Raw genomic sequence first — 57,671 nt, 5'->3', positions numbered from 1 at the left:
TTTCAGCGTTCAGGCTGCGTAAGCGCCCGACCTCGCGCGCCAGCGCTTCCGCGCGTTTTTCCGTATCGCCGTAGCGGCTGACCAGACCGAGGCGGTCCTCCATCTCCTGCAGCGCATGCTCCGCGCGCTTGACAGCGTCGCGCACACCCTGACGGGTGATGCCCGCGTGCTCCGCGATCTCGGAAAGCGAAAGATCTTCATTATAATACAAGTCGAACAGCTCGCGCTGTTTTTCCGTGAGCGTCTCGCCGTAAAAGTCGAACAGCAGGCTCATTTCGAGCGGTTTGCCTTTCATCGGCGGGCCTCCCTTGAAGCTGTAAAGCGTTATCCCTTTACATCGAACACGCTTATTTTACCGTATAATTGCCGGCCTGTCAAGGGTAAAATAGCAACCGGCACGGATTTGTTCACATAATCTACGTTTGATTCACACTATGAATGATGCTATAATAAAACACGATAGAAAATTTTTTCCGGAAATGAGGCAAAATATGCAACAAGTGACCCGAAAAAAGCTGGGCGCGGGGGTAAACCTTACCTGCGTGACCACGCCGAAATTCAAACGGGCGGTGCTGCGCGCGGCCTTGCTGCTGCCCCTCGGCGGGCCGGATGCCGCGCTGCGCGCCTGTCTGCCGCAGGTTCTGCGGCGCGGTACGGCGCAGCTTCCCGACCTGCGCGCGCTCGGCACGACGCTCGACGAGCTGTACGGCGCGCGCATAGAAGCCATCGTGCGCAAGGAGGGCGAAACCCTGGTCATCGGCTTTCTGTCCGACTGCATCGACGAGGCCTACGCCCCCGGCGCGGCCGGACTGACCGGACGTGTCGTCCGCCTGCTGGCCGACCTGATGTTCGACCCGTATCTGCAGGACGGCGTGTTCTGTCCGGATTACACCACGGGCGAACGGGACAACCTGATCGACCGGATCGCCGCGCAGAAAAACGATCCCCGCACCTGGGCGCCCAAGCGACTGACCGAGCTGATGTGCGCGCAGGAGGCCTACGGACAGCCCGCGCTCGGCACCGCGGAGCAGGCCGGCCGCATCACGGAGAACAAGCTGTATACCGCGTATCTCCGCGCGCTGGAGGAGGCTCAGGTCGAGCTGTTTTACTGCGGCACGCTCGCTCCGGAGGCAGTGGCGCATCTTTTCCTGGATACGCCCCTCGCCCGCCGGACCGAACGGCCGTTTTATCTGCCGCACACCACGGTCGCCGCGCAGCCCGCAGGGGACGCGCGCGAGGTCGTGGAGGAGGAGCCGGTGACGCAGGGCAAGCTGTCGCTCGGCTTCCGCACGGGCGGGAGCTGCCTGACCGGCGGCGACCCCGCGGCCTACTGGATGTTCCAGACCATTTACGGCGGCTCGACCAGCTCCAAGCTGTTTGTCAACGTGCGCGAGAAGCACTCGCTTTGCTACTACGCGAGTGCGCAGTTCATCGCCTCCAAGGGTATCATGCAGGTCAATTCCGGCATTGAAAACAGGGATTTCGCGACCGCGCGGGATGAGATCCTGCGCCAGCTCGACGCCTGCCGGCAGGGCGATATCACCGAGCCGGAGCTGGAATCCGCCCGAAAAACCCTGGTGACCAACTGGCGCGCCATGCTGGACGACCCGCTCGCGCTCGAGCGCTACTGGCTCGGCCAGGCGGCGGCCGGTACGCTGACCGCGCCCGAGGACCGCATCCAGCAAACCGAAGCTGTTACGCTCGGGCAGGTGGTCGCCGCGGCGCAAGCGACCACGCTCGACATGGTATACTTTATGAAGGGGGCGGCGCAATGAGCAAGCAATATTCCGCCCTGCGCGAGCGCATGGAAACGCGCACGCTGGACAACGGCCTGCGCATCTGCTATCTGCCTAAGGAGGGCTTCAGCAAAACCTTCGCCATCCTGGCTACCAATTTCGGCTCTGTGGACGCCTCGTTCACCTGCGAGGGCCGGCGCTACGATACGCCCGCGGGCGTGGCGCACTTTCTGGAGCACAAGATGTTTGAAGACCAGGACGGCAACGCCCTGCAGAAATTCGCGCGCACGGGCGCGAGCCCGAACGCCTTCACCAGCCAGACCATGACCGCCTATCATTTTTCCTGCACCGACCGGTTTGAAGAAAACCTCGAGATCCTGCTGAAATTTGTGTTCACGCCGTATTTCACCGAGGAAAACGTGCAAAAGGAGCGGGGCATCATCGGGCAGGAGATCGGCATGATGGACGACACCCCTGGCTGGCAGGCATTCGTCGGCCTGTTCCAGGGGCTGTACCGCACGCATCCGGTCCGTGTGTCCATCGCGGGCAGCACGGAGAGCATCGCACAGATCACGCCGGAAACGCTGTACGCCTGCCACCGGGCGTTTTACAGCCCGAAAAACATGGCGCTCGTCATTTGCGGCACCGCGGATTTTGACGAAGCCTGCCGGATTGCCGCACAGTTCTCCCCGCAGGACGCGCCCGAGATCGGCCGGCGGCACTACGGCACGCGCCGCGAGACGGTAAACGAGCTGACCGTGACCCGCTGCATGCAGGTATCGCAGCCGCAGTTCCTGCTCGGCTTCAAGGATATCCCTCTGGAGCCGGACGAAAGCCGCCTACGCCGCAGCCTGCTCGGCGAACTGGCCGTGCGCATCCTGTGCGGCGACAATTCCCCGCTGTATGCCTCGCTTTACGAGAAACGCCTGATCGGACGGGATTTTGATACCGACTATACGGTCATTCCGGAGGGCGCGGCCGCCATTCTCGGCGGCGAGAGCCGCGATCCGGAGGCGGTCCGTGCCGCGGTCGAGCAGGAGGTCGCGCGCCTGGCGCACGAGGGGGCGGACCACGCGCTTTTCTCCCGCATGAAAAAAGCCGTGTACGGCCTGCACCTGCGCGTGCTGGACGCGCCCGAAAGCTATGCGCGGCAGGAGGTAGGCGCGCTCTTCGCGGGCGAGCACTACCTCGATTTCGCGGCCCTATTCGACACCATCAGTCCGGACGACGTCCAGGCCATGTTCGCCCGCTGGGCGCGGCGCGACCGTTCCTCCCTTTCGGTCGTCGAGCCGCAGCAGTAAATCAACAAAACAGCAAAGGAAGCAATCATCATGGAACACGTCATCGCATTCCCAGGGCTTGGCCTGGAATTCACCATCAACCGCGTCGCATTCACGGTATTCGGCAAGGAAATCTACTGGTACGGCATCATCATCTGCGTCGGCTTTATCCTGGCCGCGCTCTACCTGAATTTCCGCGTCAAAAAATTCGGCTTCACCTCGGATAACCTGATCGACTGCATGATCATCTGTGTGCCGGTGGGCGTGGTCTGCGCCCGCCTGTACTACGTTGTCTTTGAGTGGGAGTATTACAGCCAGCATCCGGCCGAGATCGTCGCCGTTTGGAACGGCGGCATCGCGATCTACGGCGCAGTGATCGGCGTATTGATCGCCCTGTTCGCTTACAGCCGCTTCAAAAAGCTGTCGTTTGCCGGCCTGTGCGACATGGCCGCGCTCGGCCTGCTGATCGGCCAGTGCATCGGCCGCTGGGGCAACTTCATCAACGGCGAGGCGCACGGCGGCACAACGCTGCTCCCCTGGCGCATGACGATCGACGCGGGCAGTCCGGTGCACCCGACGTTCCTGTATGAGTCCCTATGGAACCTGGTTGGCTTTATCGCCCTGCATTTCATCTCCAAAAAGCGCAAATTCGAGGGCGAGATCGCACTTCTGTACGTCGCCTGGTACGGCCTGGGGCGCGCCTGGATCGAGGGCCTGCGCACGGACAGCCTGTACCTCGGGCCGATGCGCGTGTCCCAGATCTTGGCCGTGATCAGCTGCGCCGCAGCCATCGTCATTCTGGTTCGCAAATACAACCGCATTGCGGTCAGCAAAAAATTCTACCAGCCGCCGGCGCCCGTACCGGCGGAAGCCCCTGTGCCGGTGGAGCAACCCGCAGGCAGTGAAAAGCCGAAAACGGCGCAGGAGAGCGCCGCGCCCGCGCAGGAGCCTGCGGCGAACGGCAGCCCGGCCGCGGAAAGCGCGCCGGAACAAAAGTGACCCGTTTCCATCATAAGAGGAGGATATGACATGAGTGCAGTAAGAATGGACGGAAAAGCGCTTTCCGCAAAGGTGCGCGGCAGCATCCTAGCGGAGACCAAGGCGCTGAAAGAAAAAGGCGTTACGCCCGGCCTTGCGGTTATCATCGTGGGCAACGACCCTGCCAGCGAGATTTACGTCCGCAATAAAGAGAAAGCCTGCGCCGAATGCGGCTTTTATAGCGAGAAGTATGCGCTTCCCGCGGAAACCTCCCAGGAGGAGCTGCTCGGCCTGATCGCGCAGCTCAACCAAAGCCCCCAGATTTCGGGCATCCTGTGCCAGATGCCGGTGCCGGAGCATATCTCCGAGCAGGCGGTGATCGACGCGATCGACCCGAAAAAGGACGTGGATGCGTTCCATCCGGTCAACGTGGGCAAAATTATGGTGGGCAACTTCGACTTTGTCCCCTGCACCCCCGCGGGCGTGATGGAGCTGCTCGATGAATATGGAATCGACCCCAAGGGCAAGGAGTGCGTTGTGGTCGGTCGGTCGAACATCGTCGGCAAGCCTATGAGCATGCTGCTGCTGCACCGGCACGGCACGGTCACGATCTGTCACAGCCGCACCAGCGGCCTTGCGGCGGTGTGCCGCCGCGCGGACATCCTGGTCGCCGCCGTGGGCAAGGCCGGCTTTATCACGCCGGACATGGTAAAGGACGGCGCGGTTGTGATCGATGTCGGCATCAACCGCAACGCCGAGGGCAAGGTCTGCGGCGATGTTGCGCCGGAGGTCATGGAAAAGGCGTCCTATATGACGCCGGTGCCGGGCGGCGCGGGACCAATGACCATCACCATGCTGATGAAGAACACGCTCAAGGCCGCAAAGCTTCAGCACAGTCTTTGAGCTGGAAACAGAAGGCGTGCCAGCGTACGACGTTTTATCCGTGGATACAACACGATGCCGCCCCTCCGTGCGGGGACAGTGCGCCGCCCGGCGCGGGGGCAAAAGGGGAGGACAACTCGCATGGGTTGTCCTCCCCTTTTGAATTCCCTGCTTTCCTTTTTTCACGGCTACAAGGTTTTGGCGCTTCCACAGGGCCAGTTTACGGCATTTGCTCCCGCAAATAAGAGCGCGCTCCGCGCGCAAGGTAGGTCGCGCGTTCCATCTGCCGCCCATTTGCTGTATCACGGTAAGCGCAACGGCTTCCACCCCAAGGGGATGGTGGGTGGGGTGGGCGGCGGCTCCCCCCTCCCGCGCGCTGTTACGCGCGCATGAACCGTTTCGGACAGGCGGTATCCGTTTTCCCGCTGTCCCGATCTAACCTCCGCGCGAACAGAGCTCCCGCAACAGCCTCCGTATTTTTTTCGGAGCGGTCCCGATCAGAAATAGGAACGGCGCAGCCGTTCCCGCCTCCGGCCTGCGCATCAGGGAAAAGGGGGGATTGGCAAGAGGGGAGAAACCGTCGGTTTCTCCCCTCTTGTCCGCCCGCGCCGCGCAGGCGCAGCTTCCCCGCTTTCGCCAAAGCGGAAACGCAAACGGAGAGGAAAACCACTTCCTCCCCGTTTTTTATATATTTACAGTATGTAGACCTGCGTCGTCTCGTAGACCTCGTAGACCTTTTTGAGCGTCGCCATCTCGGTTCCGGCCAGCCGGCTGCTCGCCCGCGCGGTAGCGACCGCAAAACGCGCCATTTCGTCAAACCGCAGGCCCTTGTTCATCGAATTGGCGATCGCGCCAACCATTGCGTCGCCCGTACCGACCGCGCCTTCGTCGTAGATGCGCGGGTTGGTGTTGACGTACAGCGCTTCGTCCTCGCTTTTGGAAACGAACACCGCGCCCTCCTGACTCATGGAAACACAGACCGTACCCGCGCCCATATCCAGCATCTTGCGCGCGGAAACCAAGACAACCTCTGGATCGGTCGAGGGCTTATCACCGACCGCCTCCGCCAACTCGAAGATATTCGGCTTGACCACATCAGGTTCGCACTGAAGCGCTTCGAGCAGCAGCTCGCCCTGCGCGTCGATAATCAGCCTGCAGCCGCGTTTTTTGATCGTCTGGCACAGCTTACGGTAATTCTGCATAGAAAAGCCCGGCGGCGTGGAGCCGGCCAGGACAAAAATATTGCCCTTATCTAGGTAATTATCCATACGGTCCAGCAGACGGAGGAAATCCGCGTCTTCCAGCTTGTTGCCCGGTTCGTTGACCTCCGTATGCCCGCCCTGCGCGTCGATGATCTGTGTGTTGACACGCATCTGTCCCGAAACATCGACAAAATCATGGTGAATATCCGCAGAAGTCAGCATATCTTTCATCATACGGCCGTTTGTACCCGCAGAGAAACCCAACGCCACGCTGTCCCCGCCCAGCGCTTTGACGGCGCGGGAAACATTGATACCCTTGCCGCCCGGTTCCAGATAACTGGACACCGCCCGGTTGAGCTTGCCCACGACCAACGGCTGTTCGATGCGCAGCGTGCGGTCGAGCGCGGCATTGAGCGTTATCGTGATAATCATAGGAGCCCCTCCTGAAACAATTTCTCTCTTCTTTCTATTTTACCGAATCGGACGGACAATGTAAATGCTTTTTCGAAATATTCGAGGCAAAACAAAAAGCGGCAGCGTATCCAAAAACGATAGCCGCCGCCCCTATAATCCTTTTTCCGCCAACCCGCGCGCCAGGCTGATATAAAACCGCTTCACGGAAAAGCCCGGCGCGTCCTTTCGGAACACGTCCACCACCTGCTGGTGGGAAACCCCGTCCAGCGTGCCGCGGTACAGGCCCCACCGCGCCGAGGCCGGCGTGACCAGCCCGTCGCTCGCCCCGTGCGCGGGGTAAAACAAACCGCGCGTCAGCATCATAGCGCCATCCGGATGCACCGTGCCGATCCGTGTCCCCCAGCTTTGGTAAAACACGCAGTTCGCATCCGGGTTGTCCCGATTGAAACGCACGAGATATGCCGGCGTAAGCTGCTCGCCCGCGCGCAGGGAATCCGGCTTTTCATCGCCGTGCCGCGACCAGTAGGCGTCGTTCCCACACGCCCACAGCGCAACGCCCGGACGGGCGTACAGCAGCAGCTCGGCCACACGCGAGCCGCGGTTAGGCGTGGACAGCATGGAAAGCGAAGCAATATACCGCCCGTATCCCATGTTGGAGATCAGATACCGCGCCTCCAGCCCGCCCTTGGAATGAGCGATGATATTCACCCGTCGGCAGCCCTGCTCCCTGAGGACGCGGCGCACCGTGCGCGCGAGCTGCGCCGCGCCGGTCTCGATGCTGCCCCAAGCGTCCTGCCCGCCGAGGTAAACGACGGCGCCTCGGGCGCGCAGCAGATCCGGCACACGCCCCCACGGCGTGTAAAGGCCGCCCTGATCGGTCACCCCCAGCCCGTGCGCCAGGATAATCGGATATCTCGTCATAGCGTCTTTTCCTGTCATTTGTGGTATTTGCCGCCTGCGGCAATATTCAGCGCGCGGTATACCTGCTCCAGCACCATCACGCGCGCCAAATGATGCGGGAACGTCATGGGAGACATGGACAGGCGCAGCGCCGCGCGCTGCTTGATGCGCTCCGACAGCCCGCAGGAGCCGCCGATCACCAGGCACACCCTGCTGGTTCCGGAAACCGTCAGCCGCCCCAGATAGTCGGCAAGCTGTTCGGACGACATCGTCCGTCCCTCCACACACAATGCAACCACCGCCGCCCCCTGCGGGAGCTTTTCCTCGATCAGACCGGCCTCTTTCTCAAGCGCCTGCCGCACCTCTCCCGCCGAAGGCGCCTGCGGCAGCCGTGCCTCCGGCAGCTCGACGATTTCCAGCCTACAGTACGCGCCAAGGCGTTTCTCATATTCCTTTACCGCGTCCGCCCAGAACTTTTCGCCCAGCTTGCCGACGCAAATCAGCCGGACAGAGAGCATGCTTCTTCCTCCCCGAACAGGACCGGCTCCTCCATGCGCTCGCGCGGCGCGATATGGACCGCACAGGCGGGCAGACCGCGCAGCGCAGCCCTGGTCTGTTGGAACGCCAGCTCCGGTATATTGTTTTTCTCGCTCAGATGGGCAAGGATCAGCGTCCTTGTCCCGTTTTTGACCAGATCGGCGGCAAATGCCGCGCAGTCCGGATTGGACAGGTGACCAGCCGGCCCTGCCACGCGCATCTTGAGCGGGTACGGGTACGGCCCCGCCTGCAGCATATGCGGGTCGTGGTTGCTTTCCAGTACGACCGTCCCGCAGCCGCGCAGCCTGTCCGCCACATCGCGCGGCACAAAGCCGAGATCGGTCGCAAACCCGAACCGGCTTTCACCGTGGGACAATATGTAGCCGACACTGTCCGCCGCGTCGTGCGGCGTTTCAAAGGTCTCAACATCCACGTCCCGCACCCAGAACGCCTCGCCGCTTTCAAATACGTTCAGCCGGTCGCGGCAGAGCGGCTCCTTTTGCGCAAGCGCCTCCGCCGTGCCGCGCGAGGCAAACACCGGCGCGCCCGCTTTCTTCAGGAACATCGGCAGGCCCTTCACATGGTCGATATGCTCGTGCGTAAGCAGCACGGCCGACAGGTCGTCCAGCCCCAGTCCGACCGCCGTGAGCGCGGCCGTGATCTTGCGCAGGGACACCCCCAGATCAATCAGAATTGCGGCGCCTCCGGCCACATACAGGCCGCAGTTGCCGGTCGAGCCGCTTGCAATGCTGTAATAATACCGTTCCGCCACTGACTAAACCCCTTTGCTTTCCAAAACAGCGGAGAGGTTGCCCCCTCCGCTGTCTGCATCCTGCTTGTGTTACGCGCGCTCCGCCATGCCCATGGAATCCGGTATCTCCGAACGGTACATATCCGCGCCAAGCGCCACAAATTTCTCCACCAGCGTTTCGTAGCCGCGCTCGATGTTCTGCACCTGCTCAACCTCGGTCACACCCTTGGCCGCCAGCCCCGCGATAACCATGGCCGCGCCCGCGCGTAGGTCGTGCGCGCGCACCGGCGCGCCCTTGAACTCCTCGACGCCCTCAATAACCGCGATCTTGCCGTCCACATGGATGCTCGCACCCATGCGCGCCAACTCCTCAGTATAGCGGTAGCGGCTGTCCCACACGCCCTCGGTGACGATGCTCGTGCCTTCCGCAAGGCAAAGCGCGGTTGTCATCTGCGGCTGCATGTCGGTCGGGAAGCCTGGGTACGGCATGGTCTTGATGTTGGTGCGCGTCAGGCGGTTCTCCCTCCGCACCAGCACCGAATCGTCGAATTCCGTGACCTCCACGCCCATCTCCTTGAGCTTGGCGGTGATGCACTCCAGATGCTTGGGGATAACGTTTTTTACCAACACCGAGCCGCCGCACGCCGCGACCGCGGCCATAAATGTGCCGGCCTCGATCTGGTCCGGTATGATGGAATAGCTGCCGCCCTGTAGCCGCTCCACGCCGCGGATCTTAATCACGTCCGTACCCGCGCCCTTGACGTCTGCCCCCATCGCGTTGAGGAAGTTCGCCAGATCGACGATATGCGGCTCCTTGGCGCAGTTCTCCATAATGGTCTGGCCTTTGGCGAGAACCGCGGCGAGCATGATATTCATGGTCGCGCCCACCGAAACCACGTCAAAATAGATGTGCGCGCCGTGCAGACCCTCTTCGGGAGCCTCCGCGCGGATATAGCCGCCCTTGGGCAGCGTAACCTTGGCGCCGAGCGCCTCGAAGCCCTTGATATGCTGGTCGATCGGGCGCACACCGCCGAAGTTGCAGCCGCCTGGCATCGCGACTTCCGCAAAGCCGTATTTGCCGAGCAGCACGCCGAGCAGATAGTACGAGGCGCGCAGCTTGCGCTCCAGCTCATGCGGCTTGAGGCTCGGGTGCTGGGAATTGCGGATCTCGACCGTCGTCGCGTTCACAAGGCGGATCTGCGCGCCAAGCTCCCGCATGATCTCGAGCTGCAGCGTTACGTCAATGATCTTCGGCACATTTTCAATCCGCACCGGCCCATCCGCCAGCAGCGCCGCCGGCACGATCGCGACCGCCGCGTTTTTTGCGCCCGAAATCGTAACCTCGCCGTTGAGCGTTTTACCGCCGTTGATTACATACTTGGTCAAAATCCACCTACTCCTCACTCTTTGGTCCGCGCGGCCGGTCGGCCGCAGCTGTCAAATACCATACTCTATTTTATGAAAACGGACGCCCCCGTGGTGCATCCGCGCAAAATTTCACCTATATATTTTACCACAATTTCCGATAAAGGAAAGCCCTTTTTCAATTTTCCTGCTCGAGTATCGTTTTTTTAGCACAATCCACCAAATAATCCCCCGAATCCGTTCCGATCTTCCAAGTGGGCATCAACTGCAGGCGCCTGCCGCTGTCCGACTGCAGGCGGTAGCCGATGGTCATGCTGGTGATGCGGGTGCAGTCCTGCCCGTTTGCCGCGAATGCAAGCAGCGCGTCCGAGGCGACGCAGACCGTGCCGCTCGCCTGCACGGTCGTATAGGGCGTGCCAAAGCTCCACAGGCCGGAAACGGCGGCGCCGCCCTGCCCGTCGAACCGCAGGGATATCTGCCGGTTGAAAACCGGCAATCCGGCCGCGGTGCCTGTCATGGTCACGGACAGGCCATCCGCTGTATACGCCGCGTCGTCCGACGCAAGGCCCCATTTTTCCAGCAGCCGCTGTGCCAGACGCTGCGCCTGCTTTTCCTCCTCCGGCGCAGGCTCTCCGGTCGCGCACTCGCCCTGCAGCCTCCCGTCCGCCTGCCATTCCAGCGAACCGGACACGCCCTCCAGCAGCACCGCGCCGTCCTCGCGCTCCGTACGCTCCAGCTCGCCGCCGAGCGCGGCCGCGGCGACCGCCTCCTCGCTGGTGCGGCTGCGGTCGACCGACAGCGTGGGCAGCACCGTGTCCCCGGGCAGGCGAAACGACGCATCCAGCTCTATCCCGTAGCCGGAAAGCAGTTCGCCCAGATTGGCCTGCAACTCGCGGACACGCTCCCAGTCCTGCCACTGCTTCACGCCCAGATTACATAAAAGGAACGCATTGACCGCCACCAGAATGACGATCAGTATATTTTTTACCTTACCCCATTGCAAAGCGTCCGTTCCTCCTTTCCCGCCGTGCGCACCGCATCACAGATAAAACCGGCCGGGCGCAAAATAGTCTCCGTCGCTGCGGTAGGCGACCATCAGACTGCGCGTTTCCCCCTGCGCGCCCGCCGCCGCCTGCCGCGCGGGAAGCACAGTGCGGCGCACCTCGTCCGCGTGGAAGCGCTGCAGCCGGATGGTCGCGGAGGTGAGCGAGCCGTTTTCAAACACAAAGGTTGCGAAATCGTTGTCCCCCAGCACAGGGACGCCGCCGTACATCTGCAGGAACACCAGCGTCGTGCGGTTGCCGTTGTGCTGCACCGCGTAGAGCGAGGCGTGGGTGTCGGTTTCCCCCGCGCGCACCGCCGTGTCCAGGATCGTCCGCGCGCAGTCAAGCTGGGCGTCCAGCGCGGCACGGCCGGCGGCCTCCCCCGCGTCGTAGGCGCGCACCGTGCTGTCCGCGCCCGCCGCGTACTGGATCAGGCCGGCCGCGTTCACGCGCAGCGTACTCACATCGTCTACAAACACCCGAACGCGGTCGTTCTGCTCGGAATAATAGTTCGCATACGGCGTAAAGCCGAACGCATCGAGCAGGTCCTCCAATCCGGTGCCGCTCTGCGGGTCGAACAGGTCGATGCTCCCCGCTTTGAGCAGGGGGAGCGACAGCGTTTCCCGATCAAACAGCAGCGTTTCCGGATAAACCGCATACGCCTCGCCGGAAAACTGGCAGGACAGGCCACGGAAGCCCTGCTGCGCGGCGCGCAGCACGCTTTCGTCCGCGTCCGCCGCGGCGGCGTACAGCGCGCCCGTATCCGTGCGCACAAACAGCTGGCCGCTGCCCGCCGTATAAACCAGCGTCTCAACCGCCAGGTCGCTCTGCCAGGAGCCGCCCATCCAGCCGGCTGCAACGCTCAGCGGGATCGCGCCGTGATAGCGCAGCAGCGCGCAGTCCCCGGCCCGCAGGGCTGCGACCAGCTCCGCCTCTTCCGCCTGCTCCAGCTCCCCGTCCGACAGTACCGCCGCCCACAGCGGACGGACCGCTTCCAGGCCTGCGTCGATGTCGGTCAGGCTGTACTGCACGCCGTAAAGCTGTCCGTCCGTGGTCAGCGCGAGCTGCGCGGGCTCGGCCGCCGCCACGCCGGACGAGCGTAGCTCGTACCCGACCGCGCCGCCGAACACATGGTCGTACGCGCGCCGCAGCAGGTTGTCCGCCGGCATCTGGTCGATGTTCATGCCCGCCAGCCAGTTGGCCGCGCAAAGCACGCCCAGCAGTAGAACCAGCACGATCAGGGAAACGTTTTTCGCGGTGTTTTTCACCGAATGTCCGGCCTGGTTCATACCGGCCCCTCCTCCCGATTCGGGATGAGGTCGGTCGGCAGGGTGATGGTCACAGTCGTACCCTTGCCATATTCGCTGGCCAGCGCGATCTTGCCCTCGTGCTGCTCCACGATCTCCTTGGCGATCGCCAGGCCCAGACCGGTGCCGCCCGCCTCGCGGCTCCTCGCCTTATCCACGCGGTAGAAGCGCTCGAACAGGCGCGGCACGTCCGCCGCCGGAATACCCACGCCGTCGTCCTCCACTGTGATACGCACGCGGTTGGCTCCGGCCATGCGCGCGGACAGACGCACATGGCCGCCCGCCGGCGTGTATTTGACCGCGTTGGACAGGATGTTCACCACAACCTGCTCGATCCTCTCGCGGTCGCCCACGATCTGCGGCAGGTCGTCCGGCGTATCCACAGTCAGCTCATGCCCGCTGTCCTCCGCCGTGAATTTCATGGCGTTGGCCACGTTTTTCAGCATATCCCCCAGCGGGAAGCGCGTCATACGCAACTCCATCCGGCCATAGTCCAGCTTGGACAGTGTCAGCAGGTCGGTCACGATGCGCGCCATGCGCTCGGACTCGCTGGAGATAACGCCGAGGAACTGCTTTTCCGTATCGATCGGGATGTCGCCCGCCGCGTCCAGCAGCGTTTCGGTATACGAGCGGATATTAGTCAGCGGCGTGCGCAGCTCGTGCGATACGTTCGCCACGAACTCACGGCGCGCGTCGTCCAGCCGGCGCTGCTCGGTAATATCGTGGATAACCGCGATCACGCCGCCCTCCCCGTCCAGCGCGCCGTACGGCGCGAGTGTGACCGAAAGCACGCGGCCGAAGCGCGTAATCTCACTGGTCAGGAACGACCGCATGGCGGTCTCGTCCGAATTGGGCATATCCAGGTCGACGAACATTTCGTCGAATGTCAGGCCGTCCTCCACCCGCACGCCCAGCAGGCTTTCGGTCGCCGGATTCATATGGATGAGCCGGCCCGCGGTCGTGAACGCTGCTACGCCGTCCGTCATATGCAGGAACAGGGTGTTCAGCTTGTCTCGTTCGCCCTGCACCTCGCCGACCGTGTTCTTGAGCTGACCCGCCATGTAGTTGAACGAGCGTGTCAGCTCGCCGATCTCGTCCGAGGACTGCACGCCCAGCTCCTGATCAAAGTTGCCCTTCGCAATCGAACGGGCGCCCTCGGTGATGCGCTCGATCGGGGTGGTGATGGTTTTGGAAAGCAGAAAGGAAAGCAGGATGGCCGCGAGCAGGCCGAACATCATCGCCTGCATGACGATCTGGAAGAACCGCCAGGACATGTCCGACACCTCGCGCTTGTCATCCGCAATGTACACAATATAATCGACCTGGTCGCCGTCCCCCGCGCGGATCGGGACCGCAACGTCCATCACGCTGTCCGCGACCGACGAGCGGGTACCCGTCTCTCCCGCCATCGCCGAGATGACGTTGCTTGTCCGCGTGAACGAGGCTTCGCGGAGCGCGTTTGAGCTTGCCAGCACGCGCCCCTGGCTGTCCAGAATATAATAGGTCCGGTAATTATCGATGCCAAGCTGCCCCTCGTAGCTGTCCACGACAGTCTGGATATCCGTTGTTCCTGCCTGGGCCGCATTTTCGAGCGACTGCATCACATCCGTCTGGTTAAACACGTTCTGCATATCCTCGTAAAAGCTGTCAATATAGAACGTGCTGACGCTGTTGATCAGGAACGTACCCACCACGGCCATGACCGAAACGATCATCAGCACCAGGATCAGCACAAGCTTCATGTGTAAGGATCGAAACATAGCTTACTCCCCGTCGGCAAAATAGTAGCCCATGCCCCGCTTGGTCATAATGTGCCGCGGGCTTGCGGGCTGATCCTCCACCTTTTCGCGCAGGCGCCGGATCGCAACGTCCACCGCGCGCAGGTCTCCGTAATATTCATAGCCCCATACCTGCTCCATCAGCTCCTCGCGCGAAAAAACGCGCCCCGGCGCCGCGGAAAGAAAGCACAGGATGTCGAATTCACGCGCCGACAGCTCCAGCGGACGCCCGTTTTTGTACACCATGCCGTTGTCCTTGGAAATACGCAGCCCGCCGCCGGACGGCAAGGGCGCTTTTTCCCGTTCCTCGCCCGACACCGTGCGGCGCATATTGGTTTTGACGCGCGCCATCAGCTCGCGCATGGAGAACGGCTTGGTGATATAATCGTCCGCCCCCAGTTCAAGCCCCATGACCTTGTCGGTCTCCTCCTCGCGCGCGGTCAGCATGATGATCGGCGTGTTGTGGAATTTTTCGCGTACACGCTTGCAGACCTCGAAGCCGTCCATGCCAGGCAGCATCACGTCGAGCAGGATCAGGTCGGGCGCGTCCTCCAGCGCGTGCCGCAGGCCCTCCGTCCCGTCGTATGCCACGATGGTATCATAGCCCTCGCGCTGCAGGTTGAACACCAAAATATCCGCGATGGCCTTTTCATCCTCCACCACGAGGATCGTTTTCTTTTCCATAGATTCCTCCTTTTCAGAGGGTGGGTTACGCGGGAAACCGCCGGTCCGCCGGTTTCCGTTCTTACAGCAGGCCCTTTAGCCTTGCGCGGTACATCGCAACAATGGTTTTCGCGTCGCGTATCTCATCCCGCGCGATCATGGCCTCCACCTCGGCGATGGGCAGGCGCACCACCTCGACGAATTCGTCCTCGTCCGGCTGCATCTCTCCCTCGGTCAGGTCGAGCGCCGCGAACAGATGCACCACCTCGGTCAGGAAACCGGGCGAGGGGTACTGCGCGCCAAGCGGCACGATGCGGCCGGCCGTGCAGCCGGTCTCCTCCTTCAGCTCCCGCGCGCCGCACGCGGTGAAGTCCTCCGCCCCGTGGTCGAGCTTGCCGGCCGGTATCTCCAGCAGCTCGGTATCATACGGATAGCGGAACTGCCTCACCAGAATGATGTTGCCCGACCGATCGACCGGCAGCACGCCCACGCCGCCGACATGCTCGCACACCTCGCGCCGCGCCCTCCTGCCGTTTGGCAGCAGGACCTCGTCCAGCCGCGCTTTCATGATCTTCCCTTCAAAAAAATACTGGTAGGAAAGCTGTTTCTCTCTCATATCCATCTCTTATGCTCCCTTTCTCACGGCGTGCCGAAGCAGCGCAGAATATAGGCGGTTTCCGGCGGCACCGTGACATGGATGCCGCGGCTGTCCGCGCGGTCGAATTCCGCCCCGTCCAGCATATCAACCGCATAGACTGCGCGCGCATGGGTGCGCACCGCATGGTGGCCGCGGTTGACCAGGATCAGCAGGCGGGAATGCTCGGTCTCCCGCTCGTACTGCAGCAGCGCGCCCTCGCAGCGAAGGAAGCGCAGCCCGCCGCGCGCGAGCGTGTCGCTGTCCGCGCGCAGCGCGCACAGCTTGCGGTAAAAGCCCAGCAGCGCGCGGTCCTCCGCGCCCCATGGATAGGTACGGCGGTTGAATGGGTCCTCAAAGCCCTGCCGCCCTGCCTCGTCCCCATAGTAAATGGTGGGCGAGCCGGGCATGGTGAACTGGATGACCGCGGCCAGCCGCAGCCGCCGCTGCGCGCTTTCCAGCCGGTCTGGTGGGAGCGCATAATGCGCGCGTCCGTCGCGGTCCATGTGCCACTCCTCTTCGGACACACCGAGGATGGTAAGCGCACGCGCGGTATCGTGCGTGCCGATCACATTCATCAGGTTATAAAACACATCGCGCGGATAATTTTCGCGAATGCACTCCATGGTTTCCGCGAAATGCTCGGCCGTTCCGCCGTTCAGGAACGCCAGGATCGCGTCGCGCAACGGGTAGTTCATGACCGAGTCCAGCTCGCCGCCCTGGAAATACCGGCGGCGTTCGGAATAGGCGATTTTGTTGGAGGCGTCCTCCCACACCTCGCCGATGATGAGCGCATCCGGCTTTTCCTGCTTGGCCGCCGCGTTCAGGCGCCGGATAAAGGCGTCCGGCAGCTCGTCGGCCACGTCGAGCCGCCAGCCGGAGGCGCCCAAGCGCAGCCAGCGGCGGATGACGCTGTCCTCGTTGTCAATGATATAGTCGAGATAACTCTCGTCCATCTCGCGCACCTGCGGCAGCGTATAAATGCCCCACCAGGAGCCGTATTGGTCCGGCCACTGTTGGAAATCAAACCAGCGGTAATAGGGCGATTCTTGCGACTGGTGCGCGCCTACGCTGTCATACCGGCCGCGGCCGTTGAAATAGCGGCTGTCGTAGCCCGTGTGGTTGAACACACCGTCCAATACGACGCGCATGCCGCGCGCCGCCGCCTCCACGCACAGCGTCTGGAAGTCCTCCTCGCTGCCGAGCAGGGGATCGACGCGCTTGTAGTCGCCCGTGTCATAGCGGTGGTTGGAATACGCCTGGAAGATCGGATTGAAATAAATCGTGCGCACATGCAGGCTCTCAAGGTAATCCAGCTTTTCGATCACACCGCGCAGCGTGCCGCCGAAAAAATCGTTATTGAGGATCTCGCCGTTCCCATCCGGCTGATAAACCGGAATGTCGTCCCAGTTCTCATGCAGCACGCGCGGCGCGACGCCCTCGCCCTCGGGCTGGACGGGCATTCTGTCCCGACAGAAGCGGTCCGGAAAGATATTGTAGGTAATGCCTTCCCCAAACCAGGAGGGAGGCCGGTACGCCGGATCGTAGACCGTGAGCTGATATTTGTCCCCCAGGGTGTCCAGAATCTCGCAGCGGCCGCCATAGCCGCGCATGGCGTACACCGGACCGTCCGAGCCGTCTACCGTGAAGTAGTACCAGTACAGCCCCGCGTGATCGGGCGTGAACGACGTGCTGTACCGGTCCCGCGCGCCAGCCAGCCCATACCAGCGCATCGGGAACGCTTCCGGCTGACCGCCATCCTCCTCGACCCACAGTGTCACATACTGGATGCCGCGCTCGCGCCTGGGATAAACAGAAAACTCGACCGTTTCCCCTGCCTTTACCGCGCCGTAGGGCTTCTTGCAGGCAAGCTCACGGGAGTGGAACATACAATCGGGAATGGCTTTCAAAAACAGTTCCCCCAAACATAAAAACTCTTTATATAGTATAGCACAAAACGGCCTGCCGGTAAACAAAAAACGGCCTGTACGGTCGTTTTGTTCACAATCTCTTCACTGTTTTGCCGCAGGTGCGGCGCTCTCCCCCACAGAAAAAAGGGCTGCCCGCAGGCAACCCCTTTCCCTTGTTGTGTTTTTTTAAAATGCAAAGTTTGTTTTGACGCGCCAGATATTCTGCGCATATTCCGCGACCGAGCGGTCCGCGGCGAAACGGCCGGAATTGGCAATATTCATCAGGGACATATAGTTCCAGTTCTCCGGCCGGCGGTACATCTCGCCCACGCGCTCCTGCGCGACCGCGTAGGAGGAGAAGTCCTTCAGGCTCATATACCGGTCGGCCGGCCCGCCGTTGCCGCCGTGCAGCAGCAGGTTCGCCAGGTCGGTATAATCCACCCCATCGCCAAAGCCGTGGATCATATGATCCATCACGCGCTTGATGACCGGATCGTTCTGGTAGATCAGCATAGGCTCATAGTTGCCGGAAGCGGCGAGCGCCTCGGCCTCGGGCGTTTCCATGCCGAAAATGAAGATATTCTCGCGGCCCACGGCCTCGCAGATCTCCACGTTGGCGCCGTCCATCGTGCCGATGGTCAGCGCGCCGTTCATCATGAACTTCATGTTGCCCGTGCCGGAGGCTTCCTTGCCCGCGATCGAGATCTGCTCGGAGATCTCCGCGGCCGGCATAATCATCTCCGCCAAGGAAACCTTGTAATCCTCGATGAACACAACCTTGAGCTTATCCCCGATATCCGGATCGTTGTTAATCATATTGGCGATCGAATGGATGAGCTGGATGGTCTTTTTCGCCACCGCATAGCCCGGCGCGGCCTTGGAGCCGAAAACAAACGTGCGCGGCACGAAGTCCATGCCCGGGTTATCCTTGAGCTTGTGGTACAGCGAGATAATATGCAGAATGTTGAGCATCTGGCGCTTGTACTCATGCAGGCGCTTGACCTGCACGTCGAAAATCGAGTCCATGTTGACCTCGATGCCGTTATGCTCCTTAATATACTCCGCCAGGCGCAGCTTGTTGTCGCGCTTGATCTGGCCGAGCTGGGCGAGCAGCGCCTTATCCTCGCCATAGTTGGCGAGTACCTGTAGCTCGGAGGGGTGCTTGCGGTAGCCCTTGCCGATCTTGCTCTCGATCAGCGCGGCCAGCTTCGGGTTGGCCTCGCACAGCCAGCGGCGGTGCGCAATGCCGTTGGTAACGTTGCGGAACTTCGCCGGATAGATCGTGTAGAAATCCTTGAACACGCGCTCCTTGAGGATGTCTGAATGCAGCGCGGACACGCCGTTGATCGAGAACGAGCCGGCGATGGCCAGATGCGCCATGCGGACGATCCCGTCCGACACGATGGCGAGCCTGGAGATCTTCTGGAAATCGTTCGGGAAGTAGTTCCACAGGTCCCGACAGAAGCGCTCGTTGATCTCGTGGATGATCTGCATGATGCGCGGCATCAGCTCCTGCACGAGCGATACCGGCCAGCACTCCAGCGCCTCGGGCATGACCGTATGGTTGGTATAGGCGACCGACTGGCTGGTGATGTTCCACGCATTTTCCCAGGACATATCGTTATCGTCCATCAGAATACGCATCAGCTCGGGGATGACCAGCGTCGGATGGGTGTCGTTGATGTGCAGCACATGCTTGTGCGCAAAGTTGGCGAGCGTGCCGTACTTGGCCTTGTGCTTGGCACAGATATCCTGCAGCGTCGCCGAAACCAGAAAATACTGCTGCTTCAGGCGCAGGGACTGGCCCTCGCGATGGTTATCCTCCGGATACAGGACCATGGAGATCGTCTCCGCCATGGCGTGCTTTTCCAGCGCCTTGAGGTATTCGCCGGAGGAGAACAGCTTCATATCCAGCGCAATCGGGCTTTTTGCCTCCCACAGGCGCAGGCGCGCGATGTTGCCCGTATCATAGCCCGAGATCGGCATATCATACGGCACCGCCAGCACCGGCGTGTAATCGTGGTATTCCACGACCAGCTTTCCGTTTTCGTCAAAATGGGTATCGATCGTACCGCCGATCCTGACCTCGCGGGTATCGTCCATGGCCGGTATCTGCCATACGTCGCCGGAAGCGAGCCAGGAATCCGGCAGCTCCACCTGCTGCCCGTCCTCGATCTTCTGCTTGAAGATGCCGTGCTCATAGCGGATGGAGTAGCCTGTGCCGCGCACGCCCGTAGTGGCCATACCGTCCATATAGCAGGCGGCCAGGCGGCCCAGGCCGCCGTTGCCGAGGCCGGGGTCGGCCTCCTGCTCGAAGATATCGGCCATCTCGTAGCCCATTTCCTTGAGCGCCGCGGTCAATTCGTCCAGCATGCCCAGATTATAAGCGTTGTTGCGCAGGCTGCGGCCGACAAGAAATTCCATGCACAGGTAATGCACCTGCCGCTCCCCATATTTTTCGACCTCGTTCTGGGTCTGGATCATATGCTCGGTCAGCGCGTCGCGGACAACGAGCGCGCAGGCCTCATAAATCTGATCCTTGGTGGCGTCCGCCACTTCGCAGGCAAAATGCCGCTGCAGCTTGCCGGCGATGGCCTCTTTCAGCGCATTCTTGGTGTACAGGTTCTTTGGCATGGTATCTCTTGTCTCCTCACTTAATTTGCTTTGCGGGTTTTACCACCCCAGGGCAGAGTGGTAAACCTCTATGTATTTATCAGCCGAGCTGCCCCAGCTGAAGTCGCTCTTCATGCCCTGGAGCATCAATTTGTTCCACGCGGGCTTGTTATAGCGGAACACGCCGCAGGCCTCGCGGATCACATGCAGCATGTCATGCGCGTTATAGCTGGCGAAGGTGAAGCCGTTGCCCGTGCCGGCGTAATCGACAAACGCCTGCACGGTGTCCTTCAGGCCGCCGGTCTCACGCACGATCGGGATGGTGCCGTAGCGCAGCGAGATCATCTGCGCCAGCCCGCACGGTTCGAATTTGGACGGCATCAGGAACATGTCGCAGCCGCCGTAAATGCGGTTGGCCAAGTCGCCCGAGAACATGATGGACGCGGAGATCTTGGCCGGATAGCGGCGCTTGGCCTCCAGGAACATCTGCTCGTACCGCCAGTCGCCCTTGCCCAGCACGATCAGCCGCAGGTCGTCGGACAGGATATCGTGCAGCACGGCTTCGATCAGGTCCAGGCCCTTCTGGTCCACAAAACGGGTGACCATGCCGATGACCGGCGTGTTCTCGTCGCCCTCCAGGCCGCAGAGCTTGAGCAGCTCGAGCTTGTTGACCGTCTTGTCCTCCGGATTGCGCGGCCCGTAGTTTTTGAACAGCTTGGGGTCGGTTTCCGGATTGAACGCATCCATATCGATGCCGTTGAGGATGCCGTGCAGCTTGTAGCTGTTCATGCGCAGCACGGAATCCAGGCGGTAGCCATAATACTCGGTCTGTATCTCGGCCGCGTAGGTAGGCGAAACCGTCGTGACCGCGGTGGAGGCCACGATCGCGGCCTTCATCAGGTTGACGTCCCCGTCCATCGCCATGAAGCCGGAGCGGAAATGCGCGTCGTCGATGCCAAGCACATACTCGAGGATCTCGCGGCCGTAGCGGCCCTGGTACTGGATATTGTGGATGGTGAACACGGTCTTGATATTCTCATAGAAGGGGCGCGCGGAGAACATCAGGTTATAGTACACCGGCACCAGCGCGGATTGCCAGTCGTTGCAGTTGATGACATCCGGCTTCCATTCCAGGTCGGGCAGTACCTCGAGTACCGCCTTGGAAAAATAGGCGAAGCGCTCCGCGTCGTCATACTCGCCGTAGACTTGGCCACGGGCGAAATAGTACTCGTTGTCGATGAAATAGAAAGTCACGCCATCCGACTCATAGCGGAACACACCGCAGTACTGGTTGCGCCAGCCCAAGCGCACATAGGCGTTTTTCAGGTAATAAAACTTTTCCCGCCATTCCTGGCCGATCGACGAATACAGGGGGCAGAACACGCGCACGTCGTGTCCCTTTGCCGCGAGGGCCTTGGGCAGAGAGCCCGCGACATCGCCCAAGCCGCCGGTTTTTACAAACGGGGCGCATTCGCTGGTAACGTACATGATTTTCATAAGAGCCGAGCCTCCCCAATAGGCGGCGCGAAAGCGGGGAGAGGCCCCCGCTTCCGTACCTCGGTATTTTCATTATACTAAATTCTGTCTCCCTGCAATATAGGGAAATTCAACGAACATTTCTCGCTTTACAGCCTCATTTTGGCCTTTTTGTCATGGTTTTAACAATTTCTTGATCAAACTGTAGCGTTTTTGGCAATCGTGATCGGGTAGTTCTCATGGCCCATCATGGTGCGTCCGTTGCGGACGATGACGTTGCGATCCGTGATCACATGGCGCAGCGACGCGTCGGACAGGATACGCCCGCCCTCCATGATGATGCAGTCCTCGACCTTTGCGCCCTTTTCGATCACCACGTCGCGGAACAGGATGCAGTTTTTCACATAGCCCTCGATCGTACAGCCGTCCGCGATCAGGCTGTCCTCCACCTCGGCCTTGTCGCCATAATACGCGGGCGCCTCGTCCTTGATGCGGGTCAGGATCGGGCGGGTGCGCAGAAACACCTCGTCCCGCACCTCCTTATCGAGCATATCCATGTTCGAGCGGAAATAATCGAACGTATCCTCGATCTTGACCGCGTATTCGTTGAACAGGTAGCCGGCGACCGTGCCGTCCATCTGCGCGCGGGTCAGGAACTCGCGCTCGAAGTGGATGCAGTTGTGTGTAACGCAGTCGGAGAGCATGTGGATGAGGTACTGGCGGCTCATCACATAGATGCCGAGCGAGGTGTGCTTGCACTTGCCCTCGTTGGAATCGCCCACGCGGATATCGACCGCTTCCTTTTTGCGGTTCAGCTCAACATAGGTCGCATACGGGGAATCCTTCTGCTTCTTGGTGCAGACCATGGTCAGGTCCGCGCCGGATTTGATATGCCGGTCGAGCACGTCGTCCAGCGGGACGTTGGCGACGATATCGCCGTCCGCGACCACAACGTAATCCGCCTTGTTTTTCTGCAGGAAATCGACCGCGCCGGCCAGCGCGTCGATCTTGCCGCGGTACTCGCCGGTGACGAGCGGCGAGGCCTTGCGCGCATACGAATACGGCGGCAGCAGGGTGACGCCCGAGTTCTTGCGGGACAGGTCCCAGTCCTTTGCGTTGCTGATGTGGTCGATCAGGGACTGATACTTGTCCTTCATCAGCACGCCGATGCGGTAAATCCCGGAATTGACCATATTGGACAGCATAAAATCGATGATGCGGTACCGGCCGCCCCACTGCACCGCGCCCACCGTGCGGTGCTCGGTGATCTCACGCAGATCGTTGTCATTGTCAAACGCAATGATGATGCCTAAAACACTGTTCATCATGTCCGCCCCCTTAAATCATGTCCGGCAGGTCTTCGTCTGCCATTTCCTTCGCTGCCAGCTTGGCGCCGCGTCCGATGCGCACGCCCTCTGCGACAACGGCAACGCCCCATTTTTCCACGTCGCCATCCGACGGGCTGCCTCCGACGACCGCGTCCTTGGCGATCACGGCGTTCTCCGCCACGATCGAATACTGCACGGTCGCGCCCTCTTCCACAACCGCGCCCGGCATAAGGATGGAGTACTCGACCTTTGCCCCCCTTGCGATCTTCACGTCCGAGAACAGCACGGATTCGGAAACGTCGCCCGCGATCTCACAGCCCTCGGAAAGCAGCGTGTGCTTGACGACCGCGTCCTTGGCCGTAAAGTGCGGGGGCGAGCCCGTGGTGCGGCCGTAGATCTTCCAGCTATCGTCCTTGAGGTTGAGTCCGGAATTCGGCGAGAGCAGGTCCATGTTGGCTTCCCACAGGGATTCGATCGTGCCGACGTCCTTCCAGTAGCCCTCGAACCGATAGGAGACCATCTTCTCCCCGTTGCCCAGCATGGTCGGAATGATATCCTTGCCGAAGTCGTTGGAGGACTTCTTGTTCTCCTCGTCCTCGATCAGATACTGGCGCAGCTTTTTCCAGGAGAAGATATAAATGCCCATGGACGCCAGCGTGGACTTCGGGTTTTTGGGCTTTTCCTCGAATTCATAGATCGTGCCGTCCGGCTTGCAGTTCATGATGCCGAAGCGGGACGCCTCGGCCAGCGGCACGTCCAGCACCGCGATGGTCGCGTCCGCGCCGGTCTGCTTGTGCTGCTGCAGCATCTTGTTGTAGTTCATCTTGTAGATATGGTCGCCCGAAAGGATCAGCACATATTCGGGGTCGTACTCGTCGATAAATGCGATATTCTGGTAGATCGCGTTCGCCGTACCCTTGTACCACTCGGAGGCCTTGCCCTTCTGGTACGGCGGCAGGACGTACACGCCGCCGCGCAGGCGGTCGAGGTCCCAGGTCTGGCCCGAACCGATATAGGCGTTGAGCACATGCGGCTCGTACTGCGTGAGCACGCCCACCGTATCAATGCCCGAATTGGTGCAGTTGGACAGCGGGAAGTCGATAATGCGGTACTTGCCCCCAAACGGTACCGCGGGCTTGGCGACGTTCTTCGTCAGCACATACAGGCGGCTGCCCTGTCCACCTGCGAGCAGCATGGCCACGCATTCTTTTTTCCGATACATTGATGACTCTCCTTTTTCTGCGGTTTACTCTATATATGCCGTGGGAACGGCATTTTTCCTACTTTTCCCCGTCCGGACGGACAGCTGGCGCCTTTTCCGCCGGTTTGGCGACCGCCCGCGTGCCGGTCTTGGCAACGGCTTTTTCGCCCGTTTTCGCCACTGCCCTGGTGCCGGTTGCCCGCACTGCGCGCGTCCCCGTCTTGGCGACCGCCTTGGACGTTTTGCCCTTTTGGGCTTCCGCGGCTTTCTTGGCCGCTTCGATCTCGGCCTTGGTGCGGCGCTTGGCGCGCGGCTTGCCCTTGAAGAACAGCACGCCGAACCGCGGAATCTGGATCCTGATGGACTGCTCCTGCCCGTGCAGCGGCTTGTTTTCGCTCCTCACCCTGCCGTTGGACAGGCCGCTGCCGCCGAATTCCGTCCTGTCCGAGGTAAAGATTTCCTCATAGCTGCCCGCGAACGGCACGCCGATGCGGTAGACCTCCTGCATCTCCGGCGAGAAGTTGACCACGATCACGATATCGCTTCCATCTGCCGCGATCCGCCGGAACGCAATGATGTTATTGCGGTTGTCCTCATGACTGATCCATTCAAAGCCGCGCCAGTCGGTATCCTGCTCCCAGAGCTGCGGCGTTTCCAGATAGAAATGGTTGAGCGCCTTAACATAGGTCTGCATCTGCTTATGCGCCGGATAATCCAGCAGCATCCAATCCAGCCCGCGCTGATAGGCCCATTCGGAGAACTGCGCGAATTCGCCGCCCATGAACAGCATCTTCTTGCCCGGGTGCGCGGCCATGTAGCCGTACAGCGCACGCAGGCCGCCGAATTTATTCTCATACGGGTCGGGCATCTTGCCGATCAGCGAGGACTTTCCATGCACCACCTCGTCATGCGACAGCGGGAGGATATAATTCTCCGAAAACGCGTACATGAACGAGAACGTGATCTTGTCGTGCATATCCTTGCGGAAGAACGGATCCGCCGAGCAGTAGCACAGCATGTCGTTCATCCAGCCCATGTTCCACTTGAAATTGAAGCCCAGGCCGCCGTCGTAGCCCGGCTTGGTGACCATCGGCCAGGCGGTGGATTCCTCCGCGATCATCATGACGTCCGGATGGTCGGTCAGGATATACTCGTTGAGCAGGCGCAGGAAATCGATGGCTTCCAGGTTCTCGCGGCCGCCGTGGATATTGGGGCGCCATTCATGCTGGCGGTTGTAATCCAGATACAGCATGGAGGCGACCGCGTCCACGCGAAGGCCGTCCATATGGAATTTTTCGATCCAGAACATCGCGGAGGAGAACAGCAGGTTGCGCGTGGACACCTTGCCGTAATCGAACACGCGCGTCCCCCATTCCTTGTGCTCCATCTTGAGCGGGTCGGCGTATTCGTACAGATACGAGCCGTCAAACTCGACCAGCCCGCATCCATCCTTGGGGAAATGCGCCGGCACCCAGTCCATGATGACGCCGATGCCGGCCTGGTGCGCCTTGTCGATCAGGTACATCAGATCCTTGGGCGTACCGTAGCGGCTTGTCGCCGCGAAATAGCCGATGACCTGATACCCCCACGAACCGTCGAACGGGTATTCGGTCAGGGGCATGAATTCGATATGGGTATAGCCCATTTCCTTGACATAGGGTACCAGCTCGTCCGCAAGCCGGCGGTAGGAATAGAAGTTCCCGTCCTCATGCAGCTTCCAGGAGCCGAGATGGCATTCGTAAATATTCACCGGACTGGAGTAGGGCAGATGGCTTTTGCGCCATTCCATCCAGGAGGTGTCGCTCCATTCGTAGCCCTCGATGTCGAACACCTTGGAGGCGTTGCCCGGGCGGGTTTCGGCGTGGAAGCCGTAGGGATCGGATTTATCGAACACATCGCCCGATTTTGCCCATACGCTATACTTATATGCGGCATATTCCGGAACATGCGGGATAAATTTTTCCCAGATGCCCTGCTCGTCCCGCTCCATGTAATCCACTTCACGGTCCCAGCCGTTGAATTCGCCCATGACCGAAACCTTTTCGGCCTCCGGCGCGTAAACACGGAACAGGTATCCTGGTTCGCCGTCCTGCACCAGCGGGTGCGCGCCCATATAGTCATACGCGCGGCAGTCTCTTCCCGAATAGAAGAGCTTACTCCGCTTCCCGCCGGCCGGCGATGCGCTTTTCTTCTTCATATTGCATCCTCTCCCTCTTATAAACCGCTAAAACAAGCCTTTTTCCATTTTTTTACGATTTTTTGTCTATTTCGCTTGTTTTTCCGCAGCAAGCCTGGCTTTAGTTGGATATAGTATACATCAACAGAGAAAAAAAGTCCAGCAATTTTACACAATTACCAGACTTTTTTAATGAAAATTTTGTTCGGTTTCAACAGCTTTTGTCGGGAAATGTTGAGATAATGCACAATATCCCTATGTTCTGTTCAGAAAATGTTCCGGCGTATCATATCCAGCGCGGTGGAGGCCGCCTGCATGCGCACACGGTCGCGCCCGTTCATGGACTTCATCTTACGGGTGTAGTTCCGCCCCTTGTGCCATACGCTGATGTACACCAGGCCGACCGGCTTGTCGTCAGTCCCGCCGCCCGGTCCGGCCACGCCCGTGATGCCCACGCCCACATCCGCGCCCAGCGCCTGCGCCACGCCCGCGGCCATCTGCTCGGCCACCTCGGGCGACACCGCACCGACCGTATCCAGCGTCTCCTTCCGGACGCCCAGCAGGCGCGTCTTGACCTCGTTAGCATAGGAGCATACGCCGCCCAGATAATACACCGAGCAGCCCGGCACGTCCGTGATGCGCTTGGACAGCAGCCCGCCCGTGCAGCTTTCCGCCACGGCGAGCGTCAGGCCGCGCGCCCGCAGTCCGTCGCCCACGACCTGCTCCAGCGAATCCACATCCACGCCGTACACATCCTCGCCCAGCAGGCCGCAGATCTTTTCCACAACCGGCGCGAGCAGCTTTTCGCATTCCTCCGGCGTGTCCGCCTTGGCGGTCACGCGCGCGAAGCACTCCGAGGTCTTGGCGTAGGGCGCGATAGTTGGGTTTTTGCTCTCGGCCATCATGTCGTGCAGAATGGTTTCCATATTGCTCTCACCCAGGCCGAACACGCGGATATTGCGCGAGACGATGCAGCCGCCCGCGAACTTGTACAGGTAGGGCATCGCGCATTCCTTCCACATGGGGTTGCACTCGCGCGGGGGGCCGGGCAGCATGATGACATGCTTGCCATACGCCTCGAACGCGCAGCCCGGGGCGGTCCCCCATTCGTTGACGAACACGGTGCAGCCCTCGGGCAGCCAGGCCTGTTTTTCGTTGTTCGGCGTCATCTCTCGGCCAATGGTCTGGAAAAAGCCCTTGATGCGGTCGAGCGAGGGCTGGTGCAACGCCATCTTTTTCCCGAAGACCGAGGCTAGCGTTTCCTTTGTCAGGTCGTCGAGCGTGGGGCCGAGGCCGCCGGTGGTGATGATGATGTCCGCGCGGTCGCGCGCCGTTTCGACCACATGGCGCAGGCGAGCCGGATTGTCTCCGACCACGGTCTGGTAAAATACGTTGATGCCAAGCTCGCTCAGTCCCTGCGAGATGAGCTGCGCATCCGTGTTGACAATGTCGCCGAGCAGGATCTCGGTTCCGACGGCGATCAGTTCTGCATTCATAACTGCTTCTCCTTTCGCGCCGTAGCGCGCATAAAATCGGTTTGCGTCATTCGGATATCGAAAGGCGGTTCCTACGGAACCGTCTTTCGTATATAGGGGGCTTTTGAAGCCCCCTATACTCACGGCAGATGGATGATCTCCACCCCCGCGACCGCCTCTTCCACCAGCGCGTCCACCTCCAGGCGGCTTTCCGCCTCGAGGATTTTCGGCATTTTGGGCTTGGTGTTCGGGTGCTTGGGGGTGAACACCGTACAGCAGTCCTCATAGGGCAGGATGGAGGTTTCAAAGGTGTCGATCTTACGCGCGATGGTCACGATCTCCTCCTTGTCCATGCCGATGCACGGGCGGAACACGGGCAGCCCGCACACCGCGCCGGTCACGGCCATCGCGGGCATGGTCTGGCTGGCCACCTGGCCGAGCGACTCGCCCGTGATCAGCGCGCCGCAGCCATATTCCACGGCGACCCTTTCCGCAATGCGCATCATGAAGCGCCGCATGATGAGCGTAAACAGCTCCTCATGGCACTTTTCGCGGATCTCCTCCTGGATCCTGGTGAACGGCACCACCATCACGCTCATGCGGCCGCACCACACGGTCAGCTTGCGCCCCAGCTCGAGTACCTTCTCCTTGGCGCGCTCCGAGGTGTAGGGATAGCTGAAGAAATGGATGCCCACCAGCTCCAGGCCGCGCTTGGCCATCATCCAGCCCGCAACCGGACTGTCGATGCCGCCGGACAGCAGCAGCGCGGCCCTGCCATTCGAGCCGATCGGCATACCGCCCGCGCCCGGCTCGGGGCCGGCATGCACAAAGGCGTACTTTTCACGCATTTCGACATGCACGGTCAGGTCGGGGCAGTGCATATCCGGTTTGACCGCCGGAAAACGGTCGGCCAGCTCGCCCCCGACCCGCTGGCTGATCTCGGTCGAGGTCATAGGGAATTTTTTGTCCCCGCGCTTGGTTTCCACCTTAAAAGTCCCTGCCTGCGCAAAGCGCGGCGCCAGATAGGACTGCGCGGTCTCGATCACGCTTTCGAGCGTCTTTTCCGGACACACGGCTGCGCGCGAGATAGTCGCGAAGCCGAATACATGCCGCGCGCAGTCCATGACCGCGTCCGCGTCGGCCTCCTCCGGCACCTCGACGTACACGACCGACTGCCGCATGGAAATCCCACAGTCCGCGACGTGCTTCATGCGCCGCGACAGGTTTTTGAGCAGCCGGTCCTCAAAGGTTTTGCGGTTGAGGCCCTTGAGGACGATCTCCCCGCATTTAAGCAATAATACTTCCTTCATACGATCTCCTTTTATTTTTTATGTATCAAACCCGCTACCGGTCCACCGTGAGCGTGCCGCTCTGCACGTCCATCGCGACCACACGGATTTCCCCGTCTTTCTGCGCCTCAAAATGATACGCGCCCAGCCTGCCGCCATGGTCGCAGACATACCGATAGGCCAATACGGGCTGCCGGTAGCCCTCCTGCTTCACAATCCGCGCGGCCTCATCCACCGGAAACGGCCGCAGCGCCGCGAACCAGACAAACGCAATGAGGAGCAACACGCCGTAAAGCCCTGCCATCCCGCTGGGGGTATACTCCCGCCCGTTCCGGTCCATCAGCAGGATATAGCTCAGGTAACCCACGCAGAGCCAAGCGTCCAGCAGCCAGGGGTACTCCGCAAAAAAGCACGCCAACACCAGCGCCCCGCCGATCCCAGAACCCAGCACGATCGGAAACAGCACCCTGCATCCAACCCTGCCGCCGTAATGCCCGCCAAATGTCAGCCAGCCGAACCACGCAGGCGAGCCACAGTACCGCCGCAAGGCCGTACTGCCGCGCCGGATATTGCCCCGCTTTCATGCGCCCACCTCGGACTGTACGACCGCGCCGGACGAGGCGACCGGCACATAGACCATGAAGCGACGCCCGTCCTTCTCCGCGGAAAATGCGTAGTGGCCAAGCGCTCGGTCCGCCACCGTCGCATTCTCGTAGAACCCCATGCGGCCGCGGCCGTCCTCCTCCCACAGACTGTTGCCGTGCGAAATGCCCTCGTGCGCGAGCTGCTCATACCCCATCCCGCACGCGAGCTGCTCCGCCTGCGCCAGCGGGATGGGCCGCACGGCGAGGAAGTAACCCGCTGTGCAGAGCAGCATGCTCAGTGCAATCAGGAACAGCCCCCGCCCGACGCGCGAGCTGTTCCGGATGGACAACAGCGATTCCAACCCCGCAGCGGCGAACAGGCCGATCGTCAAGCAGCCCAGCAGCAGGCCATGCATCCCCCCATGGATCTGGAGCAGGATCACCGCGACGTCGATTACGGCGCCCGCGATGTGGGCTCTGGGCGATACCGTGGCCGACCACCGGCGATTTTCCGGCTTTTTCCGAAGCTCAACCGCAAGCAGCGCCGCCCCCCATATCACAAGGATCGCAAAAGCGATCTGTCCCCCGCCGAGCAGCGCGCCGCCATACCACACACGGTCCGCCACCGGAAGCGCAACACACAGCGCGGCCAGCAGCGCCACGCTGACCGCGGAAAGTAGCTTCCCTTTCTTTGCCACGGCTGTCCTCCCCCCTTTTCCCCAGGCGACGCGCTTACCGGCGCAGCATCCGCACACCCTTCTGCGCCGCGCGGATAAACGCGTCCACATCTTCGGTTGTATTGCACGGCGCGAACGAGACGCGCAGAGCGCTGTCCGTGCGCTCTTTCGGCAGGCCGAGCGCGCGCAGCACCCCGCTCTGCCTGCCCTTGGAGCAGGCGGACCCACTCGAAACGTACACATCGTCGCTTTCGAGTACGCGCAGCATAACCTCGCTTTTGCAGCCCGGCAGCGACAGGTTGACCACATGCGGGATATCCCCCGCGCCGTTGAACGCCGCGTCCGGCAGGGACGCCGCCACCTGTTCCCTGAGATAAGCCGCGAGCGCTGCCACATACGCATAATCCTCGTCAAAACGCGCCATGCGGATCTCACACGCCCTGGCGAACGCCGCGATATTTGGCAGCGCCTCGGTCCCCGGACGCAGCCCCTTTTCCTGCCCGCCGCCGAACATCAGCGGCGGCAGGCGCAGCCCCTTCCTGACATACAGCGCGCCGATACCCTTGGGCGCGCCAATCTTGTGTCCGGAAACGCTCATCAAATCGCACTTCCACTTTTTAGGCGCGAGGGGTACGCGGCACAGCCCCTGTACCGCGTCGATGTGAAACAGCGCCTGCGGCGCCTTGACCTTGAGCAGCGCCCCCAGCTCGGCCACGGGCTGCACCGTGCCGATCTCATTGTTGACCAGTTGGCAGGACAGCAGGACCGTGTCCTCGGTCAGCGCCGCTTCCAGCGCCGCAGCCGTAATATGGCCGGTCGCGTCCGGCGCGAGGAACGCCACGTCAAACCCCTCGGCCGCAAGCTGTCTGCAGGTGTTAAGGGTGGCCGCGTGCTCGATTTCGGTGGTGATGACACGCCCCTTTTTGTGGCGGTTGAGGTGGGAAACACCGCGCAAGCTGATATTGGTGCTCTCCGTGCCGCAGGAGGTAAAGTACGTCTCCTCCGGCAGGCAGCCCAGCGCTGAAGCGACCGTCCTGCGGCTGTCCTCCAGCAGACGCGACGCTTCTATCCCCATCCTGTGCAGGCTCGACGGATTGCCGAACGCTTCGCACATGGCGCGCAGCGCGGCGTCAGCCGCCTCGGGCAGCACGCGCGTCGTCGCCGCGTTGTCCAGATAATGCATGCTCGTTAACTCCTTATGATTGCTTTACGCAATTATTTTACATCGCCGGCCGGCCTTTTACAAGCCAAAACCCGCAAAATCAGGATTGAAAAGCGTGCTCCCCTATGCTATACTTTATCTGTATGACATGCGGAAAGCATGCGCAAGTGCAAGAAAGGAATGAACTCCTATGCCAGGTAAGGTGATCCTCGGCGCGCAGTGGGGCGACGAGGGCAAGGGTAAATTTATCGATATTTTCGCGGGCAGGGCCGATCTGGTCGTACGCAGCCAGGGCGGCAACAACGCGGGCCACACGGTCGTCGCGGGCGGCGAAAAATACAAGCTGCAGCTCATCCCCTCGGGCATCCTGTATCCGGCGTGCGTCAATGTGATCGGGCCGGGCGTGGTCGTCAACCCCAAGGCGGTCTTGGGCGAAATCGACGGCCTGCACGAAAAGGGCGTTTCGACTGACAAGCTGTTCATCGACGCCCGCTGCCATTGTATCCTGCCGTGGCACCTGGAACTGGACGCGCTGAGCGAGGCCGAAAAGGCCAAGGATGGCACCGCCATCGGCACGACCAAAAAGGGCATCGGCCCGACCTATATGGATAAATCCGAGCGCAGCGGCGTACGCATGCATGATTTTGTCGATCCGGACCGGTTTGAAACCGTCGTCCGCGAGGCGTGCGCGTACAAAAACCGCGTGATTACGGGCGTGTACGGCGGCGAGCCGATCGACGCGGACGCGGTCGTCGCGGAATACCGCGCCTACGCCGAGCGCCTGCGCCCCTATGTGACCGACACCTCGCTCCTGACCTGGGAAGCGGTTCAGGCTGGCAAGGAGGTGCTGTTCGAGGGCGCGCAGGGTACGCTGCTCGACCTGGATATGGGTACCTATCCGTTCGTCACCTCGTCGCATCCGGTAGCGGGCGGCTGCTGCATCGGCTCGGGCGTCGGCCCGACCGCGGTGCGCAGCATCATGGGCATATTCAAGTCCTACACAACCCGCGTGGGCGAGGGTCCGTTCCCGACCGAGCTGTTCGACGACACCGGTGATTACATCCGGAATGCCGGCGGCGAATTCGGCACGGTCACCGGCCGCCCGCGCCGCACCGGCTGGTTCGACGCGGTTGTGGCGCGCTACGCGGTGCGTGTCAACGGCATGACTGAGGCCGTAATCAACAAGATCGACCCGCTGCGCGGCCTGCCCAAGCTCAAGGTGTGCGTGGCCTACCGGCTGAAGAACGGCGAAACCGTCACCGAGCTGCCCGCCAATTTCCTGGCGCTGGACGGCTGCGAGCCTGTGTACGAGGAGTTCGACGGCTTTGACGAGGATATCACGGACTGCCGCTCGTTTGCCGAGCTGCCGCAGACCGTGCAGAGCTACATCCGCGAGCTGGAGCGCCTGATCGGCTGCCCGATCACCATGCTGGGCGTTGGACCGGCGCGCGACCAGGTCATCGAGCTGGCCTGACGGACGCATAATAAAAACGGCTGCTTTCGCAGCCGTTTTCTTTATCCTACCGTTTTTCGCCCGTTTCCTCCTGCACCGTCAGCACATACGAGCCGTCCCGCTCCTCCGGCGCGATGCTGCCCCGGCACTCCCACCGGCCCTGCCGCCCGTCCTGCCTCACCACGCGGTCTGCGCGGCAGACCGGACGCCCGGCCCCGTCATACAGGGTCAGGGTGACCCGCATGCCCGCGCCCTGCTCTGGGGAAAGATGGTCCCGCTCGCAGGAGCGGCCCGCAAAAAACGCAAAAACCGCCAGCAGCGCCGCCGCCAGTATCCTCCTTAACGCTCCGCCGCATGGCGTACGCCGCTTTTCGCCGTTCATCCGCGCCCCTCCTTTTTTTCAGTATAGCATGCTGCAATTATTTTTACAAGATATTTTGCAAGATAAATGATCATGTAAAATGCGCGCGTATATTCACCGCTTCATTGCACTTATAATATGGAGTAAGGGAGTAAGGCGGTGAAAAAATGTTTCAAGTCAAAAAGACGGAATATGTCAACAAAACCTTTCGCATGCCGCGCGAGCTGGTGCAGGAGCTGGAATCGGTCGCGCAGCAGAAGGACGTGTCCCTCAACCAGCTCGTCACCCAATGCTGCCAATACGCGCTTGACCATCTGGATACCGATGAAACCTGAGGAGAGTTTTTATGGAGCTGATCACCGAACGTCTGACGCTGCGCCCCTTCCGTGAGGACGATACCGAGGCCCTCTACGCCTATTCCAAGGACGAGCCGGTCGGCCGGAATGCGGGCTGGAAGCCGCACGAAAGCCTGCTGGAATCGAGCGACATCCTGCACCTTGTCTTTCTTGACCAGCCGAGCGTGTGGGCGGTCGAACGCAGGGGCGACCGCCGCCTGATGGGTTCGGTGGGCCTGATTGCAGACTCCGCGCGGCAGTACGGCTCGGCCCGCTCGCTCGGCTACGCGCTCGGTGTGGATTATTGGGGGCAGGGCTATATGACCGAGGCGGTGCGGGCGGTCCTCCGCTTCGGCTTTGAGCAGATGGCGCTCGACCTGATCTCGGCCACCTGCTATCCGGACAACCCAGCCTCCCGCCGCGTGCTGGAAAAATGCGGCTTTGCATACGAGGGGACGCTGCACCGCGCGGAGCTGCTCTATAACGGCGAGATCAAGGACCACCTGCACTTTTACCTGACGCACGAAGCGGCCGCACGGGCCGGCCTGTGAACAAAAAATAATTTTCGCTTACATTTCCCCACAAAATATGCTATAATCTTATATAGAACAGCCGAGTTTTATAACGCAGAAGTGCGGAACGCTTCCGCATCGGCCATATTTGCGAGGAGGAATAAAATGTATCACACGGGCGAATTCATCGTTTACGGGACCAGCGGCGTCTGTGAGGTGACCGCGGTGGGACAGCCTGCTTTCGCCAGGGACGAGGGCCGCCTTTACTACACCCTCACGCCCGTATACGGCACGGAAACCATCTATATACCGGTCGATTCCCCGGTGTTCATGCGTCCGGTCATTTCCAGGGAGCAGGCCGAAGCGCTGATCGAATCCATCCCCGCTATTGAGGAGGATAGCTTCACCACCCACAGCCTCCGGCTGGCGAGCGAGCACTACCAGGCCGCGCTGCAGAGCCACGACTGTCATGAGCTGGTGCAGCTGATTAAGACGGTGTACGCCAAATCCCGGCGCAACGGCCGGCGCGTCAGCCAAATCGACCAGCGCTACCGCAAGCGCGCGGAAGATCTGCTGCATAGCGAACTGGCGGTCGCTCTCGGTATCCCGCTCAAGGAGGTGCAGCCCTATATCGCCCGCTCAATCGCATCGCACAAGACATGCGTTCACGCATAACAGAAACCCTGCCGCAGCCGCGGCAGGGTTTTTTCAGCGCCGCCCCCGAACAGGACGGCGTTTGTTCACTTTCAGGCTTTTTTGGAGCTTGCGGATGCACCCTCTGCACACCCGTTTGCCCCTGAAATCGACGACCTCCAGCGACTCGCCGCAGAACAGGCATGCCGGCTGGAATTTGGTCAGGCGGATCTCACCGCCCGCCATACTGATCTGCAGCAGGTCGTCGCGCGCGATATCCATAGTCCGGCGCAGCTCCATCGGCAGTACGATCCGCCCCAGATTGTCCACTTTTCTCACAATCCCCGTAGCTTTCATATTTATCACCTTTATCACCCAGTATCAGTATACTGCCCGCGGCTTTATATGTCAATTTCAAACATCTATTTGATAATGCAGTATCAATTCGATTACATTACCCTATACTAAAAGGGTGATGAAAATGATAGCAACAGCCGAACGCATCAAGACGCTGCGTGAAAATTTCGGCCTGTCGCAAGCCGAGCTTGCGGGCCGCCTGGATATCACGCGCTCCAGCGTGAACGCCTGGGAAATGGGCATCAGTGTCCCCAGCACGCAGTATATCGTCGAACTGGCGCAGCTTTTTGGGGTGTCGACCGATTTTATTCTCTGCGTACCGCAAACGCAGACCATCTCCATCGATGGCCTGACGGGCGATGATATCGCCCTGGTCCACCAGCTCGTCACGCACCTCCGGCGCAAAAACCAGCGTCCCGAATGAACGCCGGACGCGGCTCCCCGTCCTCAAAAAACGAAAAAACCGTCACTTTCGTGACGGTTTTCCACTGGTGGGGTTGGCGGGGCTCGAACCCACGACCTCTCGCGTGTGAGGCGAACGCTCTGACCAGCTGAGCTACAACCCCATTCATTTGGTTACCTGATTATTATACCAGAACAGGACGGGGTTTGCAAGCCTTTCTGCGGTCAAGTTTTATTGTTTTTATCCAGCCTCCCCATCAGCGCCACGATCAGGGCAATCACGATCAGCACGGTAAAAATACCCGCCATGCCCTGCCCGAGTAGGGCAATCGCCGTCCATACAGCTTCATTCATCCTTTACGCGCCCCTTTCTCACATGAAAAATCCAAGGATCACGCCGCCGGCCACGACCGAGGCGATCTGACCCGCGACGTTCGCGCCCACCGCGTGCATCAGCAGGTGGTTGGTGCAGTCGGCCTGCATGCCGAGCTTCTCGATCACGCGCGCGGACATGGGGAAGGCCGATATGCCTGCCGCGCCGATCATGGGGTTGACCTTGTTTTTGCAGAACAGGTTGAGTACCTTGGCAAACAGCACGCCGCCGATTGAATCCAGCACGAACGCGATCAGCCCCAGACACAGGATGAGCAGCGTTTCTTTTGTCACAAACTGCGCCGCGCGCATGGAGAACGAGATTGTAATGCCCAGCAGCAGGGTAATCAGGTTGGCCAGCTCATGCTGCGCGGTTTTGGACAGGCTCTCCAGCACGCCGCACTCGCGGATCAGGTTGCCGAACATCAAAAAGCCCACCAGTGACACGGACGCGGGCGCGACCAGTCCGGCGACGATCGACACCACAATCGGGAACAGGATGCGCGTGCGGCGGCTGACCTGACCGGCCGCGTAAGGCATTTTCATCGCGCGTTCCCTCTTTGTCGTCACCAGCTTGATCGCAAACGGCTGGATGATCGGCACCAGCGCCATATAGCTGTACGCCGCAACCGCAATCGCGCCGACATAGCGCGAGCCGAGCACCTGCGACACCAGGATCGAGGTCGGCCCGTCCGCCGCGCCGATGATACCAATGGAGGCCGCGTCGATGATGTCGAAGCCCAGCAGCGCGGCCGCGATGATGGTCAGGAAAATGCCGACCTGCGCCGCCGCGCCGAACAGGAACAGCTTGGGGTTTGCCAACAGCGGGCCGAAGTCGATCATCGCGCCGATGCCGATGAACAGCAGCAGCGGGAACGCCTCGCTCGCCTCGATGCCGGCTTCAAACAGCCATTGAATAATGCCGTTTGTCTCGCCCACGCCTTGCGTCATCTGGTCGATCACGCCGGAAAGCGGCAGGTTGACCAGGATCGCGCCGAAGCCCATGGGCAGCAACAGCGACGGCTCATACTGTTTTTCGATCGCCAGCCAGATCAGGAACCCACCGACGCAGTACATCACCACCTGCTGCCAAGTGATCGAAAGCAGGCCCTCATACAAAAATTCCACGTTATCGCCCCCTATACATAATATATGGCAGAATCTCCATTCCAGACGCCGCTTTCCGGACCTGGGATGCCTCTGGGAAAGACAAACAGACCTGCGTCTTCCCACAGGAAAACGCAGGTCTGGTCATTTCAGGCAACAGCCAGAACGGGATCGCACGCCCCGCCATGCTTGTTGGCGCTGCCGCGCGGCATGCCGCGCCGACTACTCCCCTTTGTTTAAGGATATCTTACCATCGGGCCCGCTGGGGTGTCAAGCGGAAACCCGCAAAGGATTCGCTAAGGTTTATCGGGTCAGTAGCCAAAGGCACCATCCTCCTGCACCCACTTGCCGTCTGCGCCGCGGTACAGGGTGAACGAGTAACCGTCGGCCTTGTCGCGCCATGCGCCTTCGCCGAAGCGCGCGTCGCCTATGACGGTAATTACATTGTCGATCGTCAGGCCGTCCTCCTGCACGTTGTCCCGCAGCACGCCGCTTTCCATAATGTTTTCCGACCATGCACGCTCGCTGGCCGGATCATAGCGCAGGTTTTCGACCGAAAACCCATTTGCCGCCGTGTAATCGCGCACGGCCTGGTACGCGGCCTCAATCTCATCCGGCGGGAACCGCGCTTCAAAGCTGCCGCGGTGCCGTTCCCAGGCCGCGCGCGCGATATCGTTGCCCGCAACCGCGTTTTCCACCTCCTGCGGCGACCAGCGCCACTGCAGGTCCAGTTCATGCAGGATATTCTCGGCATATGCGCCGTCCGACAGGCTAAGGTAATACGCCAGCTCCTCCACGGTGCAGCCGGAAAAATCGTTTGTTTCCTTGCGCATCATGTAGCTGTACGGATCGAATTCCCAACCCGAGCCGCCCGCCGTGTCCAAAGACCACCAGACCGGCAGGTAGATGGGCTGCACCGCATCCCCCAGCCGCACGGCCCTCATGCCGACGCGCACCTGACCGCCGTCCGCAAAGGTATAGACCCAGCTTTCGCCCTGCTTCACCGGATGCACAATGCGGTCGCCCGCCGTGCCGCCCGACAGGCCGAGCGTCCATTCCATCGCCCGCGCCGGATCGCGCAGGGCGGTGAGCGAAGCGTTCGCCAGCAGGGCGCGCACCCGCGCTTCGCTGAACTCCGGCAGGCCCAGCCCGCTGTTGTCGTACCGCAGCAGGAAGCGTTCGAGCGAATCGGTCGGCGTGGTTTCATCCAGCAACCACTCCTGTCGGGTCAGGTGATAACCGCCCTTGTCGGAGGCCTCCAGCGCCTCCACCGCGCGGTATGGGCGGTGCTGCCTGTCCCACAGCTCATACGCCACCGTCGCGCTGCCGCCGTCTATCCCGACCGTGTCACGCTCGGTCCAGATCGTGCTGTCGTAGTCCCGCGTATAGCGCGCAAGCCCATCCAGAAACGCCACACCGTTCAGATAGGTTTCCATGCGCGCCCGCCGCTGGGCTTCGTCCGGCGCATGGATGGTAAGCGAGCCGCCGTCCAGCGCCCACGCGGCCTGATCCATCTCCTGATACGCGGCCGCGATGTCCCTGTCCTGCGTATCATACTGCACGTCGGACGCAAACGTCAGGTAATAGGTCAGCCCGTCGCGCTCGGCCAGCGTCTTGCTGGGTACCGGCCAGTCCTCGCCAAAGGTAGATTGCAGATAGTCTGTCGCTTCTACGGCAAGCATCATCACCGTACCCGCCCCATACGGGTCGGAGGTCGCTTCCGGCCACGCGTTTTTCAGGCCGAACATGGCGCAGCCATCCTTCTCGGTTACATACCCCTGCCCGACAAAGCACGCCGGCAGGGTGAGGGTATAGCCGTAGACGTCGTTCACATAAGCGGTGGAGTCGATTGTGCGGCTGGCTTCCGCCGCGCCGCCCGCTATGCGGAATACGAATGCGGCGGTATGCGCCGTTCCATCCGCCGCCGTGTAGGACACGGTCACGCCGCGGTACACATCAGCCGGCTGCGTCGAGGACAGCGCCTCCGCCGTGATATGTTCCACGGGATAGCTGTACGACATGCTGGACGCTCCGCCCGTATAGGAAAAGCTGTCCGTTTCGGTCACCCGCTCGTCGTACTGGCGCGCACCGTCCTCACGGACGACCGCGTCCGCAATCGTGACCTCGCCAGCCGGCGCGGGGTCGAACAAAAGCTCGATGGTGTCGCCTGCCCGCAGCAGCGGGATGCTGCCCGCGGCGTTGCGCACCGCCTGCTCGGTGGTCTCGCCCACGGGCAGGCTTACCCCGCCCCCCGTGGCGGCAAAGCCCCCGTCAAGCGGTTCCGCCAGCCCGACCGGCAGCCAATAACCCTCGGTCTTCTCCATGCGCACATCAACGGACGGGCTGCCGTCGATGAAGTGCAGGCGCACGACGGCTTCGGTATCCGTCTGCGAAATCAGTTCGGCGGTGAGCCATGTCCGCATCCGGATGTATGTTGTGTTGCCTTCCATCTCTTCGTATGTTTCACCGAAATAGCCGAAGATATTTTCGATTGCGGTCAGCGGCTGTTCCAGATCAGTGATCGGGCCGCCATTATAAAACGAGGCATTAACTACCGTTTCCCCGGTATTGCCGTATTGCAGGTCGGGCCAGGGCAGGCCTGAGTCATAATACAGGCCAAATATCTCACGCATGGTATAGCCCGCGTCCTGTCCTGCCAGCTGATCCTGTATGAACGACAGGTGATCGTCACACCGCTGCATTTTGGAAATGACCCTGCGGCCGTTTTCCTCACCGGCGGTAATTGCAATCGCGGAGCGGTAATCGGTCGTGCCGCCGCCGTACATCTGGAACACCGCGACACAGGTATTTGCCTCCTCGGTCGGTACGATCACATAATTGCGGTAGGAAGGCGACGAGCCGCCGTATTTGGTATACCATACGGCGTTTTCGTCCTCGCTGCCGGCAAGGTGCTGCTGCTGCCGCACCAGCGCCTGCTGCTCCTGTTCGGACAGCACCGGATACAGCGGCCACACCGACTTATATGCCACCGCGCGCGCGTACTGCTGCGCGAGGTCGGCGGCGGTACGGGCGTTTTCCCCGCCGCCGTAGGTATAGTCCTGCGGCTGACCGGCCGCCATAATGATACTGAGCTGTTCGCCATTGTCAAAGGTATGCCGCACCTCGGCCAGGTCGTTTTCACCGTCGTTGGTCACGTCCCAGCGGCGGACGACCTCCGTGCTGCCGCCGGACAGCCGCAAAATCTCTCTGCACTGCTCCGCAGCGTCGTCCGATGCCGTCCCAGTGTTTTCCGGCAGGCCGAGGTCGTTTTCGTACAGGATGCGGAATTCTTCCAGCGAGGTCACGCCATCCCGTGCAACCGGCTTTGCGCTTTTCATCATCCATTTGCCGTCCATATCGCGTTGAAAATCCAACTGCTGCACCGCCCGATAGGGGATGTTTCCCTGTTCCTCTATCAGCAGCAGGTCAGCTACGGCATAGGTTTCCTCCCCGCGCAGCACCGCTGTGCTGGCAAGCAGCTCCGCTTCGCCGTTGATATGCTCGTGTATCTGCGCTGCCCACCATTCCGCAATCTCCAGCCGCGTTTCCTCTGTCAATTTTTCCTTACTCTCTCCTACCGACACCGCGCAGCCGAGCGAGGCGACCAGCACCGCCGCAGCCACAATGAGCGCAGCGCCGCGCTTTTTCGCGCGCTTGTCGAACAGCCCTTCAAAGCGGCGCATGAGCGTTTCCTTATCCCCCGTGAAGCACGACACCAGCGCCCGCCGCTGCGCCTGTGCCTGCGCGGACCGCAGGATGGTTTCCCCGTAAGCGCGACGCTGACTCCCGTCCATACCGCGCACCACCGCGTCGTCGCACGCCAGCTCGATATCCTCCTGTGCAAAGCGCGTCAGCAGGCGCACCAGCGGATTGAACCAGTGTACCGACCGCGCCGCCACCAGCAGCAGCTTGAGCCACAGGTCGCCACGCTTATAATGCGTCAGCTCATGCCGGAAGATGAACATGGCGTCCTCTTCGGACAGGTCTTCCTGCGGCAGCCACAACACCGGCTCGGCAAATCCCGCGAGCATCGGACAGTCCGCCGCACCGCTCACACACAGCGGAATGGCGCGGCGGATGCCGAGCGAGCGCTTCTGCTCCTCGAAAATGCCGTGCAGCGCCTCGCTCTGCACATCCGCGGAAGCTTCCTTCAGGCGCCGGATGTAGCGGCGGTAATCCCGCGCCTGCCAAAACACGTTGTACAGCACGCCGGTCAGCCAGACCAGCGCCAGCACACCGTCCACATGAATGGCGCTTTTCCAGTTCTCCTGCACCTGTACGCTCTGCGTAAACTCGCTTTCGGTCATCCACGCGCCTCGCGGCAGTGCGGGCTGCGCCACACCGTCCTGCGCCGCACCCGCCGCCTGCGTCTCATCCTGATGATAGGTCACATACAGCGTCCTCTCGGGCGGCGTGAGCTGTATGGGCGGGTCGGGCAGCGTGAGCTGCACCGGAAAGAGCAGCCGCACCGCCAGCAGCGCCCAGATCACGCAGACCGCCCGCGCCGGATAGCGTTTTTTCAGCGTCCTGCGCAGCAAAAACAGCGCGAGCGCGACCGCCGACACCGTCAGGCCGGCCTGCGCCAGCCCCAGCAGCAATTCATTCTGTGCCATATCCTACCCCTCCTGTCCTTACCGCCCCTGCGCGTCCAGAAAGGCACGCAGCTCGTCGATATCCCGCTCGGTCAGCGCGCCCGCGTCCGACAGGCTCGCCACCAGATTTTTCACCGAGCCGCCGCACAGGCGCTGCACAAAGCTGCGGCTCTCCCGCTGGAGGTATGCCTCCTCCCGAACGAGCGGCGTATAATAGTTCTGCCGCCCCTGCTTTTCGCACCGCAGGAAGCCCTTTTCGCACAGTCGGGAGAGGAAGGTCAGCACGCTGGTCGGCTTCCACTCCTTGGGCGCGTTCTGCTGCACCTCGGCCGCGGTCACCGGCGGCTGAAGCGCCCAGATCGTTTGCATGACCTCCAGCTCCGCATCCGGCAGGCGTTTGATTTCGTCCATAGTCCCACCCCTTTTTCTACGGTTGTAAAACCTTTTTCCAGCCTTATTCTACATCAGTAGAATTTTCCTGTCAAGTCATACTTTGTTTACAGTTTGGAACATTGACAGCCCTCCGGTTTTACGGTATGCTAATAGTGTCCTGATATGGACAAAAGCCATATTTTTACGGATCAAGGAGCAAGTATCATGCGTAAATCGACAGCGCTTGGTTTTGCGCTCTGCGGCACCCTGCTGGTCATTCTCCTGTTCATCGCGGGGCGCATGCTGTACATCAAATTTTATCACCAGTCCTTTACCGATATCGCGGGCAAGGGCGTGCAGGCGTCGCTGATGCTGAGCGAAAACGACACCTCGCTCCCCGCAGTGACGGATGAAAAACAGATCGCTTCCTATACCGACCTGCTCGGCGGCTACACCTATACGCCCTATCCGCATTTTTTCCAGCCCGGCGATGATAAGCTGACCGCCAACCGCCTGACCGTCACCTTTGAAAACGGCAGCTCAATCAGCGTCAACGCGGACGGCTTTGTGTTTGTAGACGGCAAGCTGCGCGGCATCGAGGGGGGCCGCGGGCAGGAATTTTATCACAAGCTGTATATCCTGTTCTATCCGAACGCGACATAGGAAGAGAGGTGCGGAATGAAAAAGGCGGTATGCCTCCTGCTGGCGCTGCTGGGTACGGCTGCGCTGCTGGCCGGTTGCGCGCAGGCCGTTTCGGTCGGCGTGATCGGCGGCGCAGACGGCCCGACGGAGATCATTGTTTCCGGCCCGCGCGCGGAATAGGCTGAAAACCGGACGTCCCGTTTCCGGAACGGGCCTGCATTTTTCATATTTGGGGGAATGGACAAGATGAGGGAGCTGCTTCTGGATGCGGAAACCCTGTATACGCGCGCGCAGGCGCATGACGCGCTGGCAAAGGCGTTCGGGTTTCCGGCCGATTACGGGCGCACGCTGGACGCGCTTTACGACCTGCTGACCGCCTGCCCGCCCGCGCGGCTGACGCTGCGGCACGCGGAAAAGCTGGTTGACAACATGGGGAACTACGGCGAACTGCTGCTGCGCGTCCTGGCGGACGCGGCGGCAGAGAACCCGTCGTTCGTGCTTTCGGCCGAATAAAAGCAGCGTCCGGACCTGCGGGTCCGGACGCTGTTTTCACAGTCGCCTGCCGTTGTATTTCTGCGCGGCGGCGGCGCAGCCTTCCGCAATGATGCAAGCCGCGGCCTCCACCGCGTCCGCGCAGGCCTTGTCGATGGCTTTCTGCTCGTCCGCAGTGAACTTGCCCAGCACCCAGGCCGCCAGGTCGTAATCCGGATGCGGCTTTTTGCCCACGCCGATCTTGACGCGCGGGAAATCCTCGCTGCCCAGATGGTAGATGATGTTCTTCAGCCCGTTCTGCCCGCCCGCGGAGCCTTTCGCGCGCACGCGCAGCGTACCCACGTCGAGCGACACGTCGTCCGACAGCACGATGATGCGTTCGGGCGGTATCTTGTAAAACGCCGCCGCGTCGCGCACCGCCTCGCCGGACAGGTTCATGAACGTCTGCGGCTTCATCAGCAGCACGCGGCTGCCGCCGAGCGCGGCCTCGCCCACCAGAGCCTTGAATTTCATGCGGTCGATCCTCCGTCCGCTGCGCGCGCACCAGCCTTCGAGCGCGCGGAAACCCGCGTTATGCCGCGTGTTGTCATATTTGCTGCCCGGGTTGCCCAGGCCGACGACCAGCCATTCCACCGGCCCCGCCGCCTGCGCGGCTTTCTGCTCGTCCAGCTTTTTGAAAATATCGAATACTGACATGGTCCTTCTCCAAACAAAACGCCTCCCCCGACGGGAGGCGTCTGCTGTTTTTTATTCTACCGACAGGATATAATAGTACACCGGCTGTCCGCCGTCGATGACCGAGATCTCCATATCCTTGTTCTCGCGGCGCAGCAACGCCTCCACCTCGGCGGCCTGCTCCGCGCTGACGCCCTCGCCGTAGATCACGGTGGCGAACGCGCTGTCGTCGGTCACCATCTCGCGCACCAGCTTTTTAAGCACCACGCTTTCGCGGCCGCTCGCGCACAGCCTGCCTTCACACAGAGACAGGTATTCGCCCTGTTTGATTTTCTTTCCGTCGAACTCGCTGTCGCGCGCGGCGTAGGTCACCTGTCCGCTGCGCACCTGCGCCGCCGCGTCGGCCATCGCCGCCGCGAGGCCGCTGTCCTGCTCGCTGTCCAGATCGGCGGCGAGCATCGCGGAAATCCCCTGCGGAATGGTTCGGGTCGGCACGACCACCAGCTTTTTGCCCTCCGCCAGGTGCGCGGCCTGCTCCGCCGCCATGATGATGTTTTTATTGTTGGGCAGCACGAACACGGTTTCCGCCGGCACCGCGTCCACCGCACGCACGATATCGTCGGTCGAGGGGTTCATGGTCTGGCCACCCTGCACGACCATGTCCACGCCCAGGTCAGTGAACACATTTTTCAGGCCGTCGCCCGCCGCGACCGCGACAAAGCCGTATTTTTTCTCCGGCGGGGCGATCACGCGCTCGGCCGGCGCGTCCGCCGTACCCTCGATCACCTTGGCGGTGTGCTGCTCGCGCATGTTCTCGATTTTGACCGTGAGCAGCGGGCCGAATTTCAGCCCCTCCTCCAGCGCTCTGTTCGGTTGGTCGGTATGCACATGCACCTTAACGATGTCGTCATCCTCCACTACAACCAGCGAATCCCCAATATCGCTCAGGATCGCGCGCAGGCGGCCGACGTTGCGGGCCTTGTCCTTGCGCGCGGCAATGAACTCAGTGCAGTAGGTGAACGTGATCTCCTCGTCCGCAATGGCGGCGAAGTCCGCGGCGGCCTTCGCCGCCGGCTGCGCGGCCGCGCGCTCCTTGCGGACGCCACGCAGCCCGTCCAGCATGCCCTCCAGGATGGTCAGGAAGCCGAACGCACCCGCGTCCACCACGCCCGCCTTTTCCAGCACGGGGTTCTGGTGTACGGTTTCCGCGAGCGCCTCCCGCCCGCGTTCGAGGACTGCGCAAAGCACCTGCTCTGCGGACAGCGCCGAATCGGCCTGACAGGCCTCGACCGCGTGCTGGGCGGATACGCGCGACACGGTCAGGATCGTACCCTCGGCCGGCTTCATGACCGCCTTGTAGGCGGTGTCCACGCCCTCACGCAGCGCGAGCGCCAGCGCACGCCCGTCCACCTGCTCCGCCTCGCGCAACTTTTTCGCCATGCCACGGAACAGCAGCGACAGGATAACGCCCGAATTGCCGCGCGCGCCGCGCAGCAGCGCGGAGGCGGCCGTGTCCGCAGCCTTTGCCAGCGTCGGCTCCTCCAGCTTGTCCAGCTCGGTCATGGCGGACGCCATGGTCATGGACATATTGGTGCCTGTATCGCCGTCCGGTACGGGGAACACATTCAGTTCATTGGCGCGCTCCTTGTTTTCCGCAATGGCGAGCGCGCCCTCGATCACCATGGATTTGAAAAGCGCGCCGTCTATTTTCTGATCTGCCATATGCATACTCTCCCTAATCTCTGTTTTCAGACCGCGTCCGCGCCCCGCGAACGGCGGCGGTATGGGGATACAGGGGTCTGCACCCCCTGCTTATCAGTCCGCGCGAATGCTCTCCACATAAACGTCCACGTTTTTTACGTCTACACCGGTCAGACGCTCCACATGGTAGCGCACCTCGCCGATGATCGAGCGGCACACGGTCGCGATGTTCACCCCGTGTTCCACCGCGATGTGCAGGTCGATATCGACGCCGCCGTCCGGTGCCTCGGCCACCTTAACGCCGCGGGACTGGTTCTCCCGTCCGAGCAGGTGCGCCAGTCCGTCCGACATCGAGCGGATGGTCATGCCCTTCACTCCAAAACAGGAGGAAGCCGCATAGCCCGCGATGCCGGCCAGCACTTCGTTTGTGATTTCGATATATCCAAGATCAGTCTTGATCGTCATAGAAAACCCTCCCTGTGATTGGTTGGCTGTCTGGTTACTTATCTTATATTTTATATCAAATGCCCTGTAAATACAAGCAAAATGCGGAAAGCATGTCATGAATCTATAAATTTCCGGCAACAATAGAAACAAATGTTTGCTTTTCCCGCCATAATACGGTATAATGAAGAAAATGCGAACGTATGTTCCTTTCAGGCAAGGTGTGAAGGAGTGCAGACCCCATGAAAAAAATTTCCCCAAAACAGCAGCGCATCCTCGATTATATCAGCGAATTCTCCCTGGAGCATGGCTACCCGCCCTCCGTGCGAGAGATCTGCGCTGAAATGGACCTGCGTTCCCCCTCGACCGTACACGCGCATCTGAAAAAGCTGCAGGAGGCGGGCTATCTCGAGCCGAGCGAACATAAATCCCGCGCGCTGACGCCGGTCAGCGGCCCGTCCATGGTGCCGCGCGTCCCCATCCTCGGGCGGGTAACGGCCGGCCTGCCCATCCTTGCGGTGGAGGAGCATATCGGATACGTCCCGTTCGAGCCGGCGGCCGGCGGCGGGGAATACTATGCCCTGCGCATCCGCGGCGATTCCATGACCGGCGCCGGCATCCTGGACGGCGACCTCGTCATCGTCCGGCAGGACGCGCAGGCTCGCAGCGGCGATATCGTCATCGCCCTGCTGGAGGACGAGGCCACCTGCAAAACGCTGAACCTCACGCAGGACGGCGTATGGCTGATGCCGGAAAATCCGGCCTACCCGCCTATCAACGGTACGGGCTGCCAGATCCTCGGCGTGGTCAAAGCGGTCTATCGGGAATATTAAGGAGCGACGCCTATGCCGGCACTGGACGACAGCATCCAATTCGTCAAGGGCATCGGCCCGAAAAAGGCGAAGCTGTTTGAAAAACTGCACATCCGCACCCTGCGCGACGCGCTTGAGACCTATCCGCGCGACTATGAGGACCGCACCCGCATCACCCGCATCGCGGATATCGGCGCGGAGGACAAATACACCGTCCGCGCGGTCGTGGGTACCGAACCCAAGCTCAGCCGCATCCGCAAGGGGCTGACGCTGGTCAAATGCACGATTTTTGACGAGTCCGGCTTACTGCACGTCACCTGGTTCAACAACCCTTACGCCGCCGCGCTGGTGCGCGCGGGGCAGGAATATGTGTTTTACGGCCGCATACAGGGCTTTGGCCGCGCGCGGACGCTCATTTCGCCCCAGTCCGAAAAGGTCGCGCCGGACGCGGACCACCCAGGCCGCATCGTGCCGGTCTATCCGCTGACCGCGGGGCTGACCCAGCGCGACCTGGAGCGCGTGACCGAAGCCGCGCTCGCCGCCGTGCCGGGCGACTGGCCCGACCCGCTGCCCGAGGTGCTGCGCGCCAAATACCGCCTGCCGGACGCGGCCGACGCGCTGGCCGCCATCCACCGCCCACAGACAGCGGACGAAGTTGCCGAGGCGCGCCGCCGCATGGTGTTCGAGGAGCTGTTCCTGCTGTGCTGCGGCCTGCAGCAGCTCAAGGAGCGCCGCCGCGCCGATTCCGGCATCCTTTTCGCGCAGAGCGGGCTGGACGCCTATCTGGACGCGCTGCCTTTCGCCCCCACGGGCGCGCAGCGCCGCGCGATCGGGGAGGTCGCGGCGGACTGCGCCTCCGGCAGGCCGATGAACCGGCTGGTGCAGGGCGACGTCGGCTCGGGCAAGACGGTCGTGGCGGCAGCGCTGTGCGCGCTGGCCGCGCAGAACGGCTGGCAGGCCGCTTTCATGGCGCCGACCGAGATCCTCGCCGTCCAGCACGCGGAAACGCTCGCCCCCCTGCTGGGCCGGCTGGGCATTTCCTGCACCCTGCTCACCGGCTCGATGACCGCGGCGCAGAAGCGGTCCGCGCTCGCCGCAATCGAAACCGGCGCGGCGCAGGTCGTGGTCGGCACGCACGCGCTCATCCAGCAGGGCGTGGCCTTTCACCGGCTGGGCGCGGTCATTGCGGACGAGCAGCACCGCTTCGGCGTGGCACAGCGCGCCGCGCTTTCGGCCAAGGGGGGGGAAACGCCGCATGTGCTGGTCATGTCAGCTACGCCCATTCCGCGCACGCTCGCGCTCATTCTGTACGGCGACTTGGACGTATCCGTGCTGGACGAGTTGCCGCCCGGCCGCAGTCCGGTCGAGACCTACGCGGTGGGAGAAAATATGCGCCGGCGCATCACCGCCTTTATCGACAAGCAGATTGCGGCAGGCGGGCAGGCCTACGTCGTCTGCCCGCTGGTCGAGGAGGGCGAATTAAACCTCAAAAGCGCGGAGCAGCACGCAAAGGACCTGCAGGCCGCCCTGCCGCACCGCCGCGTTGCCGTGCTGCACGGCCGCATGAAAAACGCGGACAAGGAGCAGGTGATGCGCGATTTCGCCGCGCGGCAGTATGATATCCTGGTCGCCACGACCGTGATCGAGGTCGGCGTAGACGTGCCGAACGCCAACCTGATGGTAGTGGAGGACGCGGACCGCTTCGGCCTGTCCCAGCTCCACCAGCTCCGCGGGCGGGTCGGGCGCGGGCCGCGGCAGTCCTACTGCGTGTTTTTCGGCGCGGACAAGGGAGAATCTGCCCGCGAACGCCTGAAAATCCTGTGCCGGACCGGCGACGGGTTCGAGATCGCGCGCGCCGACCTCGCCCAGCGCGGGCCGGGCGACTTTTTCGGCCGGCGGCAGCACGGCCTGCCTGCGCTGCATGTTGCTGATCTCGCGGCCGACCTCGCACTCATGCAGTCCGCCCGCGAGGAGGCCGAGGCCATTCTTGCCGCCGATCCGCGTCTGGAGGGCTATCCAACCTTATCTGCGCGCGTGCAGCGCATGTTCGCCGCACGGGACGACGAGGTGTTCAACTAAAAGGGCGGAAGCCGCTATGGCTTCCGCCCTTTTTCCGTTTATGCCCTTATGCGTCCTCTCCGCCCGCCGGCTTTTCCCGCCGCTCGGAGAGCACTAGGCCGGCCAGCGCCAGCACGGTGCCCAGCCACATGATTGGCGTCATAGTTTCGTGCAGGATGAGCGCCGAGCTGATAATGGTGATCACCGGCGTGGCATAGATGTACGCGCTGGTCTTGACCGGCCCCAGCAGGAACACCGCCCGGTTCCAGGTCACAAAGCAGGTCGCGGAGGCCAGCAGGCCGAGGAAGAGCAGGTTCGCGACGTGAAGCGGCTCGGTCCATGCAGACAGCGGCGCGGGAAAGCCCTCGAGCAGGGCGGGCACCAGCAGGAACAACAGGCCGTAGCCGAAAATGCGGCAGGTCAGCGGCACGGTGCGGTAGCCCATCGCGCCCAGCTTGCGCACGATCACCGAATACACGCCCCAAACAAACGCCGCCCCCACGCCGAGCAGTACGCCGCGCGGGTCGAGGTTCAGCTCGCTCACCCCCGCCAGCGACGTCATCGCCACACCCGCTATCGCGCACACAAAGCCGAGGAAAAACCAGCGGCTGAGTTTCTCGCGCAGCACGACCGCCGCGACCAGCGCGGTGAACAGCGGTGCCGCCGCCACGATCACGCCGACCAGGGACGCGGAAATATAGGTCAGCGCGATATTCTCCATCAGAAAGTACAGCGACACGCCGGTCAGCCCCGCCAGTGCGAACAGCAGCTCATGCTGCCATTTCTGCGGCCTGACGAGCCCGCGCCCTGCGGCGAACAGCGCCACAAAGCCCAGCCCGAAGCGGGCGACCATGATTTCCAGCGGCGTGAACGCGCGCAGCAACACCTTGGTCGAAACAAATGTCGTACCCCATACCAGCACAGTCAGCATAGCGAGCAAATGCCCCTGCAGCCTGTGATTTTCCCTCATGGTATCCCCCTCTCTATGCAGCGGTCGCGGCCATCCGCGCCCCGGCGGGCTCAGCAGATAAAGCCCCCGCCGATCACAATATCGTTGTCATAAAACACCGCGCTCTGCCCCCTTGCGGGCGCGCGGACCACGTCCTCGAACATGATGCGCGCGCCGCCGGCCTCCGGATAAACCAGCGCGCGGTCGCTGCGCCTGGAAAAGCGCACGCGCACCTCGCAGGGGAACGCGCCGTTTTCCGCGTATTCGGGCGCGATGTAGTGTACGTCGCGCACCTTGATTTCCTTTTCGAACACGTCCTCGAGCGACAGCACCACCTCGTCGGTCTCCGGCCGCAGCGCGTGGACGAACAGGCGGCCTGCCGCAGCCACGCCCAGCCCCTTGCGCTGGCCGACCGTATAGCAGTGCAGCCCCTTGTGCCGCCCCAGAACATTGCCCGCCTCGTCCACAAAATTGCCCGGCGGGCAGGCCGCGCCGTGGCGCTCGAGCCAGCCCTGCACATCCCCGTCCGGAATGAAGCAGATATCCATACTGTCCGGCTTTTCGGACACGGACAGGCCGATATCGCGCGCCGCAGCGCGGGTTTCGTCCTTACCCGCGCTTTCCCCCAGCGGGAACAGGCAGCGCGCGACCGTCCGCCGCGGCAGGCGGTGCATCATATAGGTCTGATCCTTTTCCGCGCGGGCGCGCAGCAGGAGCGCGCGCCCCTGCGCGTCCCGTCCGGTGCGGGCGTAGTGGCCGGTGGCGACATAGGGCGCGCCGATCTCATCCGCATAGTCGGTCAGCGCACGGAACTTGACCAGCGGGTTGCACACCACGCACGGGTTAGGCGTGCGCGCGGTGCGGTAGCAGTCCACGAAATAGGCGCACACCTGCTGCTCGAACGCCTCGCGCCGGTGCGCGACGTAAAGCGGGATGCCCAGCTCGTCTGCCGCCTGCTGCGCGGCCTCCGTGCCGCCCAAACCGACCTCCAGGAACAGCCCGTATACCGCAAAGCCCTGCGCGCGCAGGCGCGCCGCCGCGACCGCGGAATCCACGCCGCCTGATAATCCTAACACAACTTTTTCCATCATTCTTGTAAAATCTCCTACTGTTCGGGGCTGCCATCAAAAAGAAAATGAGCGCCCCGCGCTCATTTTCACAGAACGTCCGCCGCTTATTCGCCGGACGAGGTCCACTCCTCCAGCCCTGCAAACGCATTGTACGGCGCGGGGCTGAAATTATCGATCAGGCCCTTGCGGATGATCAGCTGCCCGCACTCGAACGCGATCGGGATAAAGGGCATTTCCTCCGCGAACGCCGTGTAGAACGCCGCGAGATTGTCACCGCTGCGCGCGGCTGCGACGGCGGCGGACATGGTCTGGCTGGAATAGCCGCCGTAGTTCAGGCTGCCGTCGGAGGAAAGCAGCGGGCGCAGGTCAAAATCCGGCGTCAGCAGCGTTTCCCCATAATATACGTCAAAATCGCCCGACTGCAGCATGGACACATAGGTTTCATACGGCTGCCGGTCCACGGTCACCGACACGCCGACCGCTTTCCAGGAGGCCGCGATCTGTTCCGCCGCCGCCACCTTAAACGTATTGTTGGCGTTGACGAGCAGCCGGATGGACAGGGCCGCGTCCCCGCCGGACGCGCCGCCGCTGCCGGTATCCGTCCCGCCGGCCTCTCCGTCGGCGTCTTCCTCACCCGTATCCGTTTCGCCGTCGTCCTGTCCCGTGTCCCCCGCGCCGCCGGCCTGCTCCAGTCCCTCGCGCAGGAGACGCGCGGCGGTCTCGGTATCGGCGGACATATTGAGCGTCAGCCCGTCGGCTGCGGGCTGCGGATTGACCGGCAAGACCGCCGGCGCGGCAAAGGTCTGCAGCTGCGTGTCGCACAGGCTCTGCCGGCCGAGCGCGGCGCTGAGCGCCTGCCGCACCTTGGCGTTGGCAAGATAGGGGTTGCTGTAATTGACGCCCAGGTAATGCAGGTCCGCGCTCGCGGTGCGCACGGTGTCGATCGACCCGCCGATGATCGTACTCGCCCCGTCAGGTGCGATGCGCGGCTCGCGCAGCAGGGAAACATCCCCTGTGCGGAAGCTGGATTCCGCGGCGTCCGCCCGTGTCATGGGTACCAGCGTGATATGGCGGATGGAGCCGAGGAACCCGCCGTGCCAGCTCTCATTGGCCTCCAGCTTCCACTGGTTGCCGTCCTTGACCGGCTGGAACGGGCCGGTCCCGTCGGCGAAGTCGCCGCTTTCGGCCGAACCCTGCCGGTAGATCGGGATGTCGAGCAGGCGGGGGAAATTAATGTTGGGCGAGGACAGCACGATACGCACCTCGCTGCCGGACAGCGCCTCGATCGAGGCAGCCTCGACCAGCCGGTTATGGTACGGCGACGCCTCATTATACTGCGCGGCCTGCAGGCTGGCGACCACGTCGGCCGCAGTCAGCTTCTCGCCCGACCAGAACGTCACGTCGTCCCGCAGCGTAAAGGTGAACGTTGTCCCATCGCCCGTATACGATGCGCATAGCACATTTTGCGCGGTAAAATTGCCGCTGACCTCGAACAGGCCTTCATATAGCGCCTCGCACAACAGGCGGTTGATGCTGGTGCTGTCCAGCACCGGATTGAGCGTGCCGTTCTGGTACCAAGCCATGCCAAAATATGCGTCCGACACCTCGACCGTATCAACCGGCCCGTCATCCCCGCCCAGCCCGCCTTCCCCGCAGGCCGTCAGCAGGCAGAGCGCCGCCAGCAGTGCCGCCAGCGCGCGTTTTTTCCATTTCATAAAACGGACTCCCTTTCCGTCACAGGCAGATCACGCCGCCCTGTACGCCGCGTACGCCGCGGGTCGCGCGGTGCGACCAGAATTCATCGCTGTGGCACATGGTACACAGCCCGCTGTCGATCACGTTTTCCGGCGCGAGCCCCGCGTCCCGCAGCAGCTTTACGCCGATGCCCTGCAGATCGACATGGAATTTTGCTCCCTTTTCCCGAATATAGGGCCGTACGGCCACGCCGAGCAGGCGCTCCATCGCCTCCGGCACATCTGCGTCGGTTTCAAAGCACTCCTGCCGGATGGACGGCCCCAAGACCGCGATCAGGCTCTCGCGCCTCGCCCCCAGGCGCGCCACCATCACCTCCACGGTTTTGGGCAGGATGCCGCCCGCCATGCCGCGCCAGCCCGCATGGGCCACGCCCGCAGTATGCGTCGCCGGATCGTACAGCAGGGTCACTACGCAGTCCGCGTAAAAGCCGCAGAGCGGCGTGTCCGGCAGCGCTGTCACGATCGCGTCCGACCGCCACGCCATCGGGCGGTGCAGCCCCATGCCGACCTGCTCCTCCCCGACAACCGAAACCTCGGTTTCGTGGATCTGACGGGTCAGCGTGAAGCGTTTTTCATCCACGCCGAGCGCTTCCGCCAGGCGGCGGTAATTTTCCCGCACGCTGGCCTCCTCGTCCCCCCGGCTGAAGCCCAGGTTGAGGCTTTCACAGTGTCCCGTGCTCACGCCGCCGTACTTAGTCGTAAAGGCATGCCGCACCGGCAGCCGGCGGCAGGTATAATAAACAAATGGGCCGCTCTGAACGCGGCACATGGATCGATGCATGCGTTTTTCCTCCCGATTCAGTTGTATTATTATATCAAATGCGGCCCCCCTCCACAAGGGCGCAAAACCGTTCTTCTCAAAAAGCGCCAAAATCTGCCCGCTCGCGGACGTGTTTTTCTTGACAGTTTGACCAACAGGCTTTACAATATTTTTAGTATAATACCTGCTGTTATATAGCCTGCGTAAAAATACGCACGGCTTTTTTCAAGGGCATTATAACCGTACCTCTGTCCGACAGGGGGCCACTGCACTCAAAAAAATCAATAGGAGGACACACCAAAGCAATGAACGACATCATCATACCGCTCGTGACCGGTATCGTGTGTCTCGTTGTGGGCGTTGTCATTGGCTTTTTGTACCGCAAGCGTGTTGCGGAAAAAGAGATCGGCTCCGCCGAGACCGAAGCGACGCGCATCATCAACGAGGCCATCAAGGCCGGCGAAACCAAAAAGCGGGAAGCGATTCTCGAAGCCAAGGACGAGATCCACAAGCAGCGCACCGAAGCCGACCGCGAGCTCAAGGAGCGCCGCAACGAGACCCAGCAGCTCGAGCGCCGCCTGATCCAGCGCGAGGAGGCGCTGGACAAGAAAAGCGATACGCTCGAGCGCAAAAACGAAGACCTTTCCCGCCAGCTGGAGGCAGCCCAGAAGGAAAAGGACGACCTGGCCCGTGTCAAGGCCGAGCAGCTCGAAAAGCTGGAGCAGATCGCCAGCATGACCCGCGACGAGGCGCGCGAGATGCTGGTCCAGTCGATCGAGGCTGAGGCCACGCACGACGCGGCGGTTAAGCTGCGCGAGATCAACCAGCGCGTCAGGGACGAAAGCGAACAGACCGCGCGCGAGATCATTTCCACCGCCATCCAGCGCTGCGCGGCCGATCATGTTTCCGAAGCGACCGTATCGGTCGTCCCGCTGCCCAACGACGAGATGAAGGGCCGCATCATCGGCCGCGAGGGCCGTAATATCCGCACGCTCGAAACACTGACCGGCGTGGACCTGATCATCGACGACACGCCGGAGGCCATTACGCTTTCCTCGTTCGACCCTGTGCGCCGCGAGATCGCGCGCCTGAGCTTGGAAAAGCTGATCGTGGATGGACGCATCCATCCGGCACGCATCGAGGAAATGGTGGAAAAATCCCGCCGTGAGGTGGAGCAGATCATCAAATCCGAGGGCGAACGCGCCACCTTTGAAACCGGTATCCACGGCATCCATCCCGAGTTGGTCAAAACGCTCGGCCGCCTGCGCTACCGCACCAGCTACGGCCAGAACGTGCTGCAGCATTCGATTGAGGTCGCGCACATCGCCGGCATGATGGCCAGCGAACTGGGCATCGACCCCGTACCCGCGCGCCGCGCCGGCCTGCTGCATGACATCGGCAAAGCGATCGACCATGAGGTCGAGGGCAGCCATGTGCAGATCGGCGTCGACCTGGCCCGTAAATACAAGGAGGCGCCCGGCATCGTCCACGCGATCGAGGCGCACCACGGCGACGTGGAGGCCAAGACCACCATCGCCTGCCTGGTGCAGGCGGCGGACGCGATCTCCGCAGCGCGCCCGGGCGCGCGCCGCGAGAACCTGGAAAACTATATCAAGCGCCTGGAAAAGCTGGAGGGCATCGCCAACGAAACGCCCGGCGTTTCCAGCTCGTACGCCATCCAGGCGGGCCGTGAGATCCGCATTATCGTCAATCCGGATAAGATTTCGGACGACGCGATGGTGCTGCTCGCCCGCGACGTGGCCAAAAAGATCGAGGATGAGCTGGATTATCCCGGCCAGATCAAGGTCAATATGGTGCGTGAGACCCGCGCGGTCGATTACGCCAAGTAACCTCTGCAAGCAGGAAACAAGGGACAGACGCCCGTCTGTCCCTTGTTTTTTACCCTTTTATGGCTTCGGCTCGTCCGGTGGGGCGCCTTTTTTCCTGCGTCGGCGGAACCGGAGCGCCGCACCGCCGCCCACGCCGGCCACGAGCAACAGCGGCCAGGCCGCGACCGCCCACAGCACCGCGCCGCGCACAAAGCCGGCCAGCCCGCGCCAGCCGCTCTGCGCCGCCTGCATGAGCTGCGCGCCAAAGCCCGTGCCGCCGGAAACCGCGGTCAGCGCCTGCACCTCGCGCAGCGATACCGTGATGGTTGCGAAATCGACCAGGTTATCGTAACGGCGTTTTTCGCCGGTCAGGCTGTCGATCTCATATTCGCAATCCGCCAGGGCGTTTTCCAGCGAGATGATGTCTTCCATCTGGGCGGCCTGGCCAAGCAACTCCACCAGCCGCTCATGCTTGGTCTGCAGCGTGGCCAGGCGCGTTTCGATATCGGTGTACTGCTCGGTCACATCCTCGCTCCAGCGGCTCGACGACACCACATGGCAGGTCTCGCCGAGTTGGGCGAAGCACGTCTCGAATTTCCCCTGCGGCACGCGCAGCGTATAGCTGGCGTACCGGCTGCCCAACTCGCCCGACACGCTGCTCGCCTCGATATAGCCGCCCGCGCCGGCTGCCAGCGCTTCGATATCCGCGCCGGCCTGGTCGAACGACTGCGTCTCCAGCGTCAGATCCGCGGACAGGATGAGCTTTGCGTTTTGCCGCACCGCGGCAAAATCAACCGTCCCGCCGCCCTCCGACGGCGCGGCCGCGCTCTCCGTCCAGCCGGCGTTGTTGTCCTCCGCCGCCGACGTGCTGCCGGAAGCGTCCGCGCCACCCGACGCGCCGCAGGCCGTCAGCGCCAGCAGCAGGACCAGCGCAGACAGCAGAGAAAACCCTCGTCTTTTCATATCAGGACACCCCTTTCCCTTTGTTGGTTATCCTGTTAGACGGGGATTATTTTCCCTCTGTTCCCGATTGTTTCCGCTTTGTAAACAGCTCTTTCGCGCCGATATACAGCAGGAACACGCCGAACGCCCGGCGCAGCCAGCCGGTATCCATGCGCGCGGCCGCAAGCGCCGCCGCGATCGAGGTCAGCACGCCCGCGGCCACGCACCACTTGACCGCGTCCTTCTGCACCAGCCCGTTTTTGATATGCGAATACAGCGCGGCGGGGGCGCAGGCGATAAAGTACAGCAGGTTGATCCCACCCGCCTGGTATTGGTCGACGCCTGCAAACAGCGTCAGATACAGCAGCAGGAGCGAGCCGCCGCCAATGCCGAAGCCGGACAGGATGCCGGTCAGCAGGCCGGCCGCCACCGCAATCACCGTCATCACAGCAGCAGCACCGCCCTTACGCCGCCATACAGAATCAGCAGCCCGAACACCCGCCTCAGCCAGACCATGCTCATTTTCTGGAAAATACGGCCTGCAATCACGCCGCCAACCGCGCCGCCCAGCAGATAGGGCCACGCCGCCGCCACATCCAGCCCGCCCTTCATCCAGTAGATCGCTGCCGATACCGCGCTGAGCGGCAGGATGACCGCGACCGAGGTCGCGAACGCGCGGCGCTGCTCCATGCCGCACCAGCTTACCAGCAGCGGCACCAGAAACAGCCCGCCGCCCGCACCGAAAAAGCCATTGGCCGCGCCCGCCAGCGCGCCCGTTACGGCATACCTGGTATTGTTTTTCATAAAAAAGCCCTCCGGCGACAGTTTGCGCCGGAGGGTCCTTTTTTATGTGCGTTTTCCGCCGTTACCAGATACCCAGCACGCGCTGCATCGCCAGGCTGACGCACGCGATGCCGACCCAGCAGCACAGCCCCATCAGGATCGGCTTGCCGCCCGTCCGGACCAGCTTGACGATATTGGTATTCAGGCCGATCGCGGCCATCGCCATGACGATAAAAAATTTGGACAGCGCCTTGAACGGTGAAAAAGCTGCCGCGGGTATGCCCGCCGCCGTGCAGACCGTCGTCACGACCGACGCCAGCACAAAGAACAGGATGAAAAACGGAAAAACCTTTTTGAGCGAAAACGTGCCACTCGTGACGCCGCGCGACTGTCTGGCCTTTGCCGCGCGCCAGACGGCAAGCGCCAGCGTGATCGGGATGATGGCGAGCGTGCGCGTCAGCTTGACGATGGTTGCGGTGTCCAGCGTATTGCTGCCATGGGCCCCGTCCCATGCCGCCGCGGCCGCCGTGACGGACGAGGTATCGTTGACCGCCGTACCCGCGAACAGCCCGAATCCATCGTTCGACAGGCCAAGCGCGCCGCCCAGCGTCGGGAAGGTCAGCGCGGCGATCACATTGAACAAAAAGATAACCGATATCGCCTGTGCAATCTCCTCATCGTCCGCGCCGATGACGGGCGCGGACGCCGCGATGGCCGAGCCGCCACAGATCGAGGAGCCGACGCCGACCAGGGTTGAAATATTGGCCTTCATCTTCAGCAGCCTGCACAGCAGGACCGACATGGCCAGCGAGGTCGTGATCGTGGACACGATGATCGGCAGCGACTGCGCGCCCACCTTGGCGATTTCGGACAGGTTCAGCCCGAACCCCAGCAGGATGACCG

General features: G+C 61.9%; 54 protein-coding genes and 1 tRNA gene (2 of these 55 cut by a window edge). 15 read left to right on the top strand and 40 right to left on the bottom strand.

What is annotated here, in order from left to right; translation table 11 throughout:
• Positions 1-295: the 5' portion of a YlxM family DNA-binding protein gene (gene ylxM / locus OCV66_RS03655; RefSeq protein WP_054327415.1), read on the bottom strand. 77 nt of this gene lie to the left of the window's left edge; the window shows 295 of its 372 coding nt (coding positions 1-295); its start codon is at positions 293-295; its stop codon lies off the left edge, out of view.
• Between the two features lie 196 nt (positions 296-491).
• Between ylxM and yfmF the strand changes: the two genes are divergently transcribed.
• The 4 genes from yfmF to folD are packed head-to-tail and all read left to right on the top strand — an operon-like array spanning position 492 to position 4,897.
• A complete protein-coding gene (gene yfmF / locus OCV66_RS03650) occupies positions 492-1,775 on the top strand; it encodes an EF-P 5-aminopentanol modification-associated protein YfmF (protein WP_054327414.1) in 1,284 nt (427 codons plus the stop codon).
• On the top strand, positions 1,772-3,037 hold the full coding sequence (yfmH, locus tag OCV66_RS03645; protein ID WP_107631504.1) for an EF-P 5-aminopentanol modification-associated protein YfmH: 1,266 nt from the start codon (positions 1,772-1,774) through the stop codon (positions 3,035-3,037). The genes yfmF and yfmH overlap by 4 nt, the downstream gene beginning before the upstream one ends.
• 30 nt (positions 3,038-3,067) lie before the next feature.
• Complete coding sequence (lgt, locus tag OCV66_RS03640) at positions 3,068-4,015, top strand: prolipoprotein diacylglyceryl transferase (RefSeq protein ID WP_147573799.1); 948 nt, start codon at positions 3,068-3,070, stop codon at positions 4,013-4,015.
• Between the two features lie 30 nt (positions 4,016-4,045).
• The gene (gene folD / locus OCV66_RS03635; RefSeq protein ID WP_054327411.1) at positions 4,046-4,897 is read left to right on the top strand and encodes a bifunctional methylenetetrahydrofolate dehydrogenase/methenyltetrahydrofolate cyclohydrolase FolD; all 852 of its coding nucleotides are present in this window, start codon (positions 4,046-4,048) and stop codon (positions 4,895-4,897) included.
• Between the two features lie 671 nt (positions 4,898-5,568).
• Here the strand turns inward: folD and OCV66_RS03630 are convergent.
• From OCV66_RS03630 to OCV66_RS03530, 21 genes are all read right to left on the bottom strand, one after another.
• Complete coding sequence (locus tag OCV66_RS03630) at positions 5,569-6,510, bottom strand: 1-phosphofructokinase family hexose kinase (protein ID WP_054327409.1); 942 nt, start codon at positions 6,508-6,510, stop codon at positions 5,569-5,571.
• A gap of 132 nt (positions 6,511-6,642) precedes the next feature.
• Positions 6,643-7,413 carry an esterase/lipase family protein gene (locus OCV66_RS03625; protein ID WP_054327408.1) on the bottom strand — a complete coding sequence of 257 codons (771 nt, stop codon included), beginning with the start codon at positions 7,411-7,413 and terminating at the stop codon, positions 6,643-6,645.
• A 14-nt stretch (positions 7,414-7,427) separates the two neighbouring features.
• Positions 7,428-7,910, bottom strand: coding sequence for a 23S rRNA (pseudouridine(1915)-N(3))-methyltransferase RlmH (gene rlmH / locus OCV66_RS03620; protein WP_147573798.1), 483 nt, complete (start codon positions 7,908-7,910; stop codon positions 7,428-7,430).
• On the bottom strand, positions 7,892-8,701 hold the full coding sequence (locus OCV66_RS03615; RefSeq protein WP_054327407.1) for an MBL fold metallo-hydrolase: 810 nt from the start codon (positions 8,699-8,701) through the stop codon (positions 7,892-7,894). The genes rlmH and OCV66_RS03615 overlap by 19 nt, the downstream gene beginning before the upstream one ends.
• Before the next feature lie 69 nt (positions 8,702-8,770).
• A complete protein-coding gene (locus OCV66_RS03610; RefSeq protein ID WP_054327406.1) occupies positions 8,771-10,066 on the bottom strand; it encodes a UDP-N-acetylglucosamine 1-carboxyvinyltransferase in 1,296 nt (431 codons plus the stop codon).
• Positions 10,067-10,223: 157 nt separating this feature from the next.
• Positions 10,224-11,048: a hypothetical protein gene (locus OCV66_RS03605; RefSeq protein ID WP_147573797.1), complete on the bottom strand. Its 825-nt coding sequence runs from the start codon at positions 11,046-11,048 to the stop codon at positions 10,224-10,226.
• A gap of 36 nt (positions 11,049-11,084) precedes the next feature.
• Positions 11,085-12,377 (bottom strand): hypothetical protein, encoded by a 1,293-nt coding sequence (locus tag OCV66_RS03600; RefSeq protein WP_107631499.1) that lies wholly within the window; start codon positions 12,375-12,377, stop codon positions 11,085-11,087.
• Complete coding sequence (locus tag OCV66_RS03595; RefSeq protein WP_147573796.1) at positions 12,374-14,155, bottom strand: ATP-binding protein; 1,782 nt, start codon at positions 14,153-14,155, stop codon at positions 12,374-12,376. The genes OCV66_RS03600 and OCV66_RS03595 overlap by 4 nt, the downstream gene beginning before the upstream one ends.
• 3 nt (positions 14,156-14,158) lie before the next feature.
• Complete coding sequence (locus tag OCV66_RS03590) at positions 14,159-14,857, bottom strand: response regulator (RefSeq protein ID WP_054327402.1); 699 nt, start codon at positions 14,855-14,857, stop codon at positions 14,159-14,161.
• Positions 14,858-14,918: 61 nt separating this feature from the next.
• Entirely contained in the window at positions 14,919-15,458 is a 540-nt protein-coding gene (locus OCV66_RS03585) for an NUDIX domain-containing protein (RefSeq protein WP_147573795.1), read from the bottom strand.
• 17 nt (positions 15,459-15,475) lie between these two features.
• A complete protein-coding gene (locus OCV66_RS03580; RefSeq protein ID WP_147573794.1) occupies positions 15,476-17,380 on the bottom strand; it encodes a glycoside hydrolase family 13 protein in 1,905 nt (634 codons plus the stop codon).
• A gap of 186 nt (positions 17,381-17,566) precedes the next feature.
• Positions 17,567-20,014 (bottom strand): glycogen/starch/alpha-glucan phosphorylase, encoded by a 2,448-nt coding sequence (locus OCV66_RS03575; RefSeq protein WP_054327399.1) that lies wholly within the window; start codon positions 20,012-20,014, stop codon positions 17,567-17,569.
• 39 nt (positions 20,015-20,053) lie between these two features.
• Entirely contained in the window at positions 20,054-21,490 is a 1,437-nt protein-coding gene (gene glgA / locus OCV66_RS03570; RefSeq protein ID WP_147573793.1) for a glycogen synthase GlgA, read from the bottom strand.
• A gap of 176 nt (positions 21,491-21,666) precedes the next feature.
• A complete protein-coding gene (gene glgD, locus OCV66_RS03565; RefSeq protein WP_107631494.1) occupies positions 21,667-22,797 on the bottom strand; it encodes a glucose-1-phosphate adenylyltransferase subunit GlgD in 1,131 nt (376 codons plus the stop codon).
• A 10-nt stretch (positions 22,798-22,807) separates the two neighbouring features.
• Positions 22,808-24,019, bottom strand: a complete 1,212-nt coding sequence (locus OCV66_RS03560) for a glucose-1-phosphate adenylyltransferase (RefSeq protein ID WP_054327396.1) — start codon at positions 24,017-24,019, stop codon at positions 22,808-22,810.
• Between the two features lie 58 nt (positions 24,020-24,077).
• Positions 24,078-26,195 (bottom strand): 1,4-alpha-glucan branching protein GlgB, encoded by a 2,118-nt coding sequence (gene glgB, locus OCV66_RS03555; protein WP_147573792.1) that lies wholly within the window; start codon positions 26,193-26,195, stop codon positions 24,078-24,080.
• A gap of 245 nt (positions 26,196-26,440) precedes the next feature.
• Entirely contained in the window at positions 26,441-27,670 is a 1,230-nt protein-coding gene (locus OCV66_RS03550) for a competence/damage-inducible protein A (protein WP_054327395.1), read from the bottom strand.
• A 119-nt stretch (positions 27,671-27,789) separates the two neighbouring features.
• Complete coding sequence (gene thiI, locus OCV66_RS03545) at positions 27,790-28,959, bottom strand: tRNA uracil 4-sulfurtransferase ThiI (protein WP_054327394.1); 1,170 nt, start codon at positions 28,957-28,959, stop codon at positions 27,790-27,792.
• Between the two features lie 34 nt (positions 28,960-28,993).
• Positions 28,994-29,485, bottom strand: coding sequence for a hypothetical protein (locus tag OCV66_RS03540; protein ID WP_054327393.1), 492 nt, complete (start codon positions 29,483-29,485; stop codon positions 28,994-28,996).
• A gap of 33 nt (positions 29,486-29,518) precedes the next feature.
• Positions 29,519-30,220, bottom strand: coding sequence for a hypothetical protein (locus tag OCV66_RS03535; protein WP_054327392.1), 702 nt, complete (start codon positions 30,218-30,220; stop codon positions 29,519-29,521).
• Between the two features lie 34 nt (positions 30,221-30,254).
• Positions 30,255-31,382 (bottom strand): cysteine desulfurase family protein, encoded by a 1,128-nt coding sequence (locus OCV66_RS03530; RefSeq protein ID WP_054327391.1) that lies wholly within the window; start codon positions 31,380-31,382, stop codon positions 30,255-30,257.
• Between the two features lie 169 nt (positions 31,383-31,551).
• Here OCV66_RS03530 and OCV66_RS03525 point away from each other — a divergent pair, with 169 nt between their 5' ends.
• A complete protein-coding gene (locus OCV66_RS03525) occupies positions 31,552-32,835 on the top strand; it encodes an adenylosuccinate synthase (protein WP_054327390.1) in 1,284 nt (427 codons plus the stop codon).
• A 46-nt stretch (positions 32,836-32,881) separates the two neighbouring features.
• On the opposite strand, the gene OCV66_RS03520 is transcribed toward OCV66_RS03525, so the two are convergent.
• Positions 32,882-33,196 (bottom strand): hypothetical protein, encoded by a 315-nt coding sequence (locus tag OCV66_RS03520; RefSeq protein ID WP_147573791.1) that lies wholly within the window; start codon positions 33,194-33,196, stop codon positions 32,882-32,884.
• Between the two features lie 146 nt (positions 33,197-33,342).
• On the opposite strand from OCV66_RS03520, the gene OCV66_RS03515 reads away from it, so the two are divergent.
• The 3 genes from OCV66_RS03515 to OCV66_RS03505 all read left to right on the top strand — a co-directional run bounded on the left by OCV66_RS03515 (position 33,343) and on the right by OCV66_RS03505 (position 34,697).
• The gene (locus OCV66_RS03515; protein WP_162838363.1) at positions 33,343-33,510 is read left to right on the top strand and encodes a hypothetical protein; all 168 of its coding nucleotides are present in this window, start codon (positions 33,343-33,345) and stop codon (positions 33,508-33,510) included.
• An 11-nt stretch (positions 33,511-33,521) separates the two neighbouring features.
• A complete protein-coding gene (locus OCV66_RS03510; protein ID WP_107631488.1) occupies positions 33,522-34,061 on the top strand; it encodes a GNAT family N-acetyltransferase in 540 nt (179 codons plus the stop codon).
• Between the two features lie 126 nt (positions 34,062-34,187).
• Positions 34,188-34,697 carry a CarD family transcriptional regulator gene (locus OCV66_RS03505; protein WP_054327388.1) on the top strand — a complete coding sequence of 170 codons (510 nt, stop codon included), beginning with the start codon at positions 34,188-34,190 and terminating at the stop codon, positions 34,695-34,697.
• 33 nt (positions 34,698-34,730) lie between these two features.
• On the opposite strand, the gene OCV66_RS03500 is transcribed toward OCV66_RS03505, so the two are convergent.
• Complete coding sequence (locus tag OCV66_RS03500) at positions 34,731-35,012, bottom strand: AbrB/MazE/SpoVT family DNA-binding domain-containing protein (RefSeq protein WP_054327387.1); 282 nt, start codon at positions 35,010-35,012, stop codon at positions 34,731-34,733.
• Between the two features lie 124 nt (positions 35,013-35,136).
• On the opposite strand from OCV66_RS03500, the gene OCV66_RS03495 reads away from it, so the two are divergent.
• Entirely contained in the window at positions 35,137-35,436 is a 300-nt protein-coding gene (locus OCV66_RS03495; protein ID WP_054327386.1) for a helix-turn-helix domain-containing protein, read from the top strand.
• 65 nt (positions 35,437-35,501) lie between these two features.
• Here the strand turns inward: OCV66_RS03495 and OCV66_RS03490 are convergent.
• The 5 genes from OCV66_RS03490 to OCV66_RS03470 all read right to left on the bottom strand — a co-directional run bounded on the left by OCV66_RS03490 (position 35,502) and on the right by OCV66_RS03470 (position 41,896).
• Positions 35,502-35,578: transfer RNA gene (locus tag OCV66_RS03490), tRNA-Val, on the bottom strand.
• Between the two features lie 61 nt (positions 35,579-35,639).
• Positions 35,640-35,768 carry a hypothetical protein gene (locus tag OCV66_RS03485; RefSeq protein ID WP_256435173.1) on the bottom strand — a complete coding sequence of 43 codons (129 nt, stop codon included), beginning with the start codon at positions 35,766-35,768 and terminating at the stop codon, positions 35,640-35,642.
• 18 nt (positions 35,769-35,786) lie between these two features.
• Positions 35,787-36,914, bottom strand: a complete 1,128-nt coding sequence (locus OCV66_RS03480) for a sodium ion-translocating decarboxylase subunit beta (RefSeq protein ID WP_107631429.1) — start codon at positions 36,912-36,914, stop codon at positions 35,787-35,789.
• 290 nt (positions 36,915-37,204) lie between these two features.
• Positions 37,205-41,506 (bottom strand): M56 family metallopeptidase, encoded by a 4,302-nt coding sequence (locus OCV66_RS03475; RefSeq protein ID WP_147573790.1) that lies wholly within the window; start codon positions 41,504-41,506, stop codon positions 37,205-37,207.
• A gap of 18 nt (positions 41,507-41,524) precedes the next feature.
• Positions 41,525-41,896: a BlaI/MecI/CopY family transcriptional regulator gene (locus OCV66_RS03470; RefSeq protein ID WP_054327380.1), complete on the bottom strand. Its 372-nt coding sequence runs from the start codon at positions 41,894-41,896 to the stop codon at positions 41,525-41,527.
• Positions 41,897-42,082: 186 nt separating this feature from the next.
• Between OCV66_RS03470 and OCV66_RS03465 the strand changes: the two genes are divergently transcribed.
• From OCV66_RS03465 to OCV66_RS03455, 3 genes are all read left to right on the top strand, one after another.
• On the top strand, positions 42,083-42,520 hold the full coding sequence (locus tag OCV66_RS03465) for a hypothetical protein (protein ID WP_054327379.1): 438 nt from the start codon (positions 42,083-42,085) through the stop codon (positions 42,518-42,520).
• 15 nt (positions 42,521-42,535) lie between these two features.
• On the top strand, positions 42,536-42,679 hold the full coding sequence (locus OCV66_RS03460; RefSeq protein WP_147573789.1) for a sodium ion-translocating decarboxylase subunit beta: 144 nt from the start codon (positions 42,536-42,538) through the stop codon (positions 42,677-42,679).
• 66 nt (positions 42,680-42,745) lie between these two features.
• Positions 42,746-43,012: a barstar family protein gene (locus OCV66_RS03455; protein ID WP_054327378.1), complete on the top strand. Its 267-nt coding sequence runs from the start codon at positions 42,746-42,748 to the stop codon at positions 43,010-43,012.
• Between the two features lie 36 nt (positions 43,013-43,048).
• On the opposite strand, the gene pth is transcribed toward OCV66_RS03455, so the two are convergent.
• The 3 genes from pth to OCV66_RS03440 form a co-directional block, all read right to left on the bottom strand.
• Complete coding sequence (pth, locus tag OCV66_RS03450) at positions 43,049-43,687, bottom strand: aminoacyl-tRNA hydrolase (RefSeq protein WP_054327377.1); 639 nt, start codon at positions 43,685-43,687, stop codon at positions 43,049-43,051.
• A 51-nt stretch (positions 43,688-43,738) separates the two neighbouring features.
• Positions 43,739-45,388: a DAK2 domain-containing protein gene (locus tag OCV66_RS03445; protein WP_107631427.1), complete on the bottom strand. Its 1,650-nt coding sequence runs from the start codon at positions 45,386-45,388 to the stop codon at positions 43,739-43,741.
• A gap of 93 nt (positions 45,389-45,481) precedes the next feature.
• Complete coding sequence (locus tag OCV66_RS03440; RefSeq protein ID WP_054327376.1) at positions 45,482-45,832, bottom strand: Asp23/Gls24 family envelope stress response protein; 351 nt, start codon at positions 45,830-45,832, stop codon at positions 45,482-45,484.
• A gap of 221 nt (positions 45,833-46,053) precedes the next feature.
• Here OCV66_RS03440 and lexA point away from each other — a divergent pair, with 221 nt between their 5' ends.
• Together lexA and recG are read left to right on the top strand one after the other, a co-directional pair.
• Complete coding sequence (lexA, locus tag OCV66_RS03435) at positions 46,054-46,644, top strand: transcriptional repressor LexA (RefSeq protein ID WP_147573788.1); 591 nt, start codon at positions 46,054-46,056, stop codon at positions 46,642-46,644.
• 12 nt (positions 46,645-46,656) lie between these two features.
• A complete protein-coding gene (gene recG, locus OCV66_RS03430; protein WP_147573787.1) occupies positions 46,657-48,702 on the top strand; it encodes an ATP-dependent DNA helicase RecG in 2,046 nt (681 codons plus the stop codon).
• Between the two features lie 46 nt (positions 48,703-48,748).
• On the opposite strand, the gene OCV66_RS03425 is transcribed toward recG, so the two are convergent.
• The 4 genes from OCV66_RS03425 to pgeF form a co-directional block, all read right to left on the bottom strand.
• Entirely contained in the window at positions 48,749-49,651 is a 903-nt protein-coding gene (locus OCV66_RS03425; protein WP_147573786.1) for a DMT family transporter, read from the bottom strand.
• A gap of 50 nt (positions 49,652-49,701) precedes the next feature.
• Positions 49,702-50,721, bottom strand: coding sequence for a tRNA 2-thiouridine(34) synthase MnmA (gene mnmA, locus OCV66_RS03420; RefSeq protein ID WP_147573785.1), 1,020 nt, complete (start codon positions 50,719-50,721; stop codon positions 49,702-49,704).
• Between the two features lie 83 nt (positions 50,722-50,804).
• Positions 50,805-52,415 (bottom strand): ABC transporter substrate-binding protein, encoded by a 1,611-nt coding sequence (locus OCV66_RS03415; protein ID WP_054327372.1) that lies wholly within the window; start codon positions 52,413-52,415, stop codon positions 50,805-50,807.
• 19 nt (positions 52,416-52,434) lie between these two features.
• The gene (pgeF, locus tag OCV66_RS03410; RefSeq protein WP_082397137.1) at positions 52,435-53,235 is read right to left on the bottom strand and encodes a peptidoglycan editing factor PgeF; all 801 of its coding nucleotides are present in this window, start codon (positions 53,233-53,235) and stop codon (positions 52,435-52,437) included.
• A gap of 284 nt (positions 53,236-53,519) precedes the next feature.
• Between pgeF and rny the strand changes: the two genes are divergently transcribed.
• Entirely contained in the window at positions 53,520-55,064 is a 1,545-nt protein-coding gene (rny, locus tag OCV66_RS03405; protein WP_107631422.1) for a ribonuclease Y, read from the top strand.
• Positions 55,065-55,121: 57 nt separating this feature from the next.
• Here rny and OCV66_RS03400 read toward each other — a convergent pair whose 3' ends face one another.
• The 4 genes from OCV66_RS03400 to OCV66_RS03385 all read right to left on the bottom strand — a co-directional run.
• Positions 55,122-56,006 (bottom strand): DUF4349 domain-containing protein, encoded by an 885-nt coding sequence (locus OCV66_RS03400; RefSeq protein WP_147573784.1) that lies wholly within the window; start codon positions 56,004-56,006, stop codon positions 55,122-55,124.
• A gap of 46 nt (positions 56,007-56,052) precedes the next feature.
• A complete protein-coding gene (locus OCV66_RS03395; protein ID WP_054326508.1) occupies positions 56,053-56,430 on the bottom strand; it encodes a sulfite exporter TauE/SafE family protein in 378 nt (125 codons plus the stop codon).
• Positions 56,430-56,789, bottom strand: coding sequence for a sulfite exporter TauE/SafE family protein (locus OCV66_RS03390; RefSeq protein WP_054326509.1), 360 nt, complete (start codon positions 56,787-56,789; stop codon positions 56,430-56,432). Before OCV66_RS03390 ends, OCV66_RS03395 begins: the two co-directional genes overlap by 1 nt.
• 61 nt (positions 56,790-56,850) lie before the next feature.
• Positions 56,851-57,671: the 3' portion of a YeiH family protein gene (locus OCV66_RS03385; protein WP_147573783.1), read on the bottom strand. The gene runs 205 nt beyond the window's last position; only the last 821 of its 1,026 coding nucleotides appear in the window; the start codon falls outside the window, past its right edge; the stop codon is at positions 56,851-56,853.

This window comes from Agathobaculum ammoniilyticum, assembly GCF_025567315.1.
Taxonomy (GTDB): Bacteria; Bacillota; Clostridia; order Oscillospirales; family Butyricicoccaceae; genus Agathobaculum; species Agathobaculum ammoniilyticum.
This window is presented reverse-complemented; position numbering and strand designations above follow the sequence as displayed.

Coding starts and splice junctions, on each gene's coding strand:
- OCV66_RS03455 (WP_054327378.1), top strand. CDS start 42,746: ATGAGGGAGCTGCTTCTGGATGCGGAAACCCTGTATACGCGCGCGCAG.
- OCV66_RS03445 (WP_107631427.1), bottom strand. CDS start 45,388: ATGGCAGATCAGAAAATAGACGGCGCGCTTTTCAAATCCATGGTGATC.
- rny (WP_107631422.1), top strand. CDS start 53,520: ATGAACGACATCATCATACCGCTCGTGACCGGTATCGTGTGTCTCGTT.
- mnmA (WP_147573785.1), bottom strand. CDS start 50,721: ATGATGGAAAAAGTTGTGTTAGGATTATCAGGCGGCGTGGATTCCGCG.
- OCV66_RS03590 (WP_054327402.1), bottom strand. CDS start 14,857: ATGGAAAAGAAAACGATCCTCGTGGTGGAGGATGAAAAGGCCATCGCG.
- recG (WP_147573787.1), top strand. CDS start 46,657: ATGCCGGCACTGGACGACAGCATCCAATTCGTCAAGGGCATCGGCCCG.
- pgeF (WP_082397137.1), bottom strand. CDS start 53,235: ATGCATCGATCCATGTGCCGCGTTCAGAGCGGCCCATTTGTTTATTAT.
- OCV66_RS03625 (WP_054327408.1), bottom strand. CDS start 7,413: ATGACGAGATATCCGATTATCCTGGCGCACGGGCTGGGGGTGACCGAT.
- thiI (WP_054327394.1), bottom strand. CDS start 28,959: ATGAAGGAAGTATTATTGCTTAAATGCGGGGAGATCGTCCTCAAGGGC.
- rlmH (WP_147573798.1), bottom strand. CDS start 7,910: ATGCTCTCTGTCCGGCTGATTTGCGTCGGCAAGCTGGGCGAAAAGTTC.
- OCV66_RS03530 (WP_054327391.1), bottom strand. CDS start 31,382: ATGCATTATCTGGACAACGCGGCGACGACGCGCGTGCTGCCCGAGGCG.
- OCV66_RS03550 (WP_054327395.1), bottom strand. CDS start 27,670: ATGAATGCAGAACTGATCGCCGTCGGAACCGAGATCCTGCTCGGCGAC.
- OCV66_RS03485 (WP_256435173.1), bottom strand. CDS start 35,768: ATGAATGAAGCTGTATGGACGGCGATTGCCCTACTCGGGCAGGGCATG.
- OCV66_RS03465 (WP_054327379.1), top strand. CDS start 42,083: ATGCGTAAATCGACAGCGCTTGGTTTTGCGCTCTGCGGCACCCTGCTG.
- OCV66_RS03425 (WP_147573786.1), bottom strand. CDS start 49,651: ATGAGGGAAAATCACAGGCTGCAGGGGCATTTGCTCGCTATGCTGACT.
- pth (WP_054327377.1), bottom strand. CDS start 43,687: ATGTCAGTATTCGATATTTTCAAAAAGCTGGACGAGCAGAAAGCCGCG.
- lexA (WP_147573788.1), top strand. CDS start 46,054: ATGAAAAAAATTTCCCCAAAACAGCAGCGCATCCTCGATTATATCAGC.
- OCV66_RS03630 (WP_054327409.1), bottom strand. CDS start 6,510: ATGATTATCACGATAACGCTCAATGCCGCGCTCGACCGCACGCTGCGC.
- glgD (WP_107631494.1), bottom strand. CDS start 22,797: ATGATGAACAGTGTTTTAGGCATCATCATTGCGTTTGACAATGACAAC.
- OCV66_RS03520 (WP_147573791.1), bottom strand. CDS start 33,196: ATGAACGGCGAAAAGCGGCGTACGCCATGCGGCGGAGCGTTAAGGAGG.
- yfmF (WP_054327414.1), top strand. CDS start 492: ATGCAACAAGTGACCCGAAAAAAGCTGGGCGCGGGGGTAAACCTTACC.
- OCV66_RS03500 (WP_054327387.1), bottom strand. CDS start 35,012: ATGAAAGCTACGGGGATTGTGAGAAAAGTGGACAATCTGGGGCGGATC.
- yfmH (WP_107631504.1), top strand. CDS start 1,772: ATGAGCAAGCAATATTCCGCCCTGCGCGAGCGCATGGAAACGCGCACG.
- OCV66_RS03585 (WP_147573795.1), bottom strand. CDS start 15,458: ATGGATATGAGAGAGAAACAGCTTTCCTACCAGTATTTTTTTGAAGGG.
- OCV66_RS03415 (WP_054327372.1), bottom strand. CDS start 52,415: ATGAAATGGAAAAAACGCGCGCTGGCGGCACTGCTGGCGGCGCTCTGC.
- OCV66_RS03575 (WP_054327399.1), bottom strand. CDS start 20,014: ATGCCAAAGAACCTGTACACCAAGAATGCGCTGAAAGAGGCCATCGCC.
- OCV66_RS03510 (WP_107631488.1), top strand. CDS start 33,522: ATGGAGCTGATCACCGAACGTCTGACGCTGCGCCCCTTCCGTGAGGAC.
- OCV66_RS03470 (WP_054327380.1), bottom strand. CDS start 41,896: ATGGACGAAATCAAACGCCTGCCGGATGCGGAGCTGGAGGTCATGCAA.
- glgB (WP_147573792.1), bottom strand. CDS start 26,195: ATGAAGAAGAAAAGCGCATCGCCGGCCGGCGGGAAGCGGAGTAAGCTC.
- OCV66_RS03505 (WP_054327388.1), top strand. CDS start 34,188: ATGTATCACACGGGCGAATTCATCGTTTACGGGACCAGCGGCGTCTGT.
- OCV66_RS03440 (WP_054327376.1), bottom strand. CDS start 45,832: ATGACGATCAAGACTGATCTTGGATATATCGAAATCACAAACGAAGTG.
- OCV66_RS03475 (WP_147573790.1), bottom strand. CDS start 41,506: ATGGCACAGAATGAATTGCTGCTGGGGCTGGCGCAGGCCGGCCTGACG.
- OCV66_RS03390 (WP_054326509.1), bottom strand. CDS start 56,789: ATGAAAAACAATACCAGGTATGCCGTAACGGGCGCGCTGGCGGGCGCG.
- OCV66_RS03595 (WP_147573796.1), bottom strand. CDS start 14,155: ATGTTTCGATCCTTACACATGAAGCTTGTGCTGATCCTGGTGCTGATG.
- OCV66_RS03400 (WP_147573784.1), bottom strand. CDS start 56,006: ATGAAAAGACGAGGGTTTTCTCTGCTGTCTGCGCTGGTCCTGCTGCTG.
- lgt (WP_147573799.1), top strand. CDS start 3,068: ATGGAACACGTCATCGCATTCCCAGGGCTTGGCCTGGAATTCACCATC.
- OCV66_RS03515 (WP_162838363.1), top strand. CDS start 33,343: ATGTTTCAAGTCAAAAAGACGGAATATGTCAACAAAACCTTTCGCATG.
- glgA (WP_147573793.1), bottom strand. CDS start 21,490: ATGAAAATCATGTACGTTACCAGCGAATGCGCCCCGTTTGTAAAAACC.
- OCV66_RS03560 (WP_054327396.1), bottom strand. CDS start 24,019: ATGTATCGGAAAAAAGAATGCGTGGCCATGCTGCTCGCAGGTGGACAG.
- OCV66_RS03525 (WP_054327390.1), top strand. CDS start 31,552: ATGCCAGGTAAGGTGATCCTCGGCGCGCAGTGGGGCGACGAGGGCAAG.
- OCV66_RS03460 (WP_147573789.1), top strand. CDS start 42,536: ATGAAAAAGGCGGTATGCCTCCTGCTGGCGCTGCTGGGTACGGCTGCG.
- OCV66_RS03600 (WP_107631499.1), bottom strand. CDS start 12,377: ATGAACCAGGCCGGACATTCGGTGAAAAACACCGCGAAAAACGTTTCC.
- OCV66_RS03395 (WP_054326508.1), bottom strand. CDS start 56,430: ATGACGGTGATTGCGGTGGCGGCCGGCCTGCTGACCGGCATCCTGTCC.
- OCV66_RS03495 (WP_054327386.1), top strand. CDS start 35,137: ATGATAGCAACAGCCGAACGCATCAAGACGCTGCGTGAAAATTTCGGC.
- folD (WP_054327411.1), top strand. CDS start 4,046: ATGAGTGCAGTAAGAATGGACGGAAAAGCGCTTTCCGCAAAGGTGCGC.